Raw genomic sequence first — 57,671 nt, forward strand, 5'->3', positions numbered from 1 at the left:
ACAATATGTTGTATTCATGGCTGCAAGCGGCGCAGGTATTTGGCTTTCATGTCAATTTATCGACGCCAAAAGGCTATGACCTGAATCCGGCATTGGTGACCGCTGATAGCAGTCGCTACACGTTATTCGATAATCCATCGGACGCCTGCGAGGGTGCGCATCTGGTCACCACCGATGTCTGGACCAGCATGGGTTATGAAGACGAAAACAACGCCCGCCTGAAAGCTTTTGACGGCTGGATCGTGGATCAGGCCAAAATGTCGCGCGCGCAACCCGATGCCCTGTTCATGCATTGTCTGCCCGCTCACCGTGGCGAGGAAGTGTCAGCCGAAGTCATTGACGGACCGCAATCCGTGGTTTGGGACGAGGCTGAAAACCGATTGCATGTGCAGAAAGCACTGCTTGAGTATCTGGTGGTAGGAAAACTCGATACCTGAAGCGCTTACCCTGGCGACTTCTGGCATTCACCCGGCGCATGACACCTTCGCCGCCGAACGAATCGCCATTTTGAATATAGAACAACACCGAACAACACCGAAACATTAGAAAGCGAATCATGAGCGACGTAAAAAAAGTAGTGTTGGCCTACTCCGGTGGCCTTGACACTTCGGTCATTTTGAAATGGCTGCAAGATAACTATCAATGTGAAATCGTCACATTTACCGCGGATCTGGGCCAGGGCGAAGAGCTGGAACCAGCGCGCCAAAAAGCACTGAAATTCGGCATCAAGCCGGAAAACATTTACATTGATGACGTACGTGAAGAGTTTGTGCGCGACTTCGTGTTCCCGATGTTCCGTGCCAACACGGTATATGAAGGCGAATACCTGCTGGGCACATCCATCGCACGGCCGTTAATCGCCAAGCGTCTGATCGAAATCGCCCGGGAAACTGGCGCAGACACCATCTCGCACGGCGCGACTGGCAAAGGTAACGACCAAGTACGCTTTGAATTAGGTGCGTATGCCCTGATGCCTAACGTCAAGGTCATCGCGCCGTGGCGTGAGTGGGATTTACTGTCGCGCGAAAAATTGCTGCAGTACGCAGCAGACGCCGGTATCGAAATCGATATGAAACACAAGAACGGCGGCGCACCCTACTCGATGGATGCAAATCTGTTGCACATCAGCTTTGAAGGCCGTCATCTGGAAAATCCAAGTGCAGAGGCTGAAGAAAGCATGTGGCGCTGGACCGTCAGCCCGGAAGCGGCACCAGATCAAGCGGAATATCTGGATATCGAATACGAAAAAGGCGACATCGTTGCCCTAAACGGCGCCCGTATGTCACCAGCCACCGTTCTGACCGAGTTGAATCGTCTGGGCGGCAAGCATGGTATCGGTCGTCTGGATCTGGTTGAAAACCGATTTGTCGGCATGAAATCACGCGGTTGCTACGAAACACCGGGCGGCACCATCATGCTGCGGGCTCATCGCGCCATAGAGTCGATCACGCTGGACCGTGAAGTCGCGCATCTGAAAGATGATTTGATGCCACGTTATGCGTCAATGATTTATAACGGTTTCTGGTGGGCTCCGGAGCGCGTTGCATTGCAAACTTTGATCGACCAAACCCAATTAAGCGTTAATGGCTGGGTACGGTTGAAGTTATACAAAGGTAACGTGATTGTGGTATCTCGCGACTCTAAAACTGACTCATTGTTTGATATGAAGATCGCAACCTTTGACGAAGATGGCGGCGCTTACAATCAGGCGGATGCTGGTGGGTTTATCAAACTTAACGCCTTGCGGTTGCGGATTGCGGCTAATGCGCGGGGGCAGCGAGGGCAATAACGTTTAACTCTTCACAGACGGCTGTTTAGTCTGGGATAGCCTTCTTCGGTGATAAAAAAGTCTCTATTGATCTAAGGATCGATAGAGTTTTTTTTTGGATGACCATAATATATACAGGTCCTGATCACTTATAAATTTGCGATAATTACGCAAAGTTTTTTACCTCCACCAGTATCAACTATTTTCTTACAAGGTTTTCTCATGAGCGCGCAAATTGATAACGTATCCGTCCTGAAGCAAGCCAGCGTCTATTTCGATGGAAAATGCGTGTCGCACACTATTATTCTTGAAAATGGCGTTAAAAAAACGCTCGGCGTGATCTTGCCGTCAACGCTGACTTTCAATACTGGCGTGGCCGAAATCATGGATATCACCAGCGGTATTTGTCAGGTGCGCCAAAAAGATCAAGCCCTTTGGACTAAATATGTGGCTGGCGACAGCTTCGATATCCCGGGCGACTCTGGCTTCGATATTGAAACTATTGAGACGGTCAACTACGTTTGTCATTACGCTTAAATAGTTGCGTGCGTGTTCAGCCCGCAATGAAAAATGCATTCGATAATCGAATGCATTTTTTACTTCTAATTTAAGAATATCCGATTTTGTCCGAACGATCAGACGAAGACCGGCTCCGGCTCTAGCACCACGCCAAAACGTGCGAGCACGTCGGCTTGCACAGCTTGCGATAGGCGTACAACATCTTGTCCGCTAGCACCGCCCAAATTAACCAATACTAAGGCCTGATGTTGATACATGGCGACTGGACCTAACGCCTTGCCTTTCCAACCGCATTGGTCGATCAACCAGCCAGCGGCGAGTTTAAATTGGCCATCCTGTTGTTGGTAGCTGATCAACGCGGGATGCTGCGCCAGCAAGGCGTCTCTTTGATGGGCAGGTACGATGGGATTTTTAAAAAAGCTGCCTGCGTTACCAATCACCGCCGGATCAGGCAATTTGCGCGTCCGAATCGCGATGATCGCGCTGCTGATATCGCGTGCGTCGGGCTTAGTGATGCCAACCGCTGCCAGTTCTTGCGCGATATCGCCATAGCGGACGTCGGCTTGCCAGCGCTTCGGCAGCGCAAACGTGACGTCAAGCACGATAGCGCGGTCGCGCAGATGGTGTTTAAAAATACTGTCGCGATAGGCAAATCCACAATCCTGATGACCTAACGTCAGAACTTCGCCCGATGCAAAATCGAATGCCGTCAGTGAATGAAAACGGTCCTGCATCTCGACCCCGTAAGCGCCAATATTCTGAATCGGCGCGGCACCAACGTTACCGGGAATCAACGATAAGTTTTCCAGTCCGCCGAGCCCTTGCGCTAATGTCCATTTGACGAGTTTATGCCAATTTTCCCCCGCAGCAGCGCGCACAAAAATAGAATCAGCATCTTCACCGACGATCTGGATGCCTTGATTACAAATATGCAATACCAGTCCTAAGAAATTCTGCGTCATGACGAGATTGCTACCACCGCCCAATATCAGTCTTGGCAAGGCGGACAAGCGCAGGTCCGCTTTCACCTGTTGCAACTGGGTGATGGAAACAACCGACAAAAAAGCATGCGCAGCCGCTTCTATGCCTAAGGTGTTCAGTGCGCGCAGAGGGAAGTCTGCCTGGACGGGCAAATGGGCAGGAGTGATTGCGGTATTCTCTATGATGGAAGGCATAGGTCGGAGATTATACGGAACTCACACCATAACTCGCAAACCCAATAAAATTCCACGTCATTAACCTCATAAATACAAAAATACCGCAATCAGATCGGTAACCAATAGCCGCAGGTATTTTTGTTCGATAGAATGCACGTTACACTAAGACACAGAGCAAATCTTAGTCATGGCGTCGAACAATCGGCATGAATAGCTATGACTCGCATTCTTTGCTCCACGTGCATTACGCGCACCATTTGCACCAATTTAATACGCAATATTAGAATCTATTAAGGAAACTCACCATGCCATCATTTGATACCGTATCCGAAGCCAATCTTGCCGAAGTCAAGAATGCCGTTGACCAGGCCAGCAAAGAGATTGCAACGCGCTTCGACTTCAAAGGTAGCGACGCCCGCGTTGAACTAAAAGAACGCGATCTGACTGCTTACGCCGACTCAGACTTTCAACTGGCGCAAGTACGTGATGTACTCACCAACAAGCTGGTCAAGCGCAGCGTCGATGTCCGTTTTCTGGACATGGGCAAGATCGAAAAAACCGGCGGCGACAAGGTAAAGCAAGTCATCAAGATCAAAAATGGCATTGAGACCGAAGACGCCAAAAAAATCGTCCGGGTGGTAAAAGACAGCAAGATGAAAGTGCAAGCCAGCATTCAGGGTGACGCGGTCCGCATCACTGGTGCAAAACGCGACGATCTGCAGGCAGCGATGGCGATGCTGCGCAAGGAAATTGCAGATTTGCCACTGGAATTCAATAACTTCCGCGATTAAGTTATTGCCCGCATCCAAAGTCTTTGGCTTAAATACGGAGCAACCAGGCAGAACGCGATCAAGCGCCTGCTGGTTGCGCTGCATGCCGCCTATCCAACTATTTGAAAGCCTTCCCATTAATGCCTTTGCCCAGGCTGACCGCCTGTTTTTTTTCTATGCACGTCAATGGCGTTTTCTGCTCAGGCAACTGATGTCGGCGTGGTTGGCTTATTTCCCGGAAAAGCCGTATTGGTCATCAATGGAGCCGCACCCAAGACCTACTCTGTCGGTGACAAAATCGACGCCAATGTGCGCCTGACCTCGGTCACAGGATCGACTGCCACCGTGGACGTAAAAGGGAAACCCCAAATTATCGGTATCGGGGAGTACGTCAGCCGCAGCGCGCCAGGTATCAGCGCCAGCGTGACATTGAAGGTAAACGGTGCAGGACACTTCGTCGCCCAAAGTCAGGTAAACAGGGGAACAATAAAGATGCTGGTAGATACCGGTGCCACCGTTATTGCCATACCGGCAGCAGACGCCATCAGACTAGGCATAAACTACCAGCAAGGCCAGACCATCACCATGAGCACGGCAAACGGACCCGCTTTAGCCTATCGCGTCCGCCTGGATACCGTAAAAGTCGGCGATATCGAATTGCGCCAGGTCGATGCCGTAGTAATGGAAAGCGGTCTATCGTTTGCCTTACTAGGCATGTCGTTTCTGAATCGCACCGAGATGCGCCGCGAAGGCGACATGATGGTACTGACCAAACGCTTTTGATCCTGAACCAGTTCAGATGTAAAAATCATCGTTTTGCCCGCCCCCCCCATCAGGCCCATCCACACACCGCACCCGTGTCAACTGACCTTTTCTGCCGACATACCGAGCCAGTGAAAACCAAAGCACGTCAATCATAAAGGCGGCGGCTGTTGAAGTAGCAGTTGCAGTTGCAGTTGCAGTTGCAGTTGCAGTTGCAGTTGCAGTTGCAGTTGCAGTGGCAGTGGCAGTTGAACTGGCCGTTGAAGTTGCAGTTGCAGTTGAACTGGCCGTTGAAGTTGACCTACCCCGTCATGGGCGTTACCGGTTATTTCGGCTATCAGTCGGGAATTATCGGAATACATGTCTGAGCCGAAGGCGAGTTGGTATTTCGACCCGACTGATAGTCGAAATAATCGGGGACCCGCCAACGGCGGGCGACGCCTCTGCGGTCGCCTTTTTGTTGGTTACTTATTTTGCGGGGGCGCCTAGCCAAGCAAAAAAAGTGACTGGGTGTCGGGCCACTCCCGACCAGCATCCACGGAGCACCAACCGTTTCATTTACCGGTCAACCGAACAACCAATCGCCCCCGCCACCAATAACACCTCCTAATAAAATTTCCAACCAAGAAATTCAAATACCGCCCCTCTAAATCCAAACAAAAAAAAGACCCATTCAGATAACTGAAAAGGTCCTTAAATTTGCCGACCATACCACGACTCAAACGCACTCCCTATTCAACGCCATACGTCGAACAAGAAAAAACGCCCGATAATCTATTTACTTAAGGCGCCCGCTTAAACAAGCGCCGCTGCTTAACAGCCTCAGCCAATCCGTCCAGCACAGCAATGCTCTGCTCCCAACTAATACACCCGTCAGTAACCGATTGACCATAAGTCAATTCCTTACCCGGCACCAGATCCTGACGACCTGCCACCAGATGTGATTCAATCATCACCCCCACGATACGATCATCACCGGCAGCAACCTGACTGGCGATATCGGCGCAAACGGGAATTTGATTTTCCGGCTTCTTGGAACTATTCGCATGCGAAGCATCAATCATCAAGCGTTGTGCCAGACCGTTGCTTGCGATGTCCTTGCACGCCGCATCAACGCTCACTGCATCATAATTAGGCGCTTTGCCGCCGCGCAGAATGATGTGGCAATCTTCGTTTCCGTTGGTCGACACGATCGCCGAGTGACCGCCTTTGGTAACCGACAGAAAATGATGTGGCTGCGATGCGGCCTTCATGGCATCGACCGCAATTTTGACATTGCCATCGGTGCCATTCTTAAATCCGACCGGGCAGGACAAACCGGAAGCCAGCTCGCGATGCACTTGCGACTCGGTAGTCCGTGCACCAATTGCGCCCCAGCTAATCAGGTCAGCCACATATTGTGGACTGATCACGTCCAGAAACTCGGTACCGGCTGGCAAACCTAGCTCGTTGATGTTTAATAACAATTCGCGCGCCATGCGCAAACCGTCGTTGATGCGGAAACTGTTGTCCATGTACGGGTCATTAATCAGACCTTTCCAGCCAACGGTGGTGCGCGGCTTCTCAAAATATACACGCATCACAATTTCAAGCTCGCCCTTAAGGCGGTCACGCGCAACAACCAGCAGACGCGCATATTCCATCGCTGCCTTGGTGTCATGGATCGAACAAGGTCCAATCACGACCATCAGGCGGTCGTCTTGGCCATGCAAAATGCGATGCAATGCAATGCGCGAGTCGGCGGCAGTGGTAGCACCTTTTTCAGTGCAGCCAAATTCACGGATTAAATGGGATGGTGGTGTTAATTCTTTCATTTCTCGTATGCGCAAGTCGTCGGTGCGTGGCATTTTTCTCTCCGGGCTAAAAAGTGACTGGGAATAAAAAAACCGCCATTAGCGGCGGTTTTTTTGAATTTCGGTTTGTTCCGTAATTACGAACGCTTACCGCTTTTCACCGCCGTGGGGCTGGAATAGCTAAAGTAAAAATAAAAATAAGCGTTTGAAAAAGTCATGTCTTCGGGTAATTAGTTGGAGCTCTGGGCAAGATAATGCAACAGTTTTGAAAATTAAGCAAGCTTCGCTAAAAAACACTTCAAAAGTCAAGTGCGCTTAAAAGAATTTAGCGACCCAACTTCATTAAAATGTGGTCTTTTAATTAATAAAATTAAGCGCAACCTAAAGATCATTAACCCTATAACATTCTTCGTGGTTCGACTATGCGATGCTTTTAGCAATCATGTGAACATGCGCTATGCCCTCCTCATCATAGACATCCCCCACCGGCACAAACCCAAAGCGTCTATAGAATTGCTGCAGATGCGCCTGCGCGCCGATCTGGACGTCTAAACCTGGATAAAGCCGCGCTACTTGCGCCATTGCCTGCGACATTAAAGCATGCCCGACATTGACGCCGCGCAGGTTGGAGGCGGTCACCACTCTACCGATGGATGGCTGCGGATACGACACACCGGGCGGCACGATGCGCGCATATGCGCTCAAATCACCATTAGCTAAATAACCAAGCCCATGCCAGCATTGTCGATCGATACCATCCGCGTCCAGAAAGACACACGCCTGTTCGACCACAAAAACCCGCTGCCGCAAAGCCAACAAGTCATACACCTGCGTCGCACTTAATCCCGCAAACGGCACCCACATCCAGTCGAGTCCAAGTGGATCGCCAGACTGAGCAGTCCCGGCGCCAACCGATGGCTTCACTGTAATCATCGCCAACACCAGCGCTTAAGCAGTACCGCCCACGGTCACACCGTCGATCCGCAACGTCGGCTGCCCCACGCCCACCGGCACGCTTTGCCCTTCTTTACCGCATACACCTACGCCCGGATCCAGGCGCATGTCATTGCCGATCATCGATACGCGATTCAGCACATCGGGACCGTTACCGATCAACGTTGCGCCCTTGACCGGGTAAGTGACCTTACCATTCTCGATCATGTAGGCTTCGCTTGCCGAAAATACGAATTTTCCGTTTGTGATATCGACCTGACCACCGCCAAAGTTGACCGCGTACAACCCGTTTTTGACGGAGGCCAGAATTTCAGCCGGGTCCTTGTCACCCGCCAGCATGTAGGTATTGGTCATGCGCGGCATCGGCAAATGCGCAAACGATTCACGGCGCGCATTGCCGGTTACCGGCATCTTCATCAAACGCGCGTTCATGGTGTCCTGAATATAACCTTTTAAAATACCATCCTCAATCAGCGTGGTGCACTGCGTTGGATTGCCTTCATCATCAATATTCAGCGAACCGCGCCGATCCGCCAACGTGCCGTCGTCCACCACTGTCACGCCTTTTGCAGCCACCCGCTCGCCAATACGACCGGAGAAGGTGCTGGAACCCTTACGGTTAAAGTCGCCTTCCAGCCCGTGACCAATTGCTTCATGCAATAAAATACCGGGCCAGCCGTTACCAAGAACGACAGTCATCGGCCCAGCAGGTGCAGGACGCGCGTCCAGATTCACGCATGCAGAAGCGACTGCTTCCGCAGCATATTTCTCCAGCAATTCATCAGTGAAATAGCTGTAGCTATAACGACCGCCACCACCGCTGCTACCGGACTCGCGGCGACCGTCTTTCTCTGCAATCACGGTGACCGACAACCGCACCAGAGGACGAATATCGGCAGCGATTACACCGTCACTGCGCGCCACCAGTACAACATCGTATTCACCGGCCAGCCCTGCCATCACCTGCACCACACGCGGATCTTTCGCCCGTGCAATACGCTCTATGCGTTCCAGTAACTTCACCTTTTCCGTGGCGTCCAGCGAAGTCAGCGGATCATTAGGAAGATATAGCGAGCGTCCACCTTTTTGCTCCATGACACTGGCAATTTTGATCTTGCCCGCACCCTGACGCGCAATTGTGCGAGTGGCAATCGCCGCGTCGTGCAGCGCACGCTCGGAAATTTCATCAGAGTAAGAGAAGGCTGTTTTATCCCCAGAAACCGCACGAACACCGACGCCTTGATCAATCGAAAAGCTACCGGTCTTGACGATACCTTCTTCCAGACTCCAACCTTCGCTCTTGGTGAACTGAAAATAAAGATCCGCATAATCGACCTTGTGCGTGAACATTGTTGCCAGTGCTTTTTGCAAACTGGATTCGTCCAGGCCAAACGGCGTCAGCAAGACATCGCGCGCGACAGCTAGTGCATGGAGGTTGGGTTCAAATGGTTTCATAGTGTTGAGTGCCTTGCAATGTGGACAGATTAAGAGTGATTGTAGAGCATCCAATTGCGTGCTGCAGTAAAACGACCAAAACAGGCATCGACTTGACGTCAATGCAGATAAAACTTGTGGGTACGCTAACTTCAAGGTTCAAGGCAAGGGGAATGGCGTAGTTATCCCGAACCGACCGCGATAGTACTATTCTCGTTAGCGTTCCATAACAATGTCAGAAAATATCGGAATCAGTCGTTTTTTGATTGAATTTTATGGTTACCATGCAATCTGATGCCTAGATTAAATTCAGAATGTTGGTTCTGGAATTTATAAGTTTCAGTTCGTAGGTGGATGGAGAAATAATAATTAAATGCCATGGATACAAGCGACTTTATTTAAAAATTCGAAGAGGTTTTGATGGTGTTAGCTGCGTGCAGTCATGATGGCTTTTCAAGCTGAACGTCGGTTCGGTTCGATGAGCGGTTAAAAATCCCATTGGGAGTGTTAAAAAGCAAGGGGTACCAATAGATATCATTAGGTTTTGCACACTCTCTTGTCGTTTCTCCCCCGGTATTTATACGAGCAAAAGGTGCAACTAATAAAGTGATGGATGGCGTGGCTTTATTAAGGAAGTGCCCAAACATCGATTTCGGTGCTCGTTTTAGATGCTATTGTAAAGATGTACACTGGACATATCAAATGAGTCTGATGTTTTTACCGAAAGCTATCGATACCAAATTTTTGCCGGTATCTGTTGAACCAATTTCTTACAATGCCACAACCTTTTTACCCAAAGACGTCCATTTAGCTCTCAGCCTTGTCCTGGCCAGTCAGGAATTCCACAAAGCTAAAAGAACCAGCCGCTTATTACGATTTTTGGTAGAGAAATCTTTGACCGGTGAAGTGCGAGAAACAAGCGAATACGCTATCGGAATCGGCGTGTTTGACCGGGACCCAGCAACGTATAGCACCGATCATGATCCTATCGTTCGCGTTCAAATAGGTCGGTTACGTGAAAAACTAAAAGCGTACTACGCGGTTAAGGGAGCGCATACAGATATAAGCTTCGATATACCGCTTGGCAGCTATATGCCGTTGATTCATAAAACTGTGGTTCCAGACATCGTGGGTCCGCCTGAATCATTACTGACCGTGGTACCGCTACTTTCCGTTTCAAGCGATACACAGGGTGCGGTTTTTACTTCTGGTTTGACCGAAGAGTTGACATTTCAATTATTTAAAATGTTTGGAACTAAAATAGTGCCCCCTTTATTTTATGGCGTTTCCGATCTCGCTTCACCCAAAAAGCGCCACTTATTAGAAGGCAGTATCCGCGTTGAAGGTGTTTTTGTTCGTGCCGCGCTAAGGCTAATTGATGTGGAAAAGAGTTCTATCGCATGGGCTGAGCAATTTGATCACAAGGGACCACTCTTAATTTCTGCACAACAGGAGCTCGCATCGAAGATGTGCATGGCGTTAAAGTTGCACTTTTTGTCAATCACAGCAACGTGCTGATTAACCAGCGATTAAAATAGACGAACAACTGCCATGATTGTTTGCGACGGTCCGTGCGGTACGGTCCATTCAACGCTTTTTCAGATGCAACTGAATGACACGTAAGCCGCCAACAAGTGATTGCGGATCACTGGATATCCCATGTAGATCGGTCATAATTTGCTGAACCTCGCATACCGTGGCTAACTTCGTTGCAAGCAAGGCATCTTTGATTTGATAAAACGATCGCCAGAGCAGGCTTTTTTCGCGGGACGAGATTAGCGCGGGTTGACTAAATCCGACCGCACAAATATCCACGTCGATATTTTGAATATAGCGCCAAAGCGGACTGATGCAATCGAAGTTCAGCCCGAGCTTGGTGCTTAACTGATTGCCCAAAAAATTTGCCCGATGAAGCGACGCACTCTCTGGATAACAAAAGAAGGGAAATGCTGGCTCCTCGATAAAGATGGAACCGCCTGCTTTACAGGCCGCCAATGTGTTTTGAAAAAAACATTCCCAGCTTTTGACATGCATCAATAAAAAACGGCAATACGCGACATCAAACGGCGCAAAATCCGGCTTGTCGGAGACAATATCGTGATTAAAAAACTGCGCATTGCAGACATTTTCGGCGGCTTTATTTTCAGCACAAATCACCAGTTGTTCATCTGAAATGTCGATGCCGACCACGCTGCCGCGCGGCAGCTCCTGCGCGAACCAATTGCTCATTTGCCCGTGGCCGCAGCCAAGATCCAGGATAGACGTCGCATCTGTCGGCATGTGTGTCTGCAAAAATTCTTTGCTGCCGGGATTATAGAGTTCAGCTAAAATTTCCAGGCGTTCACGGTCTGGGTCACCGACTTGAAGCAAATAAGAGGGAATATTTTTTGTCATAAGAGGGCGTTCTTCAGTTAGATAAAGTGCGGATTGCGTTGCAGGTCAAATTGCGGAAGAATTTCCGATTAACGCAAATGGCATGATGCCGAATTATTTTCAAAATGACCGTTGGATAGGTCATAAAAAAATAACCCCGCCCAACCGAATTTCATGTTCGCGATTCAAGGTTGACGATCAAATGCGTCGGACATAACGTAAAGGCGTAATGTTCTAGCGTCGGCAACGCATCGGGAGACGATGTCACGGTAAAATTTTTTACCAGCATCGCGAGGACCATCTTAATTTCCAGCATGGCTAAACGCTGTCCCGGGCAATATCGCAGACCGGCGCCGAATGGCACCGATCCTTTCGGGTTATGTTGCGGTCTATCGGCCCCGCCCGTATCCAGCCACCGCTCCGGTTTAAACAGATGGGCATCAACGAAGTTTTTCTGCTGCCGTCCTAAATGTCCGGTGAGCAAGAATAAAGGCGTTCCTTTGAGAAACGTAACGCCGTTTAGCTCAACATCCTCGGTTGGCTCTAGTGTGATGATTGGGAACACTGGCTTTTGTCGTAAGGCCTCTTTTACGACAGCTTCAATATAAGGCAACCGGTCCAGACTATTAATGCTTGCCGGGCGCGTGGCACCCTCCAGAACATGATCGATTTCTTGCTGCATCCGCTGCTGCACTTCTGGATACTGGGTCATAAAATAAACCACCCAGGAAATCGTGTTCGCAGTGGTGTCTTCACCGGCCAGCAGTAAAGTCAGTACGTTACCAACGATTTCGCCATCAGTAAAAGACCCCTGCTCGTTACTCTGCCCAACCACTAGTGCTTCCAGCAAATTAGAAGGTGCGGCCTGAAGCGCAGGGTTGTCGGTAAGCCGGTCACGCGCCTTGCTTATCATGTTGCGGATAATTTTATTGACTTCGACAAGCGCAAAATCCAGCTCGCGATCATGCTTGAACTTCACATAGCGCCAATACGGAAATAATGCGGTTTGTCGGCGCGCGGCGGCTTCAAAAATTTTGGCCAGATGTTCCTGTATCGGGTGATGCAAATCCTCCAGCGTATTAAGGTCGTGGCCGAACGCAAAACCGGATACAACGTCGACTGTATACCGCATCAAATCATGCCGCATATCTAATGGCGTTCCAATATTGGCGAGCGCTTCCCAGCGTGCTTGCAATCTGGCAGTGACCACCTCCAGACGGCCCCAAAACTGTTTCACGTGATGATGATTTAGTGCATACATCACCATCTTGCGATGGCGCCACCATTTTTCGCCCTCGGCAATGAAAACGCCATCCGCACCGATTTCCATAGCGAGTTCTTCGATCTTTTGCCAGCGCCTGAATTTCTCTGGACGTTCCCGCAATAGCCTGTCAATAAGCGCTGGGTCGGAGAGCACTACAATCCGGCGGTGTGCGATGCGGAAGAAGTACATCGACCCGTGCTGATCGGCCCAGTCACAAAGGGTCTGATAAGTGCGGTCCGGTCGCAGTTGCAAGAGATTACCAATCAAAGGCAGGCCGCCAGGACTCGGAATATTCTGTATTGTATGCATTGGCGATCTATGAGTGAGTACCGGGCTGATGCGTTCCTGGCTGCAGCGCTAACGTGCAGGACGCATAACGCTCCTCCAGATGACTGTAAAGCTGGGCCGAAAAATCAGTCGCGTCGGGATCAAGGGGAGCGGCAAGCTCAACCAAATGAATATTGTCTTCCTTTGTGCTCCATATCTTGGTGTAGCACCCTTCCGCATAACCATGATTCTGACGAAATATGCTCAACACATGCTTGGACATATATCGCACCACGACCGCGCTCCAGCTGAGCCCGCAGGCATGAAACGTAGCCTCAAGTAATGGCAATTCGTTGCGTCCGCTGGCCGCAGTCGCAGCCAGCAACTGCAACAGTTGCGGAACATCACAATGGGCGAGCTGATACTCTTTACCGTCTAGACGACAATTCTTTAACGTCGGGTTGGAGCGCGTTGATAGCGCAAGAGCGGATGCATTTAAGTCGCCGTCGCATTCGCCGATGAGATGCGACAAACTGAAATGCAAAATATCAATCAGCTCGCTTTGTACCTGAGAAATTTCTCGCGGTTGGTAACTCCACCATTTCCAGCCATAATGATCCAGTGCCTCGACCGCCTCCACTAACACACCGCGCAAATAAGGATAATCCGCGCTCACCCAATTTTCATCTACTTTTCGATTGATTTTATCTTGCAGCCCGACCATGATTACCGCTTGATCAAAATTGATTTTTTTCACCGCGGGCGACCTCTGGTTCCCATTAAATTCCACCGACTATAAATGACATGGAACGTTATGCAACGTTAAAACCAAGACTATTCTGTTAAGAATATTCTTGGTTCGTTGGCAGATTTGTTTGTGAATAGCGCACGGGCCGGTCGACCAAGCCGATTATTTTTAAAAAGAAAAAATAATAATGAATTTTTCGCGTCAAAGTGCTTTATCGCGACCCAATATTTTTTTATTATTTCAATGCTAAATAACGATTGATTTGTAAATTAGGTCGAACGCGTTGCTAAACCGCACAAAATCGACGAGAGGCGCCTGGAGGGTGATTTGATGTCGCAACCCCAGGTAGCAAAAAAAATCATGCCACCTGGTATGGATTAAGTACACATAGCTTGCCACAAGTGTCGCAAGGGGTTGGTACAGAGATTATAAAACGCTCTTAAATTTTGTCTGAAAATTCAAAAAAATTCTACTGCATGAACCAGCCGTGGCTCACGACTATCGATTGACCAGTTAGTGCATTGGACTCAAATCCGCCAAGAAATATCGCCGTCTGGGCGACGTCATGGACGGTCGTGAACTCGCCGTCCACGGTGTCTTTTAACATCACTTGTCTGATTACCTGATCTTCGGTAATACCCAGTTCTCTGGCTTGTTCCGGAATCTGCTTCTCTACCAGCGGCGTGCGGACAAATCCCGGACAGATAACGTTTGCACGAATGCCGTTTTTGGCACCTTCTTTAGCTACCACTTTTGCCAAACCGATCAGGCCGTGCTTTGCAGTGACATACGGCGCTTTAAGGGGCGAAGCTTCATGCGAGTGCACCGATCCCATATAGATGATTGATCCACCTTTGCCGGACTTGATCATCTCACGCATCGCTGCGCGCGTCGTAAGGTAAGCGCCATCGAGGTGAATCGCCAGCATTTTTTTCCAGTTATCAAGCGTCGAATCCACAATGGAGGCAATGATCTGAATCCCTGCATTGCTGATCAATATGTCGATGCTGCCAAAGGTGGCCACTGTATCCGCAATACCCTTGTCAACCTGGGCTTCATCGGTGACATTCATCGCGACAGCAATCGCCGTACCACCGGATTGATTAATCTCGTTAGCAGTTGCCGTAGCGGCATCCAGCGCCAGATCGGCGATGACAACCCTGGCACCAGCCTGTGCATATTCAATCGCGATTTGTTTACCGATACCGCTGGCTGAACCGGTAATTAGTGCGACTTTATCTTTAAGAGACATGGCATTCCTTTTAATTTGAATTAGCGAGATAATCGTAAGCAACGGTACCGTGGGGCAACGTTAAATCAGACATGATGTGTACTGCAGAAATGACCTCAAGCACCGGCAAATCAGCGATCGGTGCCAACGCATGGGGGCGCAAATCAAGCGCACCAGGACCACTCCACGCGCCTTTAATCGTTACGTCCGTCAAACTGTACTGGACAATCTCACAGATGCGCGGGGTTCCGTCAACATGCGGAATTATTTTTAATAGAAAAGTAGGCGATTCAAGTGACTTCTTGATGACATCGTGATCAAGCGAATTATGCTTATAACCCATCGTCCCGGTGGCAATCTGAATGTCACTGTAGGACAAGGTCCCGACCATCGTGTCCTTATGTACTCTGAGTGCTGGTTCGCCCATCTTCTTTGGAAATCCCCATAGTTCACGGCCACCCGCGATCGGCGGTTGATCGTTCAGATACATGCTGTGAACGTAACCGCCTGCCACACCATTCAGCGTCACAGGAATTACCTGACCTGACTCGTAATAATGGCCGAAACCGGTGGAGTCGGGCATTTTGATGAATTCAAATTTAACGATAGGCGCAACAAACTGTAACGGCGCGGGGATGATTTTTTTGAGCGCTTCTGGATCGGTGCGATAGGTGATGATCAAAAATTCACGATTCACAAATCGATAAGGACCGGGAGGAAATGCAGGATTATGAAATGGCATCGCAAATGCATTACGGCGAATTTCTTCTTCAGTCATATGGCTTCCTGTTGATAAAATAAACTACACCAATGATGCTGGCGATATGCAGCGCTTGCAATATGTCGACGTGAAGCTAACCAGTCAATCCGCTGCGACTAACCAGGCAGCCAGCCGATACAATTAATGTATATGCTTTAGCTTCCCATGAACCTGGCGATGAAATTCAATTATTATGCCTCATAAGGTGCGCCCAGAAATCTCATCTCCAAATGCGGATTCCCCCACTAAGGGCGCGAGAGAATTTACATTCGATACTGCTACCGCTAGTACAGAATTAACGGGCGGTCTCCGCTATCGAGGCTTTACCGGTTTGATATCCGGCAAGCCATTTCAGCAACACCTTGTGAAAGTTATCCGGATCTTCCATTTGCGGCGCATGACCCAAACCCGGAAACTCCACCAAGGTTGATTGGGGAATCACACCCGCAATTTGCTTACCCAATACCGCATAATGCCCTATAACCGCCTTGACTGCGGGTGTCGCCACGTCGCTTCCGATAGCGGTCGTATCAGCGTCGCCGATCAACAGCAAGGTTGGCATTTTTAAATTCTTGAACTCGTACACAACCGGCTGCGTAAAAATCATGTCATAGATAAGCGCAGAATTCCACGCCACCAATTTTTTCCCGGGTCCTTGGTTCAGTCCTGCTAGCATGTCCACCCAGCGCTCATATTCTGGCTTCCATCGACCCACATAGTATGTGCTTAGCTCATACTTGCGGACTCCGTCTGCTGTCATTTTAAGTTCTCGCTCATACCATTGATCAACGGAACGATAAGGAACCCCAAGCGCTTTCCAGTCTTCCAGACCGATAGGGTTGACCATCACCAATTGATCAACCGCGTCCGGGTACATAAGCGCGTATCTGGTTGCCAGCATGCCGCCGGTCGAATGGCCGACAATCGTCGCTTCGGATATGCCAAGGTGACGTAACAGAGCATTGGTATTCATCGCCAATTGTTGAAAAGAATATTGATAATGCGACGGTTTGGTGGAAGTACAAAATCCAGTCTGATCCGGGGCGATGACGCGATATCCCGCGCTGCTAAGAGCCTTGATGGTTGACTCCCAGGTCACGCCGCAAAAATTTTTACCGTGCATTAAAACGATGGTGCGGCGATTTGGCCCGGTGAGCGCGGGGACATCCATGTATCCCATCTTCAGGCTCATCCCCTGCGATTCAAAATCATAGTACAGCAATGGATAAGGATAGGCAAAGCCCTGTAGTTCCGCACCATAAGCGGGCGCGGCTTGCGCAGACTGCATCAACCCACCAAAAAGGCACAACGCTAACAGCCAACGCGTCAATTTAAAATTAAGCGAATCAAGCATAAGATTTTATGTATTTACAGGTAAAGCGATTCAATCGTGAGGAACTTTTTTTCTTGTCAGAACCTGATCGCTGCAAGTTACCCGCTGCATGTTACCCGCTGCAAGTTACCCGCTGCTACGTTGCCCGCCGCTCACACCGCGTCTCAACGGGCGCCTTGCGTTGCATCCTGCCAAGGCCGCCTCTGTTCACAAAAATTTTCGAGAGCTACTTAGCGTTTTTTACAACGTTACAACTTCCGGTGCTGCAACGCAGGCAAACTGTCTCGCACGCCGCGCATGAATTGCGTATCAATGACACCGCTGACCACGCCCTCGCCTTCCACCAGTACGTCTTTGATTTCGCCCCACGGATCAACGAGCATGCTGTACCCCCAGGTGCGGCGTCCATTGGGATGCTCGCCACCCTGTGCCGCGGCAAGAACATAACATTGGTTTTCTATTGCGCGCGCACGTAATAAAATTTCCCAATGCGCTTTGCCTGTGGTGTAAGTGAACGCTGCGGGCATCACGATCAGGCTGCACTCGCCCATGGCGCGGTATAGCTCTGGAAACCGCAGGTCATAACATACCGACAGGCCCACTCTGCCGCAGGGTGCTTCGAAGGTGGTAACGTCGTTTCCGCATAAAATAGTACGCGCTTCGTCGTATGATTCTGCGCCGCGGGTAAAGTTGAACAAGTGAATTTTGTTGTAATGGCTGATTTGCTCGCCACTTTGATCGTAGACTAGTGTGGCGTTGAGTACCTTACCGGACTCTTGCGAAATCAATGGAAGAGTACCGCCAATTAAGTGGATTTTGTGTTCTTTTGCCAAGCCTGCCATAAAGGCCTGGATGGGGCCGCCACCTGGCGCTTCCGCGATGGTTAATTTATCGCTATCGTGGCGTCCCATAATGGGCCAATACTCTGGGAGCAAGATTAATTGCGCGCCTTGCTGTGCGGCTTGTGCTACCAGGCGGCGGGCGGTGACGAAATTCTCTTCTACCACCGGAGTCGATATCATTTGGATGGCGGCTACTTTGCAGGGTACAGCTTGGTTGGTCATGTGGCGCTCCGGCGGACGGTTTAATTATGGCTTGTTGGCATTTAACTTTATTGCATTAAGTGCATGTTCGCTCTACTGCTAATGGCTTGCAATAAACCATAGAATCTCAAACATGTACTCCGATAATTCCCGACTGAAAGCATATAACCGGCAATGCCTATGACGGGGTACGTCAACTTTAACTGTCACTTCAACGGCTTCCGCGTCCACCGCTATCGTAATGATGGATTCAATTCATTTCTGAAAGCACTTCATACACGTTTTGAATTTCAATAACCTTTAGATTCACGCGATGTTAAAACGGATTGCCGTATGTTTGATTATCATACGATAGAATTTTTCCGTGAGATTAATTGAGCGTACGGTTTGCGTGGTTCTTAATGGGTTCCACCTGCTGTCGTAGTATTTGGTCCAGTATCGGCCAAGCGTTCTTTATGACCGACTTTGCTTACTACCGGATTTTTCCAAGGGCCGGTAATGTCGTATTCAAAGGTAAAGGCGCGCATTAAAGGATCGCGTAAAAATAATTGTGCCAGAAAGGTGCCGACGCCGACTACCGGATTGATCGCCAGCACTGCTAATGACGCCGCACCGGCGTTGATTTCTGGTAGTACTGCTACGTGTAAATTTTGTGTTTCTTGCGCTATGTCGGCGCTGCCGCTGAGTAAAACCGTGGCAGCGACGCCGCGCATTTTAAAATTATCGGTGGTGGCTTTTCCTTGCGCGATCACTGCCGTGGCAGTGACGCTGTCGAAAGCAAACCCTTCAGAAAATACATCACGGAAATCTAGCGTCAATCTACGCGGCAAGGATTGCAAGCTCAGTACGCCTAGCAACTTGGCTACACCTGGGTCCACCTTAAGAAATTGTCCGGATTGCATATCGAGATTGATCTGACCGGTCAGTGAAGGCACATCGATTGAAAACGGCAGGCCCTTCCAGGTAACATCGCCATCCATGCGACCTTTCGCGGCTTTTAAAATGTGCGCGAATCCAAAACGTTCCAGCAATTTTCCCGCATCATGTACGTCTAGCGCATAGGTCAGATTAGTCACGTTGCTATCGTTGACCGTGGTCCATTTTCCTGCGGCTTTCAGTTCTGCATCAGGATTGCGAATCGATAGTTTGCGGATGCGCCATTCACTGCCGACCGGGGCGTGTACGTTATCCGCAACCAACTCTAGCCGTCCTAATTTTTTCCCCATTAACTGAAAGTCTTCTGCCACAATATCCAGACCGGGTATTTCGGTCGCTGCGTCTTTGCTTTCCAGTAATTCTTTGACGTCTGAAGTAGCGTTCTCAGGGATGATCAATGACGATAGCCGTGCTGTCACTTTGCTAAGACCATGACCAGAACCGACCGTATTCCAGGTTACATAACCCGACGCCTGAGTCGAGTCAATGTTCGCCTGCCAGATGTTTTTAAGGTGCGAGGCACCCACCATTACGTTGTTCAGTTTTTTGCCCATCAGGACCAGTTCGCCGGTCCGCACCGTTACTGCATCGGGTTCAATATATTGCGCAATCCCTGGCAATTGTGCGGGACTGACAGCACCGCTATTATGCTGCGACGGATCATTAGCGGCGCTGGCCAGTTTGCTCCACTCATCGAGGTTGAGTGATTTCGCGTTCAAATTAATGGCCAATCCGCTGTCGGGGTCCAGTGCTGGCGCGTTGACGCCGATCGCGCCGCGCAGTACTTTCCATTGCGCATCTTTATTGACAGATTTTTGTCGCTGATAACGCGCTGCGATGCCTGCGCCCAGACTGATGCGAATTTCGTCTCGCAAAAATAATGGATCGGGGGACGCTGCGCCCACCCATTCAAATTTCAGCGGCAAACTGTCGTTCGCATTCTTGCGCAGCGGTGCCGGGAAATTTAAGGCGATCCCCTGCAGACTAGAATCCACCAGCAATTCAATATGATGCTCGCGGACTGTCAAGGCCGCGGTATAGTGACTGCCGCCGCTGGCGTGGCCCAGAATATTCTGCACATTCGCGCTCGGATAGACTGCTTTTAATCCATCCATCGACGCATTGCCATCAATCTTGATTTTACTTTGGCCGTCCGGTTGCGTGCCGCCGCTGGCCTGTACCGGACCGCCGAGAAATGCGCCTTTGAAGCCGTTTAAATTGAAACCTTTTTGGTTGAATTCAAGCTTTCCGGTCACGTTTTGCAGCGGTGGAATTACCTTTTGCAGAACGACATCGTTATTCAAAAACTGTAATGTGCCGTTGACTTTAGAATCAAACGCGTGCGTCAAAGGGATGCGCAGGTCAAGCTGCAATTGCGCATTGCCCCTACCTTGAGACCCGTTGGTAAAGCCGCCGATCCAATGTTCAACCGGGCTATTATTGACGAACGTCAGAAAGTCCGGCAATGCTCCAGCGCCCTTCCCCTGAATGCTCAACAGTCCGTCATGCGACATCAGGTCGGGCACCGTTGCGACAACGCTGCTGAGCGCGACGTTAGTCGTTCTGGCGCTGTCGGCCTTGATTTGCAGTCGTGTGTTCTCCACCGATATGGTGCCGTTGATATGTTCCAACAAGGGCCATAAGGGTTGCTTGCCGTTCTGACCAAAAATACCGGGATTGTATTCCATCCTGCCGTTATCGATCTTCCCGAAAACGCTAAATTCGCCTTTGGCTTTTGCCTTCGGATCGGTCGGTGACACCGCAAATGGAAAATGGCTGAGCTCGCCTTTTAGCTTTATGCTGACCTCGCGCGCGGTCCCGTCCTGCAAAGCACCCACTAACCATTTCCGCAAATGTTCAGGCGTATGAAGCGGTAGATAGTTACCTATTTTATTGACCTGAAATGTTGTAATTCTTCCCGTCAAATCAATCATGCCGAGGCCTGCACCGTGCTTCTCACCCAGTGGCAGCAGGTGCGTACCCGACAAGGAGCCGGATAATCCATCTTGCACAAAATGCATACTATCTATTTGCAACAGCAGATTTTTTGCGTGGGCTGGAGAGGGTTGTGCTGGTTGTGCTGGTTGTGCTGGTTGTGCTGGTTGTGCTGGTTGTGCTTGCGCTAGGTGCGCTTGCGCTACCGGCATCGCTTTTAAAGCGCGTTTTTCCACTATTCTGTCCTGAATTTGCCAGCGCACTTTTAGGTCCAGGCGTTTAAAGGGCAAAACGGGTTCAGTAAAATAGCCCGGTAGCATCACACTCATTTTTTCCGATGCCAGATTTAGCGTGCCACCAGACTGGGTAACATCGATATTACCCGTCAAATTATCGACGCCGGGTATCGCTGGCATGGCGGATTGTGCTGACTGGGTTGCCGTTTTGGACCGCGCAGCACGCGGTAGCTGTGCGGTCAGCGTCAAGCCTTTGAACTGGCCTTTAGCGCGATAGGCGATGGCGGGGTTAGCGCCCTCCCATTGGGCTGAAAAATTTTGAATCTGACCACGCGGGGAATAATCTCTTAACATTTGTGACTGCGATGTGGTCAACGGCAAACGTTGCGCAAAATCTGCGACGGTTTGCAGGTCAAGCTGGTCAGCGCTGAGCGTATACTTCTCAGGACGGCTACCTTTTGCCGGTAAATAAGATTCACTTACGGTGGTACGCGGGAGTACCAGTCCGTCAGTGGTTTCAAAGGAAAAATTCGTCAATGCAACATGATGCCCATTGGCACCGAAAGTCGGTACGCCATCAGTCGGCATCGGACCGATTTCTTCCTGCGCTGAAACCCGACCGCGTACCTGACGCAACGTCAAGAGGTGCAGGTCTTTCCGCAAACGCATCGAAAGGTCGTTCAACTGTACGTCTGCATCAAAATCTACTACTTTGGCGTGATCCAGGTCTAACCATGCCCGTACTGAACCCTTGCCTTGATTCAGCTCGACAGGATAATCGACGTACGATTTCCACATGGTCAAATCCGTATTGCGTACGTCCGCGTAAAGCGTTCCTTTCCAGCGCGTCGCATCGGCCCGGTTTCTGGCAAATGCCGGAGTAGAAAATTCGGCACGGACATCAAGCGGCGCACCAAACGCTACAGGAGGCGTGGCCCGAGCGGATAGTTGGTGGTGCCGCCAACGATTGCGTAACACCACATTGACGTCCGTAAGTGCTAATTCCGGTGCGCCACGCAATTTGTCGGTCCAGTTAATGCGGCCCTGACGGATGATAATTTGATGCTGAGATAACACCCAGTCGACCCCGCCGCCGCCTGTGTCGCTTTTGTTATTAACTGGTATGCCAGCGACCAGCAGGTTGCCTTGTATATCCCGCTCTATATAAAGGTCCGGGCGGTCTATTTCCAGCGATTCCAGATGCAACGTGCCCATGAGCAATGAACGCCAGGAGATGGTAGCGGCGACCCGAGGCAATGTAAGCGCGGGAACGCTCTTCTGATCCCGTACGATGACATCGGTCAGGGTAAGCTGTGGGCGCAAACCTTGCCATGAGGCGACGATTGATCCGATTGAAACCGGGGTTGCTATCGTTCCACTGACGATTTGTTCGACGTTGCTTTTGTAGTGGCTAATGTTAGGCAATACCACGTAACGCAGAGTTAGAATGAGCCCACAAAATAGGAAGTAAATTACTACCAGCGTTGTTAACAGCAACCCTACCAAGTGATGGGTCACCTGATTAACACGGTTATATGCGCCCCGCATCGCACGCCACAATGAAGTGCCAGGACGAATGGACGCTAGGTTAGGTTCTTGCTCTTTAGGCATTAATTAATACAAAAAATAGTGATTTATAAAGTACCGCGTATGACCGCGTATTGACCACGTATGGGCGGCGGGATGACCGCGGGTTGACCGCATATGATCAAAGGTAAATCACAGCATAGAAGCCTCAAATGTAGCGCCAACAAAAAAATAGCGTAAAACGTGCCAAAACCGCCCTTAAACACTCAATTTCATGCCAATTTAGCCTCCATTAAGGCGTCCATTACATCATGAGTAGGGCCAATTGACTGTAGGTATCCCTGCCGCAACTGCCCCTCACGTCAAGGGCGATTGACGACGTCGGCACAAGCAGTCCTCTATGGTCGCATGGATTGTGATTGATAAAGATTAAAAACCCGGATAAGCCGACAAAAGTATTTCAAATCGATCTCATCCACGTCATCATAACGCTATCCGAATACTTAATTTGTATTTGCGCATTTAAACGTTGCCTGTTCATTACTCGTGGAAAAAAAGCCGTGACGCCCTCTCTCATTAGCACATTAGACGCCTCGCATTTTTATACCCGTTGGGTCAATGCCGAGGCCGGACGCCAGAAAAAAGTGTCTGCGCTTGCCCAATTATCCCTAACCCACACGCCATTTGCTAGTCTGTTACAAAATGAAACTGACGTTGGCATGCCGTTACCGCGGGGCATGAGAAGATTGCGAAACCTAATCGTCTGTACGCTCATTGAGCGCGACTTAACCGGCCACGCCGATCTAGAGGAAGTCGTCAGCACTATGACCGCATTCGCCGATTTCGCGGTGGGTACTCACCTTACGCACCTCATGGGTGAAATGGTGGCTTTGCATGGGATGCCTACCGGCAAAGAATCAGGTTTGCCCCAGGCGCTGATTATTCTCGGCATGGGGAAGCTGGGTGGCGGCGAACTGAATGTCTCGTCAGATATCGACTTGATATTTGTCTATCCGGAAGATGGCGATACTTTGGTGGATAGCCCGGCACAGCGCCCGTTGTCAAATCATGAATTTTTTATACGCCTCGGCAAAAAGTTGATTGCCGCCATCTCCGACATCACAGAGGATGGCTTTACCTTCCGGGTTGATATGGCGTTACGCCCAAACGGCGCATCGGGCTCTTTGGTAGCCAGCCTCAATATGGTAGAAACCTATCTGGTTATCCAAGGACGAGAATGGGAGCGCTACGCCTGGTGCAAGGCGCGCGCCATGACCGGAAATAGCGACGATATTGCGGCGCTTGAAGATATCTCGCGGCCTTTTGTATTCCGCCGCTATCTGGATTTTAGTACGATCGATGCGATGCGCCTGATGCACCGGCAAATCAGGGGCGAGGTATCGCGCCAGGAAATGTTGCATCCGGAACGGAATAATAACGTTAAGCTAGGCCGTGGCGGCATCCGCGAAATCGAATTTTTGGCACAGGTATTCCAATTAATTCGTGGCGGACGCGAGCATGATCTGCGCGACCGATCCACCCGCAAAACCTTGCATACGCTGGTTGAAAAGAATTTATTGAAAGAAGAGGTCGTAGAGCAACTTTTGGAAGCCTACGACTTTTTACGTAATCTGGAGCATCGCCTGCAATATCTGGATGATGCGCAAACCCACACGCTACCGGTCAGCGATAGCGAGCGCCTGCTAATTGCGCAGGCGATGGGATTTGGCGCGGTTGAAACCCTGCTAAGCGAACTAGAAAAACGCCGGGCGCTGGTTGCGGCCCAATTTGACGCCATTTTCAGCGACAAGCAGGATAAATCCTCCGCGCGCGGCGATGATGCCGCGGCACTATGTGGATTAAGCGACAGAGATAGCGTCGAGGCCATCGAAAGCACGCTGACCTCGCTCGGATTTAGTGATGTTACCGAGAACGCCCGGCGTCTTGCGTCATGCTGGCAATCGGGGCGCATACAGCACTTACCCGAGATAAGCCGCAATCGCTTCACGGCGCTGATCAATGTCGCGTTACCGATCATTGGCGGTTTGCCAGAATCTCATAGCAATGCGGAGTCAACCTCGCACCGCAATACGCTAGGTCGCTTGCTCGATTTTCTGGAAACGATTGCGCGCCGCGCCGCCTATCTGGCATTGCTGACTGAGTACCCTGTGACGTTACTGCGGGTTATCCGTATGATCGGGGCAAGCGACTGGGCGGCCAAATTTCTGACGCTGCACCCAATCCTGCTTGATGAGTTGCTCGATAATCGGTCGCTCAACACCGACCTCGACTGGCCCCAATTTGCGCAAGATTGTCGGCGCCAGATGGATGCGGTGGCGGGCGACACCGAGCGCCAGCTCGATCTGCTGCGCGAACTGCACCATGCGCAATTGTTCAGACTGTTAGCGCAAGATCTGGAAGGCAAACTGAGCGTTGAAGTATTGTCAGATCATCTCTCGTTGCTGGCCGACATTATGGTCGATACGACGATTCAATCGGTCTGGATGAGCTTTCCGAATCGCCACCGGGAGGTACCGAAATTTGCCGTGATCGCTTACGGAAAACTCGGCGGTAAAGAACTGAGCTACGCTTCGGATCTGGACGTGGTCTTTTTATATGAAGATGACGATCAGGACGCCCCTGCGCTCTACGCAAAACTGGCGCAGCGTTTTATTACATGGATGACCAGTCACACATCGGCTGGCATCCTGTTTGATATCGATATCGCTTTGCGCCCGGACGGTGCGAGCGGGTTAGTGGTATCGACGTTCGCCACCTTTGAAAAATATCAGCGCAATTCTGCCTGGCTGTGGGAGCATCAAGCCCTGACCCGCGCACGGTTTTGCTCTGGCGATGCCGATATTGGTGAGCGTTTTGAGGCGCTACGGGTGGACGTGTTGCGACAGGTCCGCGACCCGATCAAACTTGAACAGGAAGTACGCGCCATGCGGCAAAAGATGCGCGACGCCAACCGCAATCGTAGCGACTTGTTTGATCTTAAACACGATGAAGGCGGGATGATCGACATCGAGTTTCTGGTACAGTTTTTAATTCTGCGCCATGCTGCGCTGCATCCTCGGCTAACCGATGACATTGGGAATATTGCGCTACTAAAGTTATGCGGCGAACTGGGATTAATCGATGCCCCGCTGGCGACCGACACCGCGAACGCTTATCGCCTTTACCGTAAGCTGCAACATCAACGGCGTTTGCAAGGCGACGAGCGCGCGCGCGTATCATGTGACTGGGTTATCGCTGAAATACCGGTGGTGAAGAAATTACTGGCATCAGTGTACAGCGCTGGTTAATCGAATTCTTGGCACCATGGGATCGTAAGCATGCGCGTGGGCTTTGAATCCGGAGGAAACAGCTTTATTCAACAAGAATGTCCTCTAGCGATACCGATTGCTCGGTATGGATATTTTTTGCTTCGGTGATCCCAGGCGGCTTATCTATTTCCTTCAAGCCGATCACATTTATCTCCTTGCCATAGGGCAGACCATTGGTTAATTTTCGCACTTTGGTGATGCTCGTCACAACAAAAAATGCGCCCGGACAAAATAGCCATTCATTTTCCTCCCCTGCCTGAGATGCAGTGCGCTTGACCAGTGGCTTGGCAGATTTTGCCTTAATATGATAAACCGCCAGTGCCTTACCTACTCCGTAAAGTTTTTCGTAATGTAGCGCAGTTTCGAGCATATTACCGTCAGCGGATGCGGACATAAATGTAGGATGGTTGGTCACAGTATCGCCTATAGCCAGGTTCTTGGAATACGCTGCACCAACGTCGGAAACACGTAGCAATACGGTTTTTCCCGGTGGTGCGGGAAGTTTCTTCAACGCGCTGGATAAATTGATTGCCGCCGTTTTAAGCTCGGGCGTGAGCGGCCAGTCTCCGCGCAATCCTTTATTAATATAAAAGCTATTTTTGCTGAACCCCTGAATATGCTCACGTCCGAAAGATGTGCCATACCGCTCCTGTAAGGGGAGATAAGACCATCCCCTGACTGCCTCTTGTTCGGCGACAGGTAATCGGCTAAATTCAGTTTTATAATCTCTCGAAAACTTACGGCTCAGTACGGCTTTCCCGCCGACCCACTTTTTGGGATATTCCACCAACGCCAACAGGGTTGCAATCCATTTATCTTCGTCGCGGCCCGCAGCAAGCGTGTACTCATAGCTAAAATTTTTTTCATCCATATGGCCGGTTATAAGTGAACAGGCCGCACCTTCCATTCTCTTGCATCGGTTGCGAGCGCGATTCTGCTGGTGTCTGAGTCTTCTTTGCTTATTTTTCCTCCTGTGTTGCCTGATGCGCTCTGAAAGCTTGAACTTGTTCTTGCTGACGTTGATACGCTTAATGCCAGCTGGTTTTATTATTCCAGTATGCCGTAAGATTTTAGGACCGATGTTAGCTAACGTTCGCCCCCAGTCTATCGGAGGGAGAATAAATCCGGCCACTTCCTTGATAGCTGTCAAAGCTGATTTTTTTAAGTATGGCCTGGCCGCGTTAAAAATAATCTTGCGTAATCCTGCGCCGCCAATACCCGCCAGACGCGCAGCCTTGACTGCACCGTTCGTGGCCCTCAATCCGGCACTTCCCAACTTGAAGATGGGAATGCCGATAGATGCTAGTGTGATCACCAGATCCAGACTATCAAAGAACAGTTCTTTAAACTCTGGGGTATAGTGCGGATCATAATGCGAACGCTGAATTACATCAAAAAATGGCATCCAGCTAGCTAGTTCTTCGGGCCACGCCCGGTCCATATTTTGCTCACGAAATAGCGTAATAAACTGCCGCAAAAGAAGCCGCTGATCACTGCGTAAAAACGCTCCTAGTGAAACTCCTGCCGGCAACGAATAGCGCCACGGCGCGCGGATTTCGAGTCTCTTATTTTTGGGTAGCGGCGAATTATTCGGCCAAAGCAAGTTACCGAGCGCTGGAATAGAAATCACCCTCTGAGGCCACAAATCCCGTCGCGCAAGTGCTTCGAATTGCGTGTCGTTAATTAGTGCACTCGCATCTTCAATCACCAAAGCCCGGCCAAACGTACTGCTGGCGTAAATGGTCCCAGAGTCCCCCTTGATCAGATAGATTCGGTTATCGCCGGTTACCGGCCGCCTTATGATGTTAGGTGCCCCACCACGCAACGGCACACCGTCGTCCCGATAAGTAATGTCAAGTCCTATTACTGATCGATAAGGTCTTTCCAGATCGAGGGCGTTGATGCCTATTGAAATTTGCTGAGCGATGCTAGCGGCATGTCCTGTGAGGTGATTTTGCAGATATTCATTTAGTTGCTCGTAATAACGTCTCAAGCCAACCTGCGCGCGCGGACTCAATACAGGAATCCCGGGATTATTAGTCTTTTCAAACTGTCTGCGATGAAACCTGTGTATGGTTTCAACATCCAATACGGCGTAATGTACCGAGATAAATTTATCAATAAGATCTGGGTCATTGATAGAGAGATGAAGTTGTTTAACCTTAGCAATAAAATAGTAATTTAGCGCCTCCAACTCTGCTAAACGTTTTGACACACTTCGGCTGTAAGTCGCGGAGGTGGGGTCATAACATTCATTAGCAAATCTTAACAACACATGGTCCGAGGTGGCTGCCGTTACATCCGGATCTGCTAATTCATAGGTGACGATAAACTGACGGATAGCTTCGACTCTGGACTGCACCAACGATAGCGGTTGCAGTAATGTAAACTGCCTCAATTTCCCCCGTGCCTGACTTACCAGCACAGCCATATCTTTCTGCAACTGGAACTGGCTGTCATGCCGTTTTTTAACAGTCTTTATTTTGACTTCCAGGATTTCGATCAACCCTGCGGGGGCAATCTTACTGGTGCGGAGTTCGGTTAGTTCTCGCTTAAAGTTCTTGATGCGGGTTGCGTACATCACCAGAATACTCTCCGCAGAGAGCAGATCTCCTTGGTCCCTTAGTGCAAAAAACTCGTTCCGTTCTTCGGTGTATACGTCGTTTAAAATGGCGGCATATCGCTGCGATGTTGATGGGATAGCATGCAGTTTTAACGTAGGTGCGGTCTCCAGGTTATAAAATATGGCAAGGTAGGCAGTCCTATACGGATTTGGTTCTACGCGAACCTGCGTGCTTGATTCACTTTTTGTTTTAACCGTCTGGCCATTCACCCAAAACCGAGAAAATAAAGCGGCGCCCAGCCGCTGCGTAGCGCGTTCAAATTCATGATCCACATTTGCCAACAGGTTCGAAGAAAATTCACCGATCCCAGAAAATACAGGTGCGTTATTAATGTGTGTGGGCGCTGCCGCAACAGCAGGACTATTAATAACGACTTGCGCTGGAAAGATTGCTTCAAGGCCTCTCTCAGGTAGCGACAGCCTGTTTGAGATCGGTGAGGGCGATGGACTCGCTACTGCAGAAGGCGTCGTCGCATCGATTTTATTTTCAAAAAATATCCGATCTGACCCAAAAGAATTTTCGCCAATCTGTACGATAAGATGTGCGCCATCGCTTTTTCCCTTCAGCCATAAAGGAGGAAGGTCCTGATCACCTTCTGCAGTCTGCCGATCTGCAAAACGGAGCTTTATTTTGTGATTGCCGAATCCATTATGATCAATCGCTGCCGCAATATGCAACGCGCCAGACTCCGGCTTGCTAGCGTTGGTGGACGCACTACCTCCGTCAAAAATAAATGATAGCGGATCACGGCAAACCTCCGTCCGCCATAATGCCGGTGCAGTATGAATTTTTATTTCTGTCGCACTGTTTCTATTGAGGGGAATAAATTTTTCGGATAGTTGAAATTCACACCCTGCCCCCGGCATCGACATCGAAAATAACGGCCTGAACCGAACAGCCTCGGCAGGCTTGCCCAAGTCGATCGGCGTGATCGATAGGATCGGCAACTTTATTGCACCCGATTCGCCATGATCCGTATGCCCGGCATATACCAAACCACGGCCAAACACTGCATGCACCAACGCAATAAAGTCTGCGGGATTGGCCGGACTCAGGGATGGTAGCGAATGCAAAAGCGGACTAACCTGCGCGATCAACTCAAGCAGTAATCCCCAAGAACTCATTCGTTCTAATGGTTGCCATATCGGATTGGCAGGGCCAAAGGTAGCGTGATCTTGTCTGCAAGCCTGTTGCTGACTTCTGTAAACCTCGAGGGATTCCTCAAATGGCAGGCTCTGTAAAGGGTCGTCATCCAAAGCAAGCGATAAACCATAAGGCTCCAGTTCAAAGTCTATCAAGTGAATCAATGCTGCCACTGCGGCATGGTCGATCTCGTTACCGATCAAATGACTTAGCCATATTGTTAACAACATTGATACAGCGTGCTTTTCGCCGCTGATTTTTTCACCGTTCATAGTAGGTTCGGTCCAGCCGCCCTGTACATCAAGGCCTAGCGTGATACACAGCATGTCATTCTCTTTTGTGACGTTATACGTCGGTCCTTCCAACAGGCGGCACATCCCACCATGACCGATAAAACAGCGACATAGCGCGACTAACATACAGCTGCATTGCATTATGGGTTCTAGCAAGCCCACGCACGTTTGGTCTGAGTCATAAAAGTACGTGTACAAGCTGCCATTAAAAGGGGGCAGATTATTGTTAGTTGCACTGTCATCCAGAAGGTCAGTGAAACGCTGTTGAAATCTCTCCATGCGTATCCCAGCCGCACAATCGTAGACATCGCGCTTAATTTCATCCAGCAGTTCCTGTAATGACGAAACAAACTGCTGCCGTGGTTTATTGGGAGTAGATGAACGCGGGCATGAAAATGCAAACGCATCTGCGCTGGGATTTTGCCTGCGCCACGCAGCGTTTGGGCCGGATATCATAAAGGAACACCTTGCGTACTCGACGATAAACTTTCAGCGGGCGTTTTGCTGCAGCCTGCCCGGTATCCCAGTTGGGAGGGGATATAGTTTACGGTCATCTCCATCGGGTCAGCAATCAGTTTTCGATCATGCAGACGTAAAAATCGATGGCCCCCTCTTTTTTGCAAGGCTAATTTTGATATTGTGTCGGGCAGGCGCGCTTAACGACATTCTGGAAAAAGGAAACGACTCTTATCGCTTTAAAACCGAAAATCGCACTTCGTTTAGCCATAAAGTGGAAAGTATTAGGCGCTGATTGAAGCCCTCCCTTAAAACCTTATCGAACTCGCGAGCGCCTAAAAATATCTAACCGAGCCGCATTGGAATTGACTGCGCCCCCTGCCAGGACGCGCGACTTCATAGCTTCAGGGTTAATAAGCCGCAACCAGGGTCAGACGGAAAGATCGCGATTCAATAGGATGAAAATGGACGCCCAATGTCGATGCGCCAGCTGCCTCCGAGGATAAGCGTGACGGATAATAATAGTCAATCGCCGAGGCCTGGCGATTGGTCAGGTTATAGCCTTCAAGTTCTACATGCATGTTCCGATTAATCTTGTACCCGATCCGGCCATTGAGTGTGGTTGTGCTGTTGGAACGAACGCTATTGTCTTCAATCAGAGGGCGGGGGCCGAAGTAGCGCAACTGTAACGCGCCAAAATAAGGGCCGACATGGTCTAAGGCCAATGCCACCGACGCTACCCCTTCAACGGCGCCCGGGATACGATTTCCGACCGGATCCGGGTCCCGAAAGTGCGCCCGGGCGAAAGCCAGGTCGGTATCTATGGTCAACCACTGCGTCACTTTGTAGTAATTGTTAAATTCAAACCCTACACGCCGACTGGGCCGACTTGCTTGTGTCGTGCCAGCATCTCCGGAAAATAACAATTCTGACGCAAAATCCAGCCGATACAACGAGAATGAACTTTGCAGGCCGGGTATGATCTCTGTGCGCGCGCCGACTTCAAGTCCTTTGGAGCGCACAAGAGGTGGCACCCTAGCCGCAGGCGCGGCACTATTTTTAGGGTCTACCGTAATCGTCGTGCCACGCGCGTCATTGCTGTGAAATCCTGCGCCAATGTTAAGGTAATACTCCGTCTTCGACCAAGGGCCAAAAATCATGCCTAGTTTCGGGCTGGCGATGCTGGAATGCACGTTTCCTGAATTCGCCGAGTTATCACTTTTTACATCGAAGCGGTAAACATCCTCGCGAATACCAACGACCGTTTTGAATTTCTCCGCCCAGGAAGTTTTGTTTTCGACATAAAATCCAGCGCTACTTTCAACTATATGATCCTCCCGCGTGGTCGAGAATCGTTGCCGCGCCACCGTGCTTAACAAGCCGTTGAAAATATTGTCATTTTGCAACTGTAGACCGATGGTAGTTTCCGACTCTTTTCCAAAGATAGGCGTTAAAAGCGCTTGGCTAGCATTAAAGCCCGTGGTCGTGCGCCGATCACGCTGGTTGAATTGGTCACCGTTGACAGGATTTTCCAAAAAATAGGTGAAATTTGAAAACAAATCCAGCTTGTTATGCAGAACGTACGCATTGATGTTGGTGGCTCCTTGCTCAGTCATTTGATGCCAGTCTGCCGACAGGCTGTATCGATGTGAAAGGCCGCCGTCGGTAGGGTCAATCGCGTCAAACCGTCCTAATGTTCCTGCATCGACGGCACGTTTTGCAATTTGATCCGTTGCATTCCAGTGGCCGTGATATGCCATCGCGCTAATACCAAATCCATTGGTTTTAGTTCCCTGGCTGTAGCGTAATACACCGTTTAATTTCTGGTAATCATCTGGGTGCGTGAACGGTCCGTCATTGTGAAATAGTTCAAGAGCGTAAAGTAGATTGCCGTAGCCGAACGCAGGAGAGTCGGCCAGCATGAGGCGCCGATAACCGTTTTGACCGAGGCCGACACTGGCGATACGGTGTTCCAGTTTATCCGCATAGACCACGCTAGCGGAACCGGCCGAGCTAAAATCGCCCTCCGAGGCATAATAGGGTCCTTTTTTGTAATCGAGCCTGGTGACGAGCTCCGGTATGAGAAAATTAAGGTCTGTCCACCCTTGCCCGTGGGCATGACTGCGTTGATTGACCAACATGCCATCCACCGTCGTCCTCAGATCTGTACCGTGATCCAGATTAAATCCGCGCAGATAATATTGGTTGGCTTTACCTTCGCCGCTGTGTTGACTCACGATTAGTCCCGGCACCGCTTCTAGCGTTTCTCCGGGGCGGTAGACCGTTCTTGCTTCCAGTTGCTGCTGGGTTACCGTACCGGCGTTTGCAGAATCCGCTATGCCGATCTGACTTGTGCGCGAACTTTCGATGACGATGCCATCCAGTACTTGGTCCGCCGCAAACACAGGGCCTAGCAGGCTCAACGACATCGTTCCCAGCACTGCGATGGACATCGAGAATCGCCAAAGAGCAGAAGGGTGTGCCTGGTTGTTTATTTTCATGATGGCCTCAGAAGGACATTGAAGAACAAGTAGCGGAGAGACTAAAATTAACTTATTGAAAACGTTATTATATTAACAATAAAGTATCATGAATTCCCCAAGGCTGATACTAAAACCAGATCACTTGGCAGCATTGAACCTTGTTGTGACACTTATCAACACTTATCGACACCTATCGACACCTATCGACACTTGCATGCAGTTTGTAGCCGAAGGGACTTTTTCCATGCGTTTTGGTCCATTTCGCATAGACGTTTTTTTGCGCCTGCTCGTGGGCCTTCCAGTCGATAGGCACGATGCTGTCTGGTCGGTAGCGGGGTCTTCGCGTTTGTTGCGTTGTCCTGCCACCTGCACCTGGGATGCGCCAGCAATTTTCCCAAAGCGCGCCACGTAACCGTGCGCCAATGTAAAACGGGTCGTGGTCCTGAAAGGTAATCGAATAAATGAGGTATGCAAAACCAGTTCCTCTTCATTGTTCTCTTATCCACAAGATGCTGGTGCCGGTACGATTATTGGTGCGCTGTATGAGTGATACTGTATTAAGTGCAGCGCGGCCCAGACTAATTTTGCTGTTTACCAGAAAAAAGTTACTGGAAACCCCGACATTGGCCGTCACTGGGGATTGCGTGGCAAATAACTGTGTCACCCGCGCTAACACCTGTTGCATGTCTACAAACGGTGTTCCTCGGCGACTAGAAACCAGAATTTGCGCGTCCGCCACTGATAGTTTTCCAAAGCACGCTGCCAGTACCTCAGCCGGGGCGGTATTAACATTGATCGGCGTCGGAACCGGTAACACGACGACAAAATCCTTCACTTGACGCAGCATGTCTAGCGTAAAGTTGGGTAAAGACAGCAGATCGTCAGGCTGCAAAATAGGAAGTATCTCAACCTCGGCGTGCCGCGTTTGCTGTCCTGATGCTATCAAGGGTATGGTGACCGGTTGCCCGGCGGCGATAGCCTGCGCTACAACTGTGGCCACACTGACAGGAACATGCAAGTTGTCCAGAAGGCGTTTAAAAATTTCCAGCTCCTCAGGATTAACGAGGCCATTGGCACTGAGATTATTCAGGTTGTAGCGTGATTGGGCATCAATGATATGACCGGAAAGGACAGCGCCACCGGCATCCACCACTTCGGCGCTGGATCGTCCGTCGTCAATATATTGGTCAAGGCGCGTGTCCACCAGCGGAGTAGCCCAGGGCTGGTCCAGATGATCCACCAGCGATTGGCGTCCGCCTGTGCGCAAAATCAGGCTAGCCCAATCCATCGCGCCACGCATTACCCAACTTTTTTGTAGTTGCATGCGCTGGTTTTCGATGGAGCGAATCTGCACTTGCTGTTGCCAGAACAGGCTGGCTACGATGGTGACTGCCAGCGTGGTCAGCAGCAAGGCGGTAACCACCGCTATACCACGCTGCGAAAAACGGGAGCAAAACGGGGGAACGGCAGATGCGCTCATGTCGCGCCGAGCAAGAAAATTTTAACCATGCTGCCATCACGTCCGCGTGTTCGTAAATTGACTTCAAGTCCAGTCCATCGGTTAGCGCCTGGCCTGGGGTCCAGGCTAGCCCCTGCGGATGCTGCAGGTTGGCGCCAACCTAAACCGTCACTCCCCCACAATTGAAACTGCATAGCGGCGATATTCGATTGCAAGACCACAACCGTGTTCTGCGACACGTTATCGGTATTGTTGGTTGTGTCGCTAAGCGTTGCCTGCCACATCGCATCAAGCTCGTTTAAATTGCGGGTGGCGACGGACTCCTGGCGCGTCAGTACGCCATTGCGTAAGCGGTAATCGACTATTTGAACATGGCTTGGTGTCTGCTCGGCAAACACCAATCGCACCAGCAACAAGCGATCTTGGGCTGCGAGCAATGTAGGACGCGCCAATAGCGTATCGCCCGGTGCCAGTTGGGCACAGTCGCTTTGTAATTGCGCAAAGGTTAATTGCATAGCACGTGTTTGCTCCATTTCTGTGACGAGCGCAACACGGGCGCGAACGATACCATCGAGTCCGCGCCAGCCCAGCACAGCAACCATCGCCAGTATGGTGATCGCAACGATTAATTCCACCAAGGTAAAACCACACGCTACGGATCGTAGATGGCACGGTCTGACTTCGACATGGAACTCATCAAGCTGCCTATTGCCCATTGGGAACCACCTGCGTCAGATTGACGATGCGGCGGCGCTGTTTGGTAACATCGAATACTGAGACTTCAACCCGTCGGAAATACGGGTTCGGTGTGCCTGATACATACTCTTCGCATATGAGCTGCAACTCACCTTGCGAGCAACTGAAAGAACTATTCCCGATTGAAGGCCATTCGTGCCCCAGACGCAGTTGCGTTAATTTGTTTTCAGCTGACCAAGTAGCCATCATGGCAGCCCGCAGGGCAGTGCTGTTTTGCGTCAAGCTACCGACCGCACGCAGACTAGCGCCCAGAGATGTGGCGACAAGGACCAACGCCACCAGGACTTCCAAAAGGGTAAATCCTTTTCTAAAACTAAGCGCGCGCAGACTGGACATTTATTCGCCCCAAAAATGACCGATACCGTTAGCGCGGATAATAACGCTGGTTTCACCGCTACCATTGTCGTTCGCACTCCGCGCATTACAGATCCCAGGAGCCAATATCCGCATCGATGCCCTCTCCCCCTGGACGACCATCCGCACCGTACGTGAACACATCAATCTCGCCCTTGATGCCGGGCGACAAATATTGATACGGATTACCCCATGGGTCTTTAGGCAGCTTATCGATATAGCCGTTGGCTTTCCAGCCATTTGCAACAGGGCCAATAGTTGGTTTGTTAATCAAGGCCTGCAAGCCTTGTTCGGTAGTTGGATAGCGCTGGTTGTCGAGTTTGTACAGTTTCAGCGATGACATCAATGTCGCGATATCGGCGCGTGCAGCCATTACACGCGCATCGTCGGTCCGGCCCATCAATTTAGGCACCACCAGCGCCGCAAGAACGCCCATGATAACGACGACTACCATTATTTCAATCAGCGTAAAACCTCCCCGGAGATCAGAGCGAAGAGAATTATTACTCAGCAAATGTGCATTCGGATCACGCATTTTATCTGCTCCCCCGATCGCTGCTTATGCAGAAACTGTAAAAATTCTCAGATCAAATAAGCGCTCTACGAGCCAAATCGTAGCAATTAACACGATGAGACTAGAACCGAAAGAAAAAACGGCACTGCGATAAAACATCGTTCTGCGAATAGCATATGCCAAGGGCAAAAATACCGAAACAATGACAAGCTGTCCAATCTCAACACCGAGGTTAAACCCAACTAATGCCAGTAACAACGATGACTGTGGAAGTCCCAGATCTGTCAGCACACTGGCGAAACCAAATCCGTGAATCAATCCGAACGCAAACGCCACCATCCATCGCTTCCCTTGAAACAACGGGAACAGATTGTTAAGCGCGGCCAGTATCACTGATGCTGCAATCGCTGATTCGACCCAGCGCGACGGCAGCGATATCACCTGCAATGTCGCTAATGTGAGCGTGATTGAATGCGCTAACGTAAAAGCGGTAACGATTTTCAGCACTTCGACGAACGAAGCCTTGAAACTATCCGACGGGCGACGCTCCTTGTCGCCGAGCTTAAGCACGGCGGGTAACAGCAGTGATAACAAAAACAGAATGTGATCGAAGCCATTCCAGATGTGCCAAATACCCGTCACCAGATAGTCGTGAAACTGTGCGAGCTTGCTGGCTTCACGTAACACCAGGGTCTGGTGAGGTGTATCCGGCGAAAAAATGGCGGTTGAGGTTTGACCACCAGACTGCAAGTTAAGTAAGCCACGATGCTGCGGATCGATGTCAAACAGGAGGCGATAATCAACATCAAGTTTTTCGATCTGCGCGCTACAACTTGCAGTAAAACGTAACACTAAATAAGCGCCATCGCTGTGCGTATCGATCAACTGCGGACCGCCCGCGATCAGACATTTGGTGCCAGCGTTGGAAAGCGTCAGGCGTCCCAATGCATAGGCTGCGATGTCGCGCTGACGGGCACGGATTTCACCCCATGTCAGCTCACCGTTGCCATCCTGATCCAAACCGATGGCAAAATCAAGATCGCGTAGTGCGATATCCCACCGACCGTCAACTGTCTTATCGCTCACCATTAAGGTGAGATAGCTGTCACTTGGCTTATGGGCGTGGGCAGTAGCGCAAAGCAATACAGTCGCTGCCAGCATAAGGGTAATTAAGAAGCGCTTCATTTCATGAACTCGCATTGACTTGGGCCACGAGCGCATTAATGACTTGATCCTCGAGCCTGGTCTTTTTTAGCCAATCGAGCACTGGTTCGGCCGCAGTCTTATTATTCGCAGCTAGCGCAGCTTCCAGAAATACGCGCACGTCGGCTGGCTCTTTTTGAATCGCCCAATTACGCTGCGCCAGTTTCAACGCTGACGGCGCGCGATGCATGAGCTGCAATTCAAAACGTGACTGTTCACGCTGATGTACCGTGTCCATACGCAACATCGCCGCGGCGAAACGTGCATTAAGTACTGCGATCTGATCGGCGGCACGGTTGCCCGTTGACGCTAAAGCTAGCGTATAGCGCAGCAGCAACGCATCAACGCGCGTCTTATCTTTGAGCAAAGGGATCACCTCAGCGGCGCGGTGATGATCCAACAGAAAATCTGCATATGCGCCTAATAAATAACTGTCGGCATCGTCATAGGTTAACGCCGTTTTGAAATGTTTTTCTGCCGCTGAAAAATCACCTAGCCGTCCGGCCATTTCAGCAAGTAAAGTTACCACCCAAATCCTGATGCCGGGATCTACGTCCGTGGCGTTATCAAGCGTTGATTTAAGACGTAGGTAACTCTGACGGGCCTGTCCATTCAAACTAGAAACATTCGTCAGGCATGTAATGGTAATCAGCACAGGTGCTATTTCCCGTAACGCATTACAGCTCCGGGTGGCGCCCGAGTAGTCGCCCATCACCTGCAGCACCGTGGCCCGGGTTATCCATGCTTGCGCATTGCGCGGATCGGCCTTTACTACTGCGTCCAGATCAATTAGCGAGGCAGGGAACTGATGTGTGCTTTGAAGTAAAGTGGCACGCAGGACACGCACTTCGGTCGGCGGATCGGCCTTGTTATACCAAGGCACGAGGGCCGCTTGGGCATAACCGAGATAGCGTGGATCTCCCTCGACACGCGACTGGGTGATATAACGACGGGCAAGCGTCAGTGCCAACGATATATCGCCGGGCGATGCAGCCAGACGACTACGCAACGCTTTGAATTCAACCTGAGACGGATCAGTACTTCGCGGTAAATATTCAATCACTTCCGCGTCGCTAAGCGGAATATACGGCGCGCACAATGCTGGCAACCCAAAGCTTGCAAATAGTAATACCACCGCACGGGCCTTGAAAGATGTCATGGATATCCACGTTGCGCAAAAGGTCTTCAGACCCCCATTCGTTAACCTCATAGCCATGGCAGAGGAGAAACCGCTGGCACAGCAAATCCTCACTGAAACGGGTCACCGCGACCTGACGCAATGAGGATTCGGCGTGCCTGCAGACTTGAAGTGACAACCTTTAAGTAAACGACAGCGGAGCAGTGTTATCCGGCGTAGTCGCCATAAGCGAATCAATAGAAGTTGGTTCGCTTACATCCGACGTCGTTGCGACGATTCCGTTGACGCTATCAATAAAGGCATCCTGCGCGGCGACCGGTTCGGCGCCATTATTCGCTCCGGTCAGGTCGACTGGCGCATGAAAATCACCGCCGCCGCCGCCGCAACCACCCAAGAGCAGGGACAGGAGGAGCCCTGAACCAAGACCAAGCAAGATTTTTTTGGTAATCATGATGGCGGCTCCTTAATTACTGCCAGGCAGCGGTGTGTTTAAATACGGAAACGCTGGCTGGAAGGTCGTCGCATCATTACGCACACCGTCGGTAAATGCCAGACCACCAGCCGCTGCGTCACTCGGCTTACATCCTACACCCAGCGTATCGGTTGCCCCAGTCAGCACACACAATGCGCCCATTGCCACACGTACGGATAGATCAACCACGTCATCTCCGGGACGACGGCCATTTGGGAACCCTGCGTTATCTCCACCAGCTACGCCAAGCGCATTTTGGGTGGCCCTAGGTGTTGGAGCAATTGCGGTATTCAGACGCAGCATTTCGCTGGCTTTCACATTTGCCGGTTGGTTGACGCCTTTGATACCCGTTAAGAACGCCGCCACCAGGTCGGTCCGCGGAAAGTTTGTCGGCGCCAAAGCGGACGGAAATAACGTCTGTATTAGCGCAGGAAGCGAAGGGTTTGTGACGTAACCGGCAAACTGCTTGTCAGCGCCAGGTCGGGACGCATTGAAACGATCCTTATCTTCCAATCCAATCACGACTTCATTGACCAATGGCATTCCCAGCCTTGACACCTGGGCCCACGGGCCACCTTCTTTCACGGCGTTATTGTTTCCACTTGCCGGATTCGGATTGATCAATCGGCCTTGGCGAACGCTTGCGGTTGTAAAGCCCCCAATAACTGGCTCAGTGCCATTAGTTAAGCAGGAAACCGGCACTTCCATAGCCAGTGAACTGATATTTTTACCGGCAAGACTGTTAGGGGTACCGGTTTCTGGCCCTAATGGATTAAGGTTAAACAGGTCAAATATCTTGCCGACGGCGATGTAAAATGATTCCTGACGCTGACCTACGAAGACCCGACCGTTGCCGCATCCAGGGATCGCCACGTTATAAATATGCTGGTTCGCATAAGTTGTATAACCTGTCGCGCTGCCGAATGATTTGTCACCGATATTATCAACTGGCTTATCAAACACCTTAGCACCGTTAGCGGCATTGGTGACCGAGCTCACCGTGCCAACCCTACGGTCTCCGCGCACGATGTCCACAGTGTAGGTTTCACGCACATTTAAGGCAGCCGGATTAACCCCGCTGATAACACCAGAATTGATAAGCGGAATAAGAGTAGGTTGCCCCCCAACAGTCAATGCGGTGCGTTTGGAGGTATTCGTAAATTTAAAGCGAAAGGTAATATTTTCTTTACTGCCGCCGTCATTAACGACACTGATTTCGTATAGCGCATTGGCATCAAACTGATAGAAATTCGGCCCACCCTGAGGGTCCTGAAATGGAATGTAATTTGCGACCAGCGTTACATAGTCCTGCCTGCCTGGCTCGTAACTTCGAAACATATAAAAATCGGTGCCGTCGACCTTTGGCTGACCGCTGATAAATGGGGCTTCGCGATGACTAGAGGCGGCGGCGGGCAAACAAATGATTGCACTAATTGCTGCTCCTATGGCGACTGTCGCTACTTTTTTGCTCAGGAATGCTTGCATGACATGATCCAATCGTAGTAAAGGTGCTGGGGACATGAGGCTCGAATCGGGGCTTTGAAGTGGTTCGCAGTCACAGAGAAGTGAAAGCCGAACGCGATTTACATAATCAATATAAGCGGCATAGTAACGCCGGTCAAGATAAATGTTGTCATTTATACTTCAGTCCAAATTTCCGTCGTTGGGGGTATTGTCGTGCCGCAATTTTTTGACTTGTCGCCTCATTATGCATGGCGACGACACTCAACGCGACGCTGGCGTTGTATGCGTTACAGGCCACAGCGAGAAAGGTTGCGCGGCATCGCTCTGCACGCCGTATGATGCGCCGCGGCGCAAGCCTTCATGACAACCGTACACGACTGAAAAGTAGAAAAAAATCTAGCAACTGTTTGCGACTGAATTTATTGCGCAGCAAGCCATGGCCTTGCTTGTCCTGAGCGTGAAGTTAAAAGCTGTGCTTGCCAAGATCAATGCCAATGAGCGTAATGCTATCCATGAGAGCCTCCAAAATGAAAACACCCTGTTAGCGTAAACCGCTTTCAGGGTGAGGGGGACCATCTCATTAAGCCCCGACTAGCAGGGCTTCAAAGTATGCTGGTTACGCTAGTAACTTTTAGTTTATTTAGCTTCCATCAGTGCCACGGTGGTATCCAACATGCGGTTCGAGAAACCCCACTCATTGTCATACCAGCTCGATACTTTGACCAGATTGCCAGACACTTTGGTCAGCGTTGAATCAAAATTGGAAGACGCTGGGTTGTGGTTAAAATCAACCGACACTAACAGCTCAGTGTTGTAAGTCAAGATACCCTTCAACGCACCTTCCGATGCCTCTTTCAGGATGGCATTGACTTCATCGACGGTTGTTTCGCGCGCAGAAACAAATGATAGATCGACCAGTGAGACGTTGATGGTCGGTACGCGAATTGCGAAACCGTCCAGCTTACCGTTCAGCTCTGGCAAGACCAGACCAACCGCGGCAGCAGCGCCGGTTTTGGCCGGAATCATGCTCATAGTCGCCGAACGTGCACGGCGCAAGTCTTCGTGATAAACGTCAGTCAACACTTGATCGTTAGTATAAGAATGGATGGTTGTCATCAGACCATTCACAATACCAATTTTGTCATTCAGTGGCTTAGCCAAAGGTGCCAGACAGTTAGTGGTGCATGATGCGTTTGAAATGACAGTATCTGTCGATTTCAACACATTGTGATTGACACCAAAAACGATAGTCGCATCGACATCTTTACCGCCTGGCGCCGAGATGATGACTTTCTTTGCACCGCCGTGGATATGCGCGCTGGCTTTTTCTTTGGTGGTGAAAAAGCCCGTGCATTCCAGAACGACGTCGACGTTCAGGTCGCCCCATGGCAATTCGGCAGGATTACGTTGCGCGAACACTTTGATGCGGTCGCCGTTGACGACAATGGCGTCACCGTCCACCGTAACAGTACCGGGAAACTTACCGTGGGCTGTATCGTATTGTGTCAAATGCGCGTTAGTTTTTGGATCGCCCAAATCGTTGATGGCGACGATTTCGATGTCGTGCTTTTTGCCGCCTTCGTAATGTGCACGAAGGATGTTACGGCCGATGCGGCCGTAACCATTGATTGCAACGCGAATAGTCATGCTTTTCTCCTAAGGTATGAACAATAATTTAATTGAGGTAATCATAAATACTCACCATCATTTGACTCTGCTTTAAAACTGAATTAATGCTGAATTAAATTCTTCGTTAGTCCTGGATTTCTATTGCAACCACAGCGAGTGTCATCAAGACAAAGCGTACCAAGCAAAGTGGTTCCAAAAAAAACCCACCGAAATTAGCACTCAATTAACGCGGATAGTGCGCCAACCGTAACCAACTTCCTGCATCTCCAGATCATCCCACTGAAAGGTTTGCTCGGTTAGCAATTCCGCGCCTAGTTTGGTATAAAACTGTCGTGCAATCTCGTTTTGAGCCAACACCCACGCCAGCATATTCCCGGCCCCGGCACTGGCCAAAGTGGTCGCCACATGTGCGACCAACCGACGACCAATACCAGCGCGCTGGACAGATGGAATCAGATAGATCGCGGTGAGTTCACTATCAAAGCCCAGTTTAGGTTCGGCCAGCGTCATGCCCGCAGCAAATCCGACAATCTCACCATTTATTTCTGCGACAAAAACACATGCGGCATCGGAGGCAGCTTGCAATATACGGGTCCAGATTGCGGTGCTCTGGTCGACTTTCATACCGTCCAGATAGGCAACTGGAAGGATGCCGCGATAGGTCGTGCGCCAGCTATCGATCCGAACAGCCGCAATGACTGCGGCATCGGCAACGGTTCCGCGACGCACCAAAAAATCACCAACTATGTTGGTGAAATCAGCGACCTCGTCCACGTCGGTAACATTAACTACCTTAGAAAGGTTTTTAGTCTTCTTTTTATCCACGCTCATGCCAGCGTCAGTTTGACTTTAGCGACCACATTTTCGACGGTGAAGCCAAAGTGCTTGAACAAAACGCCAGCCGGGGCCGACTCGCCGAAGGTGTCAAGGCCGACCACTGCGCCCTCAAGACCCACATACTTGTACCAGCCTGAAGTAACGCCCGCTTCAATCGCTACACGCGGCAGGCCATGCTCAAGAACGCTGGCTTTGTACGCTGCTTCCTGACGATCAAAAACGTCCGTGCTTGGCATGGAGACCACGCGTACTGCAATGCCTTCTGCGGCCAAAACGTCAGCCGCTTTGACTGCCAGTTCTATCTCAGAGCCAGTGGCGATGATGATACCCTTCGCGCCTTTGGCGTCTTTCAAAATATAACCACCCCGCGCAATATTGGCAATCTGTGCAGCGTCACGTGGCTGAAACGGCAGATTCTGACGCGAGAAAATTAATGTACTTGGGCCGTCATGGCGTTTTACTGCGTAACCCCACGCTACCGCTGACTCAACGGTATCGCATGGACGCCAGTTGTCCAGATGTGGAATCAGGCGCAGGCTTGATACGTGCTCGACCGATTGATGGGTCGGCCCGTCTTCACCAAGACCGATTGAATCATGCGTGAAGACAAATATCGAACGAATCTTCATCAAGGCCGCCATACGCAACGCGTTGCGGCTGTAATCGGAAAATGTCAGGAACGTTGCGCCGAAGGGAATGTAACCGCCATGCAGCGTGATACCGTTCATCATCGCGCTCATACCGAACTCGCGCACACCATAATTGATATGGTTACCCGCTACGTCGCGGCGTACGGCCACGCACTCTTTCCAGTTGGTCAGATTAGAACCTGTCAAATCGGCAGAACCTCCAAGGAACTCAGGCAGCACTTGCGCCAGCGCCTGAATCGCATTTTGACTCGCTTTGCGGGTCGCTATGGTTTCTTGCTTTTCTACACAGGTGGCGACGTAAGCGCTCAGCGTCTGGTCAAAATTGCCCGGCAACTCACCCTTCATGCGGCGAATCAGTTCGGCCGATTGCGCTGGAAATTCAACAGTGTAAGCCGCGAACAACAAATCCCACTGGGTTTCAAAGCGCTGGCCTTGTACTTTGGCATCCCATGCGCTGTAGACGTCTTCAGGAATCTCAAACGGTGCAGAAGTCCAGCCCAATGCTTCGCGCACGGCAGCGATTTCTTTATCGCCGAGTGCCGCGCCATGGACCTTATCGGTACCCGCGAGATTTGGTGAGCCTTTACCGATGACCGTTTTGCAGCAAATCAACGTTGGCTTATCGGCTAACTTGGCTTGATGAATGGCAGCATTGACCGCTTCGACATCATGACCGTCAACGCTGCGAATCACATTCCAGCCGTATGCTTCAAAGCGCTTTGGGGTGTCATCCTTGAACCAGCCTTCAACATGACCATCGATTGAAATACCGTTATCGTCGTATAACACGATCAACTTGGACAAGCGCAACGTGCCGGCCAGTGAGCAGGCTTCGTGCGAAATACCTTCCATCAGACAGCCGTCGCCCACAAAAGTGTAAGTGTAATGATCGACAATCGGAAAAGCTGGTTGATTGAATTCTGCCGCCAGCAATTTTTCTGCCAATGCCATACCAACCGCGTTGGTCAAACCCTGACCCAGTGGGCCGGTAGTAGTTTCAATACCTGGCGTGACGTCCAACTCTGGATGACCGGGCGTTTTTGAGTGCATTTGACGGAAGTTACGCAGTTCATCCATCGGCAAGTCGTAGCCGGTCAGGTGCAGCAATGCATATTGCAGCATCGAACCATGGCCATTCGAGAGCACAAAACGATCGCGATTAATCCATTTTGGATTAGCAGGATTATGGCGATAGTGCTTTGCCCACAGCGCTACTGCGATTTCTGCCATGCCCATAGGCATGCCTGGATGGCCAGAGTTAGCTTTTTGTACTGCATCCATTGCCAAAGCGCGGATCGCGTTGGCCATCTTCGAAGTCGGGAGTGTGGAGGTCATGGTTTTTTACGGTTAGGCAATAATTGATTGTGCGAAGAAGGAACAAACGGTGGCACCCGCTCATTGCAGATCGCGAACGGGTGCTGCACTGTTCGCGCATAGTCTGCGTGGATCGTAAACGGGTTCTTAAAAGTCTGCATCCAAAGAGTTGGCACTAAAGCGCAACATTTTACCAAAATGCTGCCCTTAACGCTGAATTTACGTGTCGAGGGCGTAGTTGACCTTGGGGGCTTGTTGCAAATTTGGAAAGAAAGCCGAAATCTGCTTATTTTCCCCTGCATTAGCCGTTGCCTGTAAACTTGTGTTCGGCGGGCACAATCTTTCTTCGGCAAGGTGGGCTCCGCCATTTATCCGAGCCTACGCGTCACGAGAAACAGGGCCGCAATTTACATCGATCAAAATGGCGAATTAACGGATATTCCGTCATACTGCCTTTTCTCTTAAAAGATTAATTGCCAGTTAATGGCTTGAGCCGCTCATATTTATACTATTACAAAGCCTATGCCGCGTTTTTACATCCCCAATCCACTTGAAATTGGTATCACGGTGACGCTACCCGAAGCGGTGGCACACCATATCAATGTGTTGCGCTTACCGCTCGACACGCCCGTTACGCTATTTAATGGCAGCGGCGGCGAGTTTATTGCGACTATTGCCAGCCTGGAAAGAAAACGGGTTAGCGTTGAGGTAAAGACGTTTTCACCGCGAGAAGCCGAATTGCCCTACGCCATCACGCTGGCCCAAGCCTTACCCGAATCGTCAAAACTGGACTGGATCATCGAAAAAGCCGTTGAATTAGGCGCTGCCGGAATTCAACCGTTATCAGCCCAACGCTGTGTCGTGCGGCTTGCGGCGGACCGGGTAGAGAAGAAGCAGGCGCACTGGCAGGCGGTGATTATTTCGGCCGCCGAGCAAAGCGGCCGCAATCGGTTGCCGCATCTGGCGCCGCTAACCTCTCTCAGCGATTGGCTCGGGCAGAAGGATTTACATAAGCGAATTATCTTGTCGCCGCGTGGCGAAGCCTCGTTATCAGACTGGGCACGCCATCAGCCGCCGCAATCGGTTGCGTTATTAATCGGCCCGGAAGGTGGCTTTACCGATGCAGAAGAAAGCGCCGCCTGTGCTCAGGGAGCGTTAATGCTGTCTATGGGGGCACGTATTTTACGCACAGAAACAGCGGGCCTTGCCGCGTTAGCCGCACTGAATGCAATCTGGGGTGAAATGTAACGCAGGGTGAAGTACGCTAACTATTTAATGCGGAACATATAAAACATGTCAGATATGTCTGTCCTGCCGTGCATCTGAGGAGGGCCGACCAGCCTAATAGCAGTAAATAGGCTTAGTAAGCGTAAAATTGGATGCGGGGGTACAACCGATGCCTCTGCATATCCTGGTATCGTTGTCCTGAAAAATGGTGGCACTAATCACTAATCAGTACTCACGACTCATGGGCGATCGACGATACTTGTTAACGGTAATTTAGTTCGATGGTCGCACGCGCTTTGATTGCATACATTAACAGTTTATTGCATTAAAGCCGCTACCCCCGCTAAATAGTTCTATATTGAAAAATACGACCATCTCAATATTCTTACCCCGTATGTTAGCGATTATTTTTAAGGAGAAATCATGGGACTTTTTGATAGTGTACTTGGCGCGATCAGCGGTAATCAAGGGCAGTCGGCGCAGGCAAGCGACCCTAAAGCAATGCTTATACAGGCTGCATTGCGCATGCTGACCAGCCAATCCGCTACCGGCGCGACAGGCGCCACCGGCATCGAAGGTGGATTAAGCGGTCTGCTGGGTAAATTACAGGCAGCCGGGCTCGGTGATGCGGTGAGTTCATGGATTGGCAATGGTCAGAATCAGGCAATATCGCCGGCTCAGGTACAACAAGCACTGGGCGGCGGGCATCTTGAGCAACTCGCTCAGGCAACCGGACTTTCAGAAAGCGAAACCGCTAGTCATCTCTCTGAAATCCTGCCGGGACTGATTGATAAATTAACGCCAAATGGGCAGATACCCGACGCTGGCGGCGGTTTAGCGGGTATCGAGAGTATGCTTGGTGGATTTCTCGGTGGAAACAAGACTACTTAACCTCAGGAGTGAGATACCGGCTCAGATACCGGCTCCCTCCAGTCGTTCGTCGGCGACCGGTGCGGCAGGCGGTCTGCGGCAGCCAGTGTGTTGCAGGACATCTGCCGCAGTTAATTATCTTTTTTGTGCGACTTATCTTGAAATAAAGGCAAGGAACAGCCAACCAATCGAACGGTAGGTGAGAGATGCGACGCGAAAGCATCTATAATCTACGGTTTTGCAACATCTATTGCGGTCACTTCCATGAAGGTATTTCGCGGACTTCCCAACGCTGAGTCGCGTGCACCATGCGCGCTATCTATCGGCAACTTTGACGGCGTTCATCGCGGCCATCAGATTCTACTCGCCCACGTTCGTAAGGCGGCGACGGAATTAGGCATTGATGCTGCCGTCATGACGTTTGAACCCCACCCACGCGAATTTTTTGCAGAGCATTCTCAATATCCTGTCATCTTGCCAACACGTGTCGCCAACTTACGTGACAAGTTGCAATCTTTGGCGCAAGCCGGGATTGATCGCGTGATCGTTGAGCACTTCAACGCACATTTTTCTGCGTTGTCGCCGCAGGACTTTATCGAAAAAGTCCTCGTGCAAGGCTTGCATATTAAATGGTTGATGGTCGGCGAGGACTTTTGCTTTGGTGCGCGTCGGGCAGGAAACATTGTCACGTTGATTGAAGCGGGCAAAAAGTATGGCTTCCAGGTGGAGACGCTATCCAATGTCATGAATGCCGGCACCCGCGTCTCCTCGTCAGCTGTACGTGCAGCGCTGGCGGATGGCGATTTTTCTGCGGCGCGGACGCTCCTGGGACATCCCTACTCCATCTCTGGACATGTGGTGCATGGCCAAAAACTCGGACGCACGATGGGCTTCCCCACGCTGAATTTGAACGTTCACCATAAACAGCCTGCGTTGTCGGGGATATTTGTAGTGCGGGTGCATGGACTGTCCGAGTATCCTGTGCCCGCCGTTGCCAGTATTGGCACGCGTCCCACGGTCGACAAAAGCGGGCGTGTCCTGCTGGAAGCCTTCTTGCTCGACTATAGCGGCGACTGTTACGGAAAAATAGTGAAGGTGGAATTTTTGAAAAAATTGCGGGACGAAGAGAAGTACGTTGATGTACCTACATTATCCATAGCCATCGAACGCGACGTTGAGAATACGCGAGATTACTTCCGCCAGCACGATAGCGCTGCGACTTCTGCGACGGATCGAATTTGAAGCGCGCCACCCGCCCAAGCGCCTACGCGCATCCAGTTGTGCTAAGCGCTTACACAAACCGTTTGCGCACTAAAAATAGTGCAAATTAGTGCAGTAGCAATATTGGTGCAGTCCAGATGCAGTCCAACCTGACCGCCACTTTGCCGCAGACACCCACCGAATTCAATTGAAGAAAACCATGTCCGATCAGCCAACCCAAGCACCGAAGCCAGAAAATACCAAAGCCCCAAAAGCCGCAAAGCCGCAAAGCAAATATCCCGTTAATATGACCGAGACTGCTTTTCCGATGCGCGGCGATCTTGCCAAGCGGGAGCCACAATGGGTCAAACAATGGCAAGATAAAAAGGTCTACGAGCGCATTCGTAAAGCGTCCAAAGCGCGCCCTAAATTTATTTTGCATGATGGCCCACCGTATGCAAACGGCGAGATTCATCTGGGTCACGCCGTGAACAAGATTTTAAAAGACATGATCGTCAAAGCACGCAATATGGCTGGCTTTGACGCGCAATATGTCCCGGGTTGGGATTGCCACGGTATGCCGATTGAAATTCAGATCGAAAAAAAATACGGTAAAAATTTGCCGGTAGCAGAAGTGCAGGCCAAAGCTCGCGCCTACGCCAACGCGCAAATCGACCTGCAGCGCAAGGACTTCATCCGTCTTGGCGTATTGGGCGAGTGGGACAATCCCTACAAAACCATGAACTTCAGTAACGAAGCCGATGAGTTACGCGCGCTCGGTACGATATTAGAAAAAGGTTACGTCTATCGCGGCCTGAAGCCGGTAAACTGGTGTTTCGATTGCGGTTCGGCATTGGCCGAAGCTGAAGTCGAATATCAAGACAAGCGCGATCCTTCTATCGACGTCGGCTTTCCGTTCGCCGAGCCTGAAAAACTCGCCTCTGCATTTGGTCTGGCAGCACTGCCGCTTGAAAAAGGCTACGTGGTCATCTGGACGACCACGCCCTGGACCATTCCGTCTAATCAAGCGCTCAATGTTCATCCTGAAGTGGAGTATGCATTAGTACAAACTGTGCGCAACGGCGAACCGATTTTGCTGATTCTGGCGCAAGATCTGGTCACCGCTTCGCTTGAGCGTTTTGGGCTCGAAGGGTCCGTCATTGCCACCTGCAAAGGTGCGGCATTGTCACTGATCAGCTTTAAACATCCGCTGGCGGGCGCGCATCCCGGCTATGACCGCTTGTCGCCGGTTTATCTGGGCGATTACGTTACTACCGATAGCGGCACCGGTATCGTTCACTCGGCACCTGCTTATGGTATTGAGGATTTTATCTCCTGCAAAGCGCATGGTTTAAAGGACGATGACATTATCAGCCCGGTCATGGGCGACGGACGCTACGCGTCATCGCTGCCGCTGTTCAACGGCCTGACTATCTGGGAAGCATCCAAACCCATCTGTGCGACGCTGGAAGAAGTCGGCGCGTTATTCAAGCTGGAAATGTTTGATCATAGTTATATGCATTGCTGGCGTCATAAAACCCCGATCATCTACCGCGCCACGTCGCAATGGTTTGCCAGCATGGATAACCAGCCGAACGATGGCGGCGAAAGTCTGCGCAAGACGGCGATCCGTGCGATTGAAGAAACGTCTTTTTTCCCGGCATGGGGCAAAGCGCGCCTGCATGGCATGATCGTCAACCGGCCCGACTGGACACTATCCCGCCAACGCCAATGGGGCGTTCCGATGGCCTTCTTCGTACATAAAGAGACAGGTGACCTGCATCCACGCACGCCCGAATTGCTCGAGCAAATTGCGCAGCGCATCGAACAGGGCGGCATCGAAGCATGGCAGGCGCTGGATCCAAAAGAACTGCTCGGCGATGAGGCCGACCTCTACACCAAAAACAAGGACACGCTGGACGTCTGGTTTGACTCCGGCTCAACGCATCAAACCGTGCTACGCGGTTCACATCATTTGCAATCGCAGTTTCCTGCCGATCTGTATCTGGAAGGCTCGGATCAACATCGCGGCTGGTTCCATTCGTCACTATTAACTTCGTCAATGCTGAACGGCCGTGCGCCTTATAAGGCGTTACTGACCCACGGGTTTGTGGTGGATGGCGAGGGAAAAAAGATGTCAAAGTCGTTAAAGAACGGCATCGAACCACAAAAAGTATCTGACACGCTCGGCGCAGAAATCCTGCGTCTCTGGGTTGCGTCTAGCGACTATTCTGGGGAAATCACGATTTCTGACGAGATTCTGAAACGTGTCACCGAGTCATATCGCCGGATTCGTAACACACTGCGCTTTTTGCTGGCAAATACGTCGGACTTCAATCCGCTGACCGATGCTGTGCCGATCGCCGAACTGTTAGAGATTGACCGTTACGCGATCGCCAGCATGACCCAGTTGCAAGTCGACGTGTTGCAGCACTACGAGGGCTATGAATTTCATCCTGTGGTATCCAAACTGCAGATGTATTGCTCGGAAGATCTGGGCGGTTTCTATCTGGATATTCTGAAAGATCGCCTGTACACCGGCGGCGTGACTTCACACGCGCGGCGCTCGGGCCAAACGGCAATGTGGCACATCACGCAAGCCTTGTTGCGCCTGATTGCCCCGACATTATCGTTTACCGCCGAAGAAGCATGGTCGTTCTTCGCCAGTAAAGATGCCTATGCAGAAAGCGATGAGACGATCTTCACGCAAACCTACTACACGCTTCCAGTGATCGACGGCGCTGCGACACTGATCGAAAAATTCAATGCATTGCGGGTATTGCGCGCCGACGTTACCAAACGCCTGGAAGAGGTTCGCGCCGCTGGCGGCATAGGATCGTCCTTGCAGGCTGAGGTGGAACTGAAGGTCACCGCGGGTAAATACGCATTGCTCGACAGCGTGGGCGACGACCTCAAATTTATTCTGATCACTTCAGCCGCGACCATCACCGAAGTTGCCTCGGACGCCGACGAGACCATTGTGGTGACACCTTCAACACAACAAAAATGTGAACGTTGCTGGCATTACCGCGCAGATGTCGGCAGCCATGCGGACCACGCCGGACTATGCGGTCGTTGTGTCACCAATTTGTTTGGCAGCGGCGAAGACCGTCATTTCGCCTGATCGTCCCTTTGAAACGAGGCCTAAGCCAACTCCGCAGCGCGACCTGAAATCCATTGTCGTTCAGGTCGCATTTTTCTGCGCTGCGCTGGTCCAACTTATTGGGCAAACTTATTTTGCACACTTAGTCGGCACACCTAGTAATTTTAGTTGGCAGGTAAGCTAATTTACACCGGCACCACTCTTTTTTGTCTGCTGAAAAACCATTTATGGCTACTAAAAAACGTTCTGCACCTTCCCGCTCACAGTCTTCCTCCCGGTTAAGCGCAGGGTTACTGCCCTGGCTAGGGATCGCCGGGTTAGTTATTTTGCTCGACCAGTTAACCAAGGTTACGATAACGCGCATGTTCAGTTACGGCGAGTCGCATCCGGTGACAGCTTTCTTTAATCTTGTTCTGGTGTACAACCCGGGCGCGGCGTTTAGCTTTTTGGGTTCTGCTTCAGGCTGGCAACGCTACTTTTTTACCGGGATCGGATTAGCGGCTGCAATTTTCATTGTTTTTCTACTTAAACGCCATGCAGGGCAGCGCCTGTTTTGTACTGCGCTGGCGTTAATTCTGGGTGGTGCACTGGGCAACGTAACCGATCGTATCGCTTACGGACACGTTATCGATTTCATCGATATCTACGTCGCGCGCTGGCACTGGCCAGCATTTAACATCGCCGACAGCGCGATTTGCATAGGCGCCGTATTGTTTGTTATTGATGAGCTGCGTCGGGTTAATAAGTAGAAAAGCACGTAAGCCAGTAAATAAGTGATTAAGTAAGCAACCAGCGTATTTTTGTAGTGTTTTAACCGGGGGTAACGATGGATCTCACTGGTAAAAAAATTGTTCTTGGCTTGACCGGCGGCATCGCCTGCTATAAGGCGGCAGAATTCACGCGTGCGCTAATCAAGGCCGGGGCGACGGTGCAAGTCGTCATGACGCAAGGGGCACTGCAATTCATTACGCCGATTACGATGCAAGGACTATCCGGACTGCCTGTTTTTACCGACCAATGGGATGCACGTATCGGTAATAATATGCCGCACATTGATCTGACCCGTGACGCCGACGCCATCGTGATTGCACCTTGTTCGACTGACTTTATGGCCAAGCTGGCGCATGGCGTCTGCGATGACTTATTGTCGACCCTATGCGTGGCGCGGCAGGCAACACTGCCGTTAATGATCGCGCCTGCTATGAACGTCGAAATGTGGCAAAACCCTGCAACCCAACGTAACGCCAGACAGTTGCGAGAGGATGGCGTCCGGTTGCTGGGGCCCGCTGCAGGCGAGCAAGCTTGCGGAGAAGTCGGTTTAGGTCGTATGCTTGAGGCTGATCAGCTGCTGGAAGAAGTCATCGCAGCATTTCAGCCCAAGACGCTAACAGGCAAACACGTACTACTCACCGCCGGGCCGACCTTTGAGGCAATTGATCCGGTGCGCGGCATCACCAATCTATCGTCCGGAAAAATGGGTTACGCCATTGCGCGCGCGGCACGTGAAGCCGGTGCGGAAGTTTTGCTGGTTTCTGGACCAACTGCATTACCGCCCCCTTACGGCGTGCGCCGCATCGATGTCCTCAGTGCGCAGCAAATGCATGACGTTGTCTTATCGCATGCGGCGGGTCAGGATATTTTTGTGGCGGTTGCCGCGGTCGCGGATTGGTACGTTGCCAACGCCAGCGACCAAAAACTCAAAAAGAACGCTGACGGTGACACCCCCGAATTAGTATTCGCACAAAATCCCGATATCCTTGCTGCCGTTGCTTCGCTACCTCTGCACCAGCGTCCCTACTGTGTAGGCTTTGCCGCAGAATCTGAAAACCTGCTGGAATACGCCGAAGCAAAACGTCAACGTAAAAACGTACCTCTGCTCGTGGGTAATATCGGTCACGATACATTTGGAAAAGATGAGAACCAACTGGTGCTGTTTGACGTCAAAGGTCATAGCAGTTTACCGCGCGCGAACAAACTGCAACTCGCACGTCAGTTAATTGCAGAAATTGTGTCACGTCTTGGTTAAGTGATTTACTGTGACTGGTCGCACGTGGGTGGACATCCTTGAGTGGACATGCCGTACGACTTAGTTAGGTCGATTGAATAAGTAGGGTTGTGATGCGCTAGCTTGACGTCGTTTTACCCGCTTTTTTCGATTAATTTCTGGTGCTGTCGCTCTCAGAGCGGCTTGTCGGACTGAACAACAAACGCTGCGAGAACATAACGGCAATCCGATCTCCATCGATGCATCATCGCCGTTCTAGCCCAGTTTTTCATCCTTAAGGCTGACACCTTCTTCAACAGATTAATAAATTTATTTTATGAAAACAATAGACGTAAAAATCCTTGATCCGCGCATGCAGGATCAGTTACCCGCATATGCAACAGAAGGCAGTGCCGGCCTCGATTTGCGCGCTTGCCTTGATGCTCCGTTGACCATTAAACCCGGCGAAACCCACCTGATTCCAACCGGTCTGGCAATTTATATTGGCGATCCTTCCTATGCGGCGATGATTTTGCCACGCAGCGGCCTCGGACATAAGCACGGCATCGTACTCGGCAATCTGGTCGGCTTAATTGACTCTGACTATCAGGGTCAATTGATGGTATCGACCTGGAATCGCGGCGACACTGAATTTATTTTAACCCCTATGGATCGGCTTGCACAACTCATCATCGTGCCAGTTATGCGCGTGGGCTTTAACGTGGTGGCTGATTTTGACAACAGCGAACGCGGAACAGGTGGCTTTGGCAGTACGGGCAAACACTGATGGAAATATCTATGAAAGCAATCAATTCTCGACGGTGGTTTTATGTAAAACGTTATGCCGCGACACTTCCCGTTTTATTGCTAGCGGCTTGTGCCACGCAAGAACCCGAAATGCCAGCGCCGATCGCAAAGGCGCCAAGCGCAGGAAAAGCCTACATAGCCCCCCGTCCGGTCAAGGCCCCGACCAATCCCCAAGAATCGGAACTCCGCGCAATCGTGACACAACAGGATCGCCTGTATAACGTCGCCGCGCCGCTATTAGTCAGCAACGCCGACCTGTGCCGCAATAATGCGCGCAACCTTCTCGGCTTTACCGCAAAAACAAAATTTTCCTATTCAACAGAATTTATCGAGGCAGCGCAGACTTCTCTGGGCCTGTCCGATCAGCTTCAGGTGACCGGCGTATTAGCTGGCAGTGGCGCCGCCCAAGCGGGCGTAAAGCCCGGCGATCTGCTGTCCACGATCCAGGGCAAACCGGTTACCACCGGACCAAACGCCGAGCGACTGGCCGCGTTAATGCTAGGGCCGCTGGTCAACCGCAATGTGGCGATTGACCTGGGACTGGTTCGAAAAGGGAACAACGTTGACCTCAAGGTACTCCTCACGCGTGCCTGTGCCTTTGGTATCGAACTGGGAAACACCGAGAACGTGAACAGTTTTGCCGATGGGCGCCGCGTGCTTGTGACGTCTGGAATGGTGAAGTTTGCCAAAACCGACGATGAGCTGGCGTATGTCATCGCACGCGAGATGGCGCATAACTCCCTGATGCACGTAGTCAGACAACGCATGACCGCGACCATGAGCGGAATTATCGACAACCTGATACGTGTGCGTCCGGATACCAGTTCATTATCAGGTGGCGAAGGCGTCAAACCCTACACGCAGCAACTGGACCTCGCCGCAGACAAACTGGCGTTATACATGGTGGCGCGCGCAGGCTACAAGATAGACACCGCAGCCGCGTTCTGGCAGCGACTGGCAACCCAATATCCCGTCAACGTAACCAACGGCCACACCGCCATCCATCCTTCGACCTCGGCCCGCATGGACCTCATTCAAAAAACCATAGCGGAGATCAACGCCAAACAAGCAATCGGCGGTAATCTAATGCCGTAAGTAGAGCATAGCGCCATATCTGTAGCGTGCCAGCAGTGGGCGCGCTGCAGACGTAAACATCTTGGAAATATATCCGGTGTAAGCTTGGGGTTGGGTTTTGTTCGGCCATGCGGTGAATATAAATTTAAGGATGTTAATGGAGCACCAACGACGTTGACCCGTTTGGGTTGGTTCGGTTAGTCGATAGCTAAAACGGTTAGTGCTCCGTGGAGGCTGGCCGGGAGTGGCCCGGCGGCCAGTTACTTGTTTCTTGCTTCGGCTAGGCGCCCCCGCAGAAAAAGTAACCAAAAAGAAGGCGACCGCAGAGGTGCTGCCCTCCCTTTGGTCGGGTACCCGATTATTTCGACTATCAGGCGGGTCGAAATACCAACTCGCTTCGCAAACATGTATTCCGACAATTCCCGACTGACAGCCGAAATAACCGGCAACGCCTATGACGGGTTAGCTCAACAACAACCGCAACTGCCGCAGCCTTGTTAATTGGAGGGTTGCTTGTCTTGGCGATTAAGAGCCGGAATAGATTAGTACCTCTCTCATTGTCGTAGTTGCGGTCCTTGACGTTGCGGTTGCGGTTGCCGTTGCCGTTGCCGTTGCTGTTGCTGTTGCTGTTGCCGTTGCCGTTGCCGTTGCCGTTGCCGTTGCCGTTGCCGTTGCCGTTGCCGTTGCCGTTGCATTGCCGTTGCATTGCCGTTACCGTTTTAATTACGGACCACCCGATCAACCGTCCAATCGATCAATCGAACCAAAACAATAGCACCTCACAAAAAATATAATGCCATACCGCTGAATATCAATAAACCCAAGAATTTCGCTAATTTATCAAACAAAACCCAGCACAAAAAAAAAGCCCACCTCACCAAAGTGAACGTGGACTTTTTTTAAAAATACTTCTTACCCTACCTCATATCATTTACGATATTCATCATAGATGAATAGGCTGGATAGCCCCCAAACCTACTCCACTTCCACCGTCTCCTGCGGCGTAGCAGGCTTATCCGGATTTTTAGCAGGAAACTCCAGTTTAATCTGATCCTGCTCATCCAGATCAACCGTCACCCGCCCACCAGAGACCAGCTGACCAAACAACAATTCATCAGCAAGCGCCTTGCGGATCATATCCTGAATCAACCGAGACATTGGTCTTGCCCCCATCAATGGATCAAACCCCTTCCGTGCCAGGAACTTACGCAAGTTCTCAGAAAAGACCGCTTCTACTTTCTTCTCGTTGAGTTGTTCCTCAAGCTGCATCAAGAATTTATCCACCACCCGCAGAATAACGTCCTCATCCAGTGCACGGAAACTGATGATCGAGTCAATACGATTGCGGAACTCCGGTGTGAACATCCGCTTGATATCCACCATCTCATCACCGGCTTCTTTCTTCTCGGTGAAACCGATGGTCCGTTTCTGTAAACTTTCCGCGCCTGCATTAGTCGTCATGATAATGATCACATTGCGGAAGTCTGCTTTGCGCCCATTATTGTCTGTCAGCGTGCCGTGATCCATCACCTGCAACAGAATGTTGAAAATGTCCGGATGGGCTTTTTCAATTTCATCAAGCAGTAATACCGCATGCGGCTTCTTGGTGACAGCCTCGGTCAATAAACCACCCTGATCGAAGCCGACGTAGCCCGGTGGAGCACCAATCAATCGACTAACCGCATGACGCTCCATGTACTCTGACATATCGAAGCGAATCAAATCGATACCGAGGATAAATGCCAATTGTTTTGCCACTTCGGTCTTACCAACCCCGGTAGGACCCGAAAACAAGAACGATCCAATCGGACGATCAGTCTTACCAAGGCCAGCGCGCGCCATTTTGATTGCCGATGCCAACGCGTCAATCGCGGGATCCTGACCAAACACGACATTGCGCAGATCGCGATCTATCGTCTTCAGCTTGGTACGATCATCCTGATTAACCGTTTGCGGTGGAATACGGGCGATCTTCGAAATGATATCTTCGATCTCCGTTTTTCCGATGGTTTTCTTTTGCTTAGACTTTGGCAATACGCGTTGCGCAGCGCCCGCCTCATCAATCACGTCAATCGCTTTATCGGGCAAATGACGATCGTTAATAAACCGTGCTGCCAATTCGGCTGCCGTGGTCAATGCAATCGCAGAATATTTAACGCCGTGATGCTCTTCAAAGCGCGATTTCAAACCACGCAAAATCTGCACAGTTTGCTCAACTGTCGGCTCGTTGACATCAATCTTCTGGAACCGGCGTGATAACGCATGATCCTTTTCAAAGACACCGCGGAACTCGGTATAAGTGGTCGCACCAATACATTTCAACTGGCCGCTAGACAAGGCTGGTTTCAATAGATTCGACGCATCCAGCGTACCGCCTGATGCCGATCCGGCACCGATGATAGTGTGGATTTCATCAATAAACAGAATGCCGTGTTCGCTGTCTTTCAACTGTTTGAGCACCGCCTTCAAACGCTGCTC

Annotated in this window: 43 protein-coding genes and 1 pseudogene (2 of these 44 cut by a window edge); 15 read left to right on the forward strand and 29 right to left on the reverse strand. The window is 50.8% G+C overall.

Going from position 1 to position 57,671, the window contains the following annotated elements:
* The 3 genes from argF to ppnP all read left to right on the forward strand — a co-directional run.
* Window positions 1-437 carry the 3' end of an ornithine carbamoyltransferase gene (gene argF, locus HAV38_RS08290; protein WP_168054321.1) on the forward strand. It extends 481 nt beyond the left edge of the window, so 437 of the gene's 918 nt are visible here — the last part of the coding sequence; its start codon lies off the left edge, out of view; its stop codon occupies window positions 435-437.
* Between the two features lie 116 nt (window positions 438-553).
* Window positions 554-1,789, forward strand: coding sequence for an argininosuccinate synthase (locus tag HAV38_RS08295; protein ID WP_280730146.1), 1,236 nt, complete (start codon window positions 554-556; stop codon window positions 1,787-1,789).
* A gap of 201 nt (window positions 1,790-1,990) precedes the next feature.
* Window positions 1,991-2,305 (forward strand): pyrimidine/purine nucleoside phosphorylase, encoded by a 315-nt coding sequence (ppnP, locus tag HAV38_RS08300; RefSeq protein WP_168054325.1) that lies wholly within the window; start codon window positions 1,991-1,993, stop codon window positions 2,303-2,305.
* Window positions 2,306-2,403: 98 nt separating this feature from the next.
* Here ppnP and murB read toward each other — a convergent pair whose 3' ends face one another.
* Window positions 2,404-3,462: a UDP-N-acetylmuramate dehydrogenase gene (gene murB, locus HAV38_RS08305; protein ID WP_168054327.1), complete on the reverse strand. Its 1,059-nt coding sequence runs from the start codon at window positions 3,460-3,462 to the stop codon at window positions 2,404-2,406.
* 287 nt (window positions 3,463-3,749) lie between these two features.
* Here murB and HAV38_RS08310 point away from each other — a divergent pair, with 287 nt between their 5' ends.
* Entirely contained in the window at window positions 3,750-4,235 is a 486-nt protein-coding gene (locus tag HAV38_RS08310; protein WP_168054329.1) for a YajQ family cyclic di-GMP-binding protein, read from the forward strand.
* A 165-nt stretch (window positions 4,236-4,400) separates the two neighbouring features.
* Window positions 4,401-4,997, forward strand: coding sequence for a retropepsin-like aspartic protease family protein (locus tag HAV38_RS08315; RefSeq protein WP_168054331.1), 597 nt, complete (start codon window positions 4,401-4,403; stop codon window positions 4,995-4,997).
* A 131-nt stretch (window positions 4,998-5,128) separates the two neighbouring features.
* Here HAV38_RS08315 and HAV38_RS08320 read toward each other — a convergent pair whose 3' ends face one another.
* The 4 genes from HAV38_RS08320 to tldD form a co-directional block, all read right to left on the reverse strand.
* On the reverse strand, window positions 5,129-5,338 hold the full coding sequence (locus tag HAV38_RS08320) for a hypothetical protein (RefSeq protein ID WP_168054333.1): 210 nt from the start codon (window positions 5,336-5,338) through the stop codon (window positions 5,129-5,131).
* Window positions 5,339-5,758: 420 nt separating this feature from the next.
* Window positions 5,759-6,823, reverse strand: coding sequence for a 3-deoxy-7-phosphoheptulonate synthase AroG (aroG, locus tag HAV38_RS08325; protein WP_168054335.1), 1,065 nt, complete (start codon window positions 6,821-6,823; stop codon window positions 5,759-5,761).
* A gap of 366 nt (window positions 6,824-7,189) precedes the next feature.
* Window positions 7,190-7,702 (reverse strand): GNAT family N-acetyltransferase, encoded by a 513-nt coding sequence (locus tag HAV38_RS08330; protein WP_245182272.1) that lies wholly within the window; start codon window positions 7,700-7,702, stop codon window positions 7,190-7,192.
* Window positions 7,703-7,717: 15 nt separating this feature from the next.
* Window positions 7,718-9,178 (reverse strand): metalloprotease TldD, encoded by a 1,461-nt coding sequence (gene tldD, locus HAV38_RS08335; protein WP_168054337.1) that lies wholly within the window; start codon window positions 9,176-9,178, stop codon window positions 7,718-7,720.
* A gap of 681 nt (window positions 9,179-9,859) precedes the next feature.
* Between tldD and HAV38_RS08340 the strand changes: the two genes are divergently transcribed.
* Window positions 9,860-10,675 (forward strand): hypothetical protein, encoded by an 816-nt coding sequence (locus HAV38_RS08340; protein WP_168054339.1) that lies wholly within the window; start codon window positions 9,860-9,862, stop codon window positions 10,673-10,675.
* 69 nt (window positions 10,676-10,744) lie between these two features.
* Here HAV38_RS08340 and HAV38_RS08345 read toward each other — a convergent pair whose 3' ends face one another.
* The 8 genes from HAV38_RS08345 to HAV38_RS21865 all read right to left on the reverse strand — a co-directional run bounded on the left by HAV38_RS08345 (window position 10,745) and on the right by HAV38_RS21865 (window position 22,894).
* Window positions 10,745-11,551 carry a class I SAM-dependent methyltransferase gene (locus tag HAV38_RS08345; RefSeq protein WP_168054341.1) on the reverse strand — a complete coding sequence of 269 codons (807 nt, stop codon included), beginning with the start codon at window positions 11,549-11,551 and terminating at the stop codon, window positions 10,745-10,747.
* 151 nt (window positions 11,552-11,702) lie between these two features.
* On the reverse strand, window positions 11,703-13,103 hold the full coding sequence (locus tag HAV38_RS08350) for a cytochrome P450 (RefSeq protein WP_168054343.1): 1,401 nt from the start codon (window positions 13,101-13,103) through the stop codon (window positions 11,703-11,705).
* A 7-nt stretch (window positions 13,104-13,110) separates the two neighbouring features.
* A complete protein-coding gene (locus HAV38_RS08355; RefSeq protein ID WP_168054345.1) occupies window positions 13,111-13,818 on the reverse strand; it encodes a dUTP diphosphatase in 708 nt (235 codons plus the stop codon).
* Window positions 13,819-14,278: 460 nt separating this feature from the next.
* Window positions 14,279-15,061 carry a 3-hydroxybutyrate dehydrogenase gene (locus HAV38_RS08360; RefSeq protein ID WP_168054347.1) on the reverse strand — a complete coding sequence of 261 codons (783 nt, stop codon included), beginning with the start codon at window positions 15,059-15,061 and terminating at the stop codon, window positions 14,279-14,281.
* Between the two features lie 10 nt (window positions 15,062-15,071).
* Window positions 15,072-15,818, reverse strand: coding sequence for an acetoacetate decarboxylase (locus HAV38_RS08365; RefSeq protein ID WP_168054349.1), 747 nt, complete (start codon window positions 15,816-15,818; stop codon window positions 15,072-15,074).
* A gap of 277 nt (window positions 15,819-16,095) precedes the next feature.
* Complete coding sequence (locus HAV38_RS08370) at window positions 16,096-17,154, reverse strand: alpha/beta fold hydrolase (protein ID WP_168054351.1); 1,059 nt, start codon at window positions 17,152-17,154, stop codon at window positions 16,096-16,098.
* A 227-nt stretch (window positions 17,155-17,381) separates the two neighbouring features.
* Window positions 17,382-18,197, reverse strand: coding sequence for a carbon-nitrogen hydrolase family protein (locus HAV38_RS08375; protein WP_168054353.1), 816 nt, complete (start codon window positions 18,195-18,197; stop codon window positions 17,382-17,384).
* Between the two features lie 377 nt (window positions 18,198-18,574).
* The gene (locus HAV38_RS21865; protein ID WP_245182274.1) at window positions 18,575-22,894 is read right to left on the reverse strand and encodes a YhdP family protein; all 4,320 of its coding nucleotides are present in this window, start codon (window positions 22,892-22,894) and stop codon (window positions 18,575-18,577) included.
* Between the two features lie 476 nt (window positions 22,895-23,370).
* Between HAV38_RS21865 and glnE the strand changes: the two genes are divergently transcribed.
* Window positions 23,371-26,118, forward strand: coding sequence for a bifunctional [glutamate--ammonia ligase]-adenylyl-L-tyrosine phosphorylase/[glutamate--ammonia-ligase] adenylyltransferase (gene glnE / locus HAV38_RS08385; protein WP_168054355.1), 2,748 nt, complete (start codon window positions 23,371-23,373; stop codon window positions 26,116-26,118).
* Window positions 26,119-26,182: 64 nt separating this feature from the next.
* Here the strand turns inward: glnE and HAV38_RS08390 are convergent, their stop codons facing one another.
* From HAV38_RS08390 to tkt, 14 genes and pseudogenes are all read right to left on the reverse strand, one after another.
* Entirely contained in the window at window positions 26,183-30,325 is a 4,143-nt protein-coding gene (locus HAV38_RS08390; RefSeq protein WP_184013463.1) for a hypothetical protein, read from the reverse strand.
* 740 nt (window positions 30,326-31,065) lie between these two features.
* Complete coding sequence (locus HAV38_RS08395) at window positions 31,066-33,084, reverse strand: TonB-dependent receptor (RefSeq protein WP_245182276.1); 2,019 nt, start codon at window positions 33,082-33,084, stop codon at window positions 31,066-31,068.
* Between the two features lie 541 nt (window positions 33,085-33,625).
* On the reverse strand, window positions 33,626-34,618 hold the full coding sequence (gspK, locus tag HAV38_RS08400; protein ID WP_168054359.1) for a type II secretion system minor pseudopilin GspK: 993 nt from the start codon (window positions 34,616-34,618) through the stop codon (window positions 33,626-33,628).
* On the reverse strand, window positions 34,615-35,313 hold the full coding sequence (locus tag HAV38_RS08405; RefSeq protein WP_168054361.1) for a PulJ/GspJ family protein: 699 nt from the start codon (window positions 35,311-35,313) through the stop codon (window positions 34,615-34,617). Before HAV38_RS08405 ends, gspK begins: the two co-directional genes overlap by 4 nt.
* The gene (gene gspI / locus HAV38_RS08410; protein ID WP_168054363.1) at window positions 35,303-35,689 is read right to left on the reverse strand and encodes a type II secretion system minor pseudopilin GspI; all 387 of its coding nucleotides are present in this window, start codon (window positions 35,687-35,689) and stop codon (window positions 35,303-35,305) included. Before gspI ends, HAV38_RS08405 begins: the two co-directional genes overlap by 11 nt.
* Window positions 35,690-35,774: 85 nt before the next feature.
* On the reverse strand, window positions 35,775-36,242 hold the full coding sequence (gspG, locus tag HAV38_RS08415; protein ID WP_168054366.1) for a type II secretion system major pseudopilin GspG: 468 nt from the start codon (window positions 36,240-36,242) through the stop codon (window positions 35,775-35,777).
* A gap of 24 nt (window positions 36,243-36,266) precedes the next feature.
* On the reverse strand, window positions 36,267-37,406 hold the full coding sequence (locus tag HAV38_RS08420) for a HupE/UreJ family protein (protein WP_168054368.1): 1,140 nt from the start codon (window positions 37,404-37,406) through the stop codon (window positions 36,267-36,269).
* Between the two features lies 1 nt (window position 37,407).
* Window positions 37,408-38,583 (reverse strand): tetratricopeptide repeat protein, encoded by a 1,176-nt coding sequence (locus tag HAV38_RS08425; RefSeq protein WP_245182275.1) that lies wholly within the window; start codon window positions 38,581-38,583, stop codon window positions 37,408-37,410.
* 160 nt (window positions 38,584-38,743) lie between these two features.
* Window positions 38,744-39,013, reverse strand: coding sequence for a hypothetical protein (locus HAV38_RS08430; RefSeq protein ID WP_168054370.1), 270 nt, complete (start codon window positions 39,011-39,013; stop codon window positions 38,744-38,746).
* 12 nt (window positions 39,014-39,025) lie between these two features.
* Window positions 39,026-40,519 (reverse strand): DUF4331 domain-containing protein, encoded by a 1,494-nt coding sequence (locus tag HAV38_RS08435; protein ID WP_168054371.1) that lies wholly within the window; start codon window positions 40,517-40,519, stop codon window positions 39,026-39,028.
* Between the two features lie 308 nt (window positions 40,520-40,827).
* Window positions 40,828-41,012: pseudogene (locus HAV38_RS21870) on the reverse strand (IS110 family transposase); the annotation flags it as partial.
* Between the two features lie 122 nt (window positions 41,013-41,134).
* A complete protein-coding gene (gene gap, locus HAV38_RS08440) occupies window positions 41,135-42,145 on the reverse strand; it encodes a type I glyceraldehyde-3-phosphate dehydrogenase (protein WP_168054373.1) in 1,011 nt (336 codons plus the stop codon).
* 201 nt (window positions 42,146-42,346) lie between these two features.
* Complete coding sequence (locus tag HAV38_RS08445) at window positions 42,347-42,958, reverse strand: GNAT family N-acetyltransferase (RefSeq protein WP_168054375.1); 612 nt, start codon at window positions 42,956-42,958, stop codon at window positions 42,347-42,349.
* Window positions 42,955-44,949: a transketolase gene (tkt, locus tag HAV38_RS08450; protein ID WP_168054377.1), complete on the reverse strand. Its 1,995-nt coding sequence runs from the start codon at window positions 44,947-44,949 to the stop codon at window positions 42,955-42,957. The genes HAV38_RS08445 and tkt overlap by 4 nt, the downstream gene beginning before the upstream one ends.
* A gap of 501 nt (window positions 44,950-45,450) precedes the next feature.
* Here tkt and HAV38_RS08455 point away from each other — a divergent pair.
* The 8 genes from HAV38_RS08455 to HAV38_RS08490 all read left to right on the forward strand — a co-directional run bounded on the left by HAV38_RS08455 (window position 45,451) and on the right by HAV38_RS08490 (window position 55,214).
* On the forward strand, window positions 45,451-46,176 hold the full coding sequence (locus HAV38_RS08455; RefSeq protein WP_168054379.1) for a 16S rRNA (uracil(1498)-N(3))-methyltransferase: 726 nt from the start codon (window positions 45,451-45,453) through the stop codon (window positions 46,174-46,176).
* 402 nt (window positions 46,177-46,578) lie between these two features.
* Window positions 46,579-47,046 carry a YidB family protein gene (locus tag HAV38_RS08460; RefSeq protein ID WP_168054381.1) on the forward strand — a complete coding sequence of 156 codons (468 nt, stop codon included), beginning with the start codon at window positions 46,579-46,581 and terminating at the stop codon, window positions 47,044-47,046.
* A 243-nt stretch (window positions 47,047-47,289) separates the two neighbouring features.
* The gene (locus tag HAV38_RS08465) at window positions 47,290-48,267 is read left to right on the forward strand and encodes a bifunctional riboflavin kinase/FAD synthetase (RefSeq protein ID WP_168054383.1); all 978 of its coding nucleotides are present in this window, start codon (window positions 47,290-47,292) and stop codon (window positions 48,265-48,267) included.
* A gap of 178 nt (window positions 48,268-48,445) precedes the next feature.
* Window positions 48,446-51,349 carry an isoleucine--tRNA ligase gene (gene ileS, locus HAV38_RS08470; protein ID WP_168054385.1) on the forward strand — a complete coding sequence of 968 codons (2,904 nt, stop codon included), beginning with the start codon at window positions 48,446-48,448 and terminating at the stop codon, window positions 51,347-51,349.
* Window positions 51,350-51,555: 206 nt separating this feature from the next.
* A complete protein-coding gene (lspA, locus tag HAV38_RS08475; RefSeq protein ID WP_168054387.1) occupies window positions 51,556-52,077 on the forward strand; it encodes a signal peptidase II in 522 nt (173 codons plus the stop codon).
* Between the two features lie 77 nt (window positions 52,078-52,154).
* The gene (gene coaBC, locus HAV38_RS08480; RefSeq protein WP_168054389.1) at window positions 52,155-53,354 is read left to right on the forward strand and encodes a bifunctional phosphopantothenoylcysteine decarboxylase/phosphopantothenate--cysteine ligase CoaBC; all 1,200 of its coding nucleotides are present in this window, start codon (window positions 52,155-52,157) and stop codon (window positions 53,352-53,354) included.
* 295 nt (window positions 53,355-53,649) lie between these two features.
* Window positions 53,650-54,099 (forward strand): dUTP diphosphatase, encoded by a 450-nt coding sequence (gene dut, locus HAV38_RS08485; RefSeq protein WP_168054391.1) that lies wholly within the window; start codon window positions 53,650-53,652, stop codon window positions 54,097-54,099.
* 11 nt (window positions 54,100-54,110) lie between these two features.
* The gene (locus tag HAV38_RS08490; RefSeq protein ID WP_168054393.1) at window positions 54,111-55,214 is read left to right on the forward strand and encodes a M48 family metallopeptidase; all 1,104 of its coding nucleotides are present in this window, start codon (window positions 54,111-54,113) and stop codon (window positions 55,212-55,214) included.
* Between the two features lie 349 nt (window positions 55,215-55,563).
* Here the strand turns inward: HAV38_RS08490 and HAV38_RS08495 are convergent, their stop codons facing one another.
* Both HAV38_RS08495 and clpA read right to left on the reverse strand, forming a co-directional pair.
* Complete coding sequence (locus HAV38_RS08495; RefSeq protein WP_168054395.1) at window positions 55,564-55,899, reverse strand: hypothetical protein; 336 nt, start codon at window positions 55,897-55,899, stop codon at window positions 55,564-55,566.
* 269 nt (window positions 55,900-56,168) lie between these two features.
* Window positions 56,169-57,671, reverse strand: the 3' portion of a protein-coding gene (gene clpA, locus HAV38_RS08500) for an ATP-dependent Clp protease ATP-binding subunit ClpA (protein ID WP_168054397.1). The gene runs 798 nt beyond the window's last position; 1,503 of the gene's 2,301 nt are visible here — the last part of the coding sequence; its start codon lies beyond the right edge, outside the window; its stop codon occupies window positions 56,169-56,171.

The organism is Glaciimonas immobilis (assembly GCF_011947285.1).
Classification (GTDB): domain Bacteria; phylum Pseudomonadota; class Gammaproteobacteria; order Burkholderiales; family Burkholderiaceae_D; genus Glaciimonas; species Glaciimonas immobilis.

Bases quoted from the DNA above. Each gene is read 5' to 3' on its own strand.
- HAV38_RS08360 (WP_168054347.1), bottom strand. From the start codon at position 15,061: ATGTCTCTTAAAGATAAAGTCGCACTAATTACCGGTTCAGCCAGCGGT.
- HAV38_RS08435 (WP_168054371.1), bottom strand. From the start codon at position 40,519: ATGCAAGCATTCCTGAGCAAAAAAGTAGCGACAGTCGCCATAGGAGCA.
- HAV38_RS08390 (WP_184013463.1), bottom strand. From the start codon at position 30,325: ATGTTAGTCGCGCTATGTCGCTGTTTTATCGGTCATGGTGGGATGTGC.
- HAV38_RS08490 (WP_168054393.1), top strand. From the start codon at position 54,111: ATGAAAGCAATCAATTCTCGACGGTGGTTTTATGTAAAACGTTATGCC.
- HAV38_RS08420 (WP_168054368.1), bottom strand. From the start codon at position 37,406: ATGAAGCGCTTCTTAATTACCCTTATGCTGGCAGCGACTGTATTGCTT.
- HAV38_RS08405 (WP_168054361.1), bottom strand. From the start codon at position 35,313: ATGGGCAATAGGCAGCTTGATGAGTTCCATGTCGAAGTCAGACCGTGC.
- gspI (WP_168054363.1), bottom strand. From the start codon at position 35,689: ATGTCCAGTCTGCGCGCGCTTAGTTTTAGAAAAGGATTTACCCTTTTG.
- HAV38_RS08445 (WP_168054375.1), bottom strand. From the start codon at position 42,958: ATGAGCGTGGATAAAAAGAAGACTAAAAACCTTTCTAAGGTAGTTAAT.
- HAV38_RS08430 (WP_168054370.1), bottom strand. From the start codon at position 39,013: ATGATTACCAAAAAAATCTTGCTTGGTCTTGGTTCAGGGCTCCTCCTG.
- coaBC (WP_168054389.1), top strand. From the start codon at position 52,155: ATGGATCTCACTGGTAAAAAAATTGTTCTTGGCTTGACCGGCGGCATC.
- lspA (WP_168054387.1), top strand. From the start codon at position 51,556: ATGGCTACTAAAAAACGTTCTGCACCTTCCCGCTCACAGTCTTCCTCC.
- HAV38_RS08455 (WP_168054379.1), top strand. From the start codon at position 45,451: ATGCCGCGTTTTTACATCCCCAATCCACTTGAAATTGGTATCACGGTG.
- HAV38_RS21865 (WP_245182274.1), bottom strand. From the start codon at position 22,894: ATGCCTAAAGAGCAAGAACCTAACCTAGCGTCCATTCGTCCTGGCACT.
- HAV38_RS08345 (WP_168054341.1), bottom strand. From the start codon at position 11,551: ATGACAAAAAATATTCCCTCTTATTTGCTTCAAGTCGGTGACCCAGAC.
- HAV38_RS08330 (WP_245182272.1), bottom strand. From the start codon at position 7,702: ATGATTACAGTGAAGCCATCGGTTGGCGCCGGGACTGCTCAGTCTGGC.
- HAV38_RS08365 (WP_168054349.1), bottom strand. From the start codon at position 15,818: ATGACTGAAGAAGAAATTCGCCGTAATGCATTTGCGATGCCATTTCAT.
- ppnP (WP_168054325.1), top strand. From the start codon at position 1,991: ATGAGCGCGCAAATTGATAACGTATCCGTCCTGAAGCAAGCCAGCGTC.
- HAV38_RS08315 (WP_168054331.1), top strand. From the start codon at position 4,401: ATGGCGTTTTCTGCTCAGGCAACTGATGTCGGCGTGGTTGGCTTATTT.
- HAV38_RS08425 (WP_245182275.1), bottom strand. From the start codon at position 38,583: ATGACATCTTTCAAGGCCCGTGCGGTGGTATTACTATTTGCAAGCTTT.
- tkt (WP_168054377.1), bottom strand. From the start codon at position 44,949: ATGACCTCCACACTCCCGACTTCGAAGATGGCCAACGCGATCCGCGCT.
- dut (WP_168054391.1), top strand. From the start codon at position 53,650: ATGAAAACAATAGACGTAAAAATCCTTGATCCGCGCATGCAGGATCAG.
- HAV38_RS08375 (WP_168054353.1), bottom strand. From the start codon at position 18,197: ATGACCAACCAAGCTGTACCCTGCAAAGTAGCCGCCATCCAAATGATA.
- HAV38_RS08395 (WP_245182276.1), bottom strand. From the start codon at position 33,084: ATGTCGTTGAGCCTGCTAGGCCCTGTGTTTGCGGCGGACCAAGTACTG.
- HAV38_RS08465 (WP_168054383.1), top strand. From the start codon at position 47,290: ATGAAGGTATTTCGCGGACTTCCCAACGCTGAGTCGCGTGCACCATGC.
- gap (WP_168054373.1), bottom strand. From the start codon at position 42,145: ATGACTATTCGCGTTGCAATCAATGGTTACGGCCGCATCGGCCGTAAC.
- tldD (WP_168054337.1), bottom strand. From the start codon at position 9,178: ATGAAACCATTTGAACCCAACCTCCATGCACTAGCTGTCGCGCGCGAT.
- gspG (WP_168054366.1), bottom strand. From the start codon at position 36,242: ATGCGTGATCCGAATGCACATTTGCTGAGTAATAATTCTCTTCGCTCT.
- ileS (WP_168054385.1), top strand. From the start codon at position 48,446: ATGTCCGATCAGCCAACCCAAGCACCGAAGCCAGAAAATACCAAAGCC.
- HAV38_RS08370 (WP_168054351.1), bottom strand. From the start codon at position 17,154: ATGCTTGATTCGCTTAATTTTAAATTGACGCGTTGGCTGTTAGCGTTG.
- gspK (WP_168054359.1), bottom strand. From the start codon at position 34,618: ATGAGCGCATCTGCCGTTCCCCCGTTTTGCTCCCGTTTTTCGCAGCGT.
- aroG (WP_168054335.1), bottom strand. From the start codon at position 6,823: ATGCCACGCACCGACGACTTGCGCATACGAGAAATGAAAGAATTAACA.
- HAV38_RS08340 (WP_168054339.1), top strand. From the start codon at position 9,860: ATGAGTCTGATGTTTTTACCGAAAGCTATCGATACCAAATTTTTGCCG.
- HAV38_RS08350 (WP_168054343.1), bottom strand. From the start codon at position 13,103: ATGCATACAATACAGAATATTCCGAGTCCTGGCGGCCTGCCTTTGATT.
- HAV38_RS08495 (WP_168054395.1), bottom strand. From the start codon at position 55,899: ATGCAACGGCAATGCAACGGCAACGGCAACGGCAACGGCAACGGCAAC.
- murB (WP_168054327.1), bottom strand. From the start codon at position 3,462: ATGCCTTCCATCATAGAGAATACCGCAATCACTCCTGCCCATTTGCCC.
- HAV38_RS08320 (WP_168054333.1), bottom strand. From the start codon at position 5,338: ATGTATTCCGATAATTCCCGACTGATAGCCGAAATAACCGGTAACGCC.
- HAV38_RS08310 (WP_168054329.1), top strand. From the start codon at position 3,750: ATGCCATCATTTGATACCGTATCCGAAGCCAATCTTGCCGAAGTCAAG.
- HAV38_RS08460 (WP_168054381.1), top strand. From the start codon at position 46,579: ATGGGACTTTTTGATAGTGTACTTGGCGCGATCAGCGGTAATCAAGGG.